General features: G+C 67.8%; 55 protein-coding genes (2 of these 55 cut by a window edge). 35 read left to right on the plus strand and 20 right to left on the minus strand.

What is annotated here, in order from left to right; genetic code table 11:
* The 3 genes from ABD974_RS14740 to ykgO all read right to left on the minus strand — a co-directional run.
* Window positions 1–228, minus strand: partial view of an agmatine deiminase family protein gene (locus tag ABD974_RS14740; protein ID WP_345304093.1) — the beginning only. The gene continues 810 nt to the left of window position 1, outside the view; the window shows 228 of its 1,038 coding nt (coding positions 1–228); its start codon is at window positions 226–228; its stop codon lies beyond the left edge, outside the window.
* 18 nt (window positions 229–246) lie between these two features.
* The gene (locus ABD974_RS14745) at window positions 247–576 is read right to left on the minus strand and encodes a hypothetical protein (RefSeq protein ID WP_345304094.1); all 330 of its coding nucleotides are present in this window, start codon (window positions 574–576) and stop codon (window positions 247–249) included.
* Between the two features lie 206 nt (window positions 577–782).
* Window positions 783–908 (minus strand): type B 50S ribosomal protein L36, encoded by a 126-nt coding sequence (ykgO, locus tag ABD974_RS14750; RefSeq protein WP_010342887.1) that lies wholly within the window; start codon window positions 906–908, stop codon window positions 783–785.
* Between the two features lie 187 nt (window positions 909–1,095).
* Here ykgO and cmk point away from each other — a divergent pair, with 187 nt between their 5' ends.
* From cmk to ABD974_RS14800, 10 genes are all read left to right on the plus strand, one after another.
* On the plus strand, window positions 1,096–1,794 hold the full coding sequence (cmk, locus tag ABD974_RS14755; RefSeq protein WP_345304183.1) for a (d)CMP kinase: 699 nt from the start codon (window positions 1,096–1,098) through the stop codon (window positions 1,792–1,794).
* Between the two features lie 209 nt (window positions 1,795–2,003).
* On the plus strand, window positions 2,004–3,695 hold the full coding sequence (gene rpsA / locus ABD974_RS14760; protein ID WP_345304095.1) for a 30S ribosomal protein S1: 1,692 nt from the start codon (window positions 2,004–2,006) through the stop codon (window positions 3,693–3,695).
* A 101-nt stretch (window positions 3,696–3,796) separates the two neighbouring features.
* Entirely contained in the window at window positions 3,797–4,099 is a 303-nt protein-coding gene (locus ABD974_RS14765; protein WP_345304096.1) for an integration host factor subunit beta, read from the plus strand.
* A 179-nt stretch (window positions 4,100–4,278) separates the two neighbouring features.
* On the plus strand, window positions 4,279–4,581 hold the full coding sequence (locus tag ABD974_RS14770) for a lipopolysaccharide assembly protein LapA domain-containing protein (RefSeq protein WP_345304097.1): 303 nt from the start codon (window positions 4,279–4,281) through the stop codon (window positions 4,579–4,581).
* 1 nt (window position 4,582) lies between these two features.
* Window positions 4,583–5,761 (plus strand): lipopolysaccharide assembly protein LapB, encoded by a 1,179-nt coding sequence (gene lapB, locus ABD974_RS14775; RefSeq protein WP_345304098.1) that lies wholly within the window; start codon window positions 4,583–4,585, stop codon window positions 5,759–5,761.
* Window positions 5,761–6,780 carry an MraY family glycosyltransferase gene (locus ABD974_RS14780; RefSeq protein WP_345304099.1) on the plus strand — a complete coding sequence of 340 codons (1,020 nt, stop codon included), beginning with the start codon at window positions 5,761–5,763 and terminating at the stop codon, window positions 6,778–6,780. The genes lapB and ABD974_RS14780 overlap by 1 nt, the downstream gene beginning before the upstream one ends.
* Window positions 6,777–8,690: a polysaccharide biosynthesis protein gene (locus ABD974_RS14785; RefSeq protein ID WP_345304100.1), complete on the plus strand. Its 1,914-nt coding sequence runs from the start codon at window positions 6,777–6,779 to the stop codon at window positions 8,688–8,690. The genes ABD974_RS14780 and ABD974_RS14785 overlap by 4 nt, the downstream gene beginning before the upstream one ends.
* A 36-nt stretch (window positions 8,691–8,726) precedes the next feature.
* The gene (galU, locus tag ABD974_RS14790) at window positions 8,727–9,638 is read left to right on the plus strand and encodes a UTP--glucose-1-phosphate uridylyltransferase GalU (RefSeq protein ID WP_345304101.1); all 912 of its coding nucleotides are present in this window, start codon (window positions 8,727–8,729) and stop codon (window positions 9,636–9,638) included.
* A 28-nt stretch (window positions 9,639–9,666) separates the two neighbouring features.
* On the plus strand, window positions 9,667–10,947 hold the full coding sequence (locus tag ABD974_RS14795; RefSeq protein ID WP_345304102.1) for an NAD(P)/FAD-dependent oxidoreductase: 1,281 nt from the start codon (window positions 9,667–9,669) through the stop codon (window positions 10,945–10,947).
* Between the two features lie 426 nt (window positions 10,948–11,373).
* The gene (locus ABD974_RS14800; protein WP_345304103.1) at window positions 11,374–12,879 is read left to right on the plus strand and encodes a GGDEF domain-containing protein; all 1,506 of its coding nucleotides are present in this window, start codon (window positions 11,374–11,376) and stop codon (window positions 12,877–12,879) included.
* A gap of 80 nt (window positions 12,880–12,959) precedes the next feature.
* Here the strand turns inward: ABD974_RS14800 and ABD974_RS14805 are convergent, their stop codons facing one another.
* From ABD974_RS14805 to ABD974_RS14815, 3 genes are all read right to left on the minus strand, one after another.
* Window positions 12,960–14,168 carry an acetyl-CoA C-acyltransferase gene (locus ABD974_RS14805; protein WP_345304104.1) on the minus strand — a complete coding sequence of 403 codons (1,209 nt, stop codon included), beginning with the start codon at window positions 14,166–14,168 and terminating at the stop codon, window positions 12,960–12,962.
* A 117-nt stretch (window positions 14,169–14,285) separates the two neighbouring features.
* Complete coding sequence (locus ABD974_RS14810) at window positions 14,286–16,658, minus strand: 3-hydroxyacyl-CoA dehydrogenase/enoyl-CoA hydratase family protein (protein WP_345304105.1); 2,373 nt, start codon at window positions 16,656–16,658, stop codon at window positions 14,286–14,288.
* Window positions 16,659–16,719: 61 nt separating this feature from the next.
* Complete coding sequence (locus ABD974_RS14815; RefSeq protein ID WP_345304106.1) at window positions 16,720–17,349, minus strand: TetR/AcrR family transcriptional regulator; 630 nt, start codon at window positions 17,347–17,349, stop codon at window positions 16,720–16,722.
* A 269-nt stretch (window positions 17,350–17,618) separates the two neighbouring features.
* On the opposite strand from ABD974_RS14815, the gene ndk reads away from it, so the two are divergent.
* From ndk to ABD974_RS14875, 12 genes are all read left to right on the plus strand, one after another.
* Entirely contained in the window at window positions 17,619–18,044 is a 426-nt protein-coding gene (gene ndk / locus ABD974_RS14820; protein ID WP_345304107.1) for a nucleoside-diphosphate kinase, read from the plus strand.
* 7 nt (window positions 18,045–18,051) lie between these two features.
* Entirely contained in the window at window positions 18,052–19,242 is a 1,191-nt protein-coding gene (rlmN, locus tag ABD974_RS14825; RefSeq protein ID WP_345304108.1) for a dual-specificity RNA methyltransferase RlmN, read from the plus strand.
* A gap of 111 nt (window positions 19,243–19,353) precedes the next feature.
* Window positions 19,354–20,169 (plus strand): helix-turn-helix domain-containing protein, encoded by an 816-nt coding sequence (locus ABD974_RS14830; RefSeq protein ID WP_345304109.1) that lies wholly within the window; start codon window positions 19,354–19,356, stop codon window positions 20,167–20,169.
* A 318-nt stretch (window positions 20,170–20,487) separates the two neighbouring features.
* Window positions 20,488–21,120 carry a YfgM family protein gene (locus tag ABD974_RS14835; RefSeq protein WP_345304110.1) on the plus strand — a complete coding sequence of 211 codons (633 nt, stop codon included), beginning with the start codon at window positions 20,488–20,490 and terminating at the stop codon, window positions 21,118–21,120.
* Between the two features lie 14 nt (window positions 21,121–21,134).
* Window positions 21,135–22,361 (plus strand): outer membrane protein assembly factor BamB, encoded by a 1,227-nt coding sequence (bamB, locus tag ABD974_RS14840; RefSeq protein WP_345304184.1) that lies wholly within the window; start codon window positions 21,135–21,137, stop codon window positions 22,359–22,361.
* Window positions 22,362–22,460: 99 nt separating this feature from the next.
* Window positions 22,461–23,861, plus strand: coding sequence for a ribosome biogenesis GTPase Der (der, locus tag ABD974_RS14845; protein ID WP_345304111.1), 1,401 nt, complete (start codon window positions 22,461–22,463; stop codon window positions 23,859–23,861).
* Window positions 23,862–23,938: 77 nt separating this feature from the next.
* Window positions 23,939–24,541: a molybdenum cofactor guanylyltransferase gene (gene mobA, locus ABD974_RS14850; RefSeq protein WP_345304112.1), complete on the plus strand. Its 603-nt coding sequence runs from the start codon at window positions 23,939–23,941 to the stop codon at window positions 24,539–24,541.
* Entirely contained in the window at window positions 24,538–25,800 is a 1,263-nt protein-coding gene (locus ABD974_RS14855) for a molybdopterin molybdotransferase MoeA (RefSeq protein WP_345304113.1), read from the plus strand. The genes mobA and ABD974_RS14855 overlap by 4 nt, the downstream gene beginning before the upstream one ends.
* Before the next feature lie 33 nt (window positions 25,801–25,833).
* Window positions 25,834–26,970: a molybdopterin-synthase adenylyltransferase MoeB gene (gene moeB, locus ABD974_RS14860; protein ID WP_345304114.1), complete on the plus strand. Its 1,137-nt coding sequence runs from the start codon at window positions 25,834–25,836 to the stop codon at window positions 26,968–26,970.
* Between the two features lie 129 nt (window positions 26,971–27,099).
* The gene (locus ABD974_RS14865; protein WP_345304115.1) at window positions 27,100–27,960 is read left to right on the plus strand and encodes a DUF2272 domain-containing protein; all 861 of its coding nucleotides are present in this window, start codon (window positions 27,100–27,102) and stop codon (window positions 27,958–27,960) included.
* A 115-nt stretch (window positions 27,961–28,075) separates the two neighbouring features.
* Window positions 28,076–28,327, plus strand: coding sequence for a hypothetical protein (locus tag ABD974_RS14870; RefSeq protein ID WP_345304116.1), 252 nt, complete (start codon window positions 28,076–28,078; stop codon window positions 28,325–28,327).
* Entirely contained in the window at window positions 28,324–29,529 is a 1,206-nt protein-coding gene (locus tag ABD974_RS14875) for a low temperature requirement protein A (protein WP_345304117.1), read from the plus strand. The genes ABD974_RS14870 and ABD974_RS14875 overlap by 4 nt, the downstream gene beginning before the upstream one ends.
* Window positions 29,530–29,545: 16 nt before the next feature.
* Here ABD974_RS14875 and ABD974_RS14880 read toward each other — a convergent pair whose 3' ends face one another.
* The 12 genes from ABD974_RS14880 to ABD974_RS14935 all read right to left on the minus strand — a co-directional run bounded on the left by ABD974_RS14880 (window position 29,546) and on the right by ABD974_RS14935 (window position 42,054).
* A complete protein-coding gene (locus ABD974_RS14880) occupies window positions 29,546–30,025 on the minus strand; it encodes a response regulator transcription factor (protein ID WP_345304118.1) in 480 nt (159 codons plus the stop codon).
* Between the two features lie 292 nt (window positions 30,026–30,317).
* Window positions 30,318–31,391 (minus strand): DUF4438 domain-containing protein, encoded by a 1,074-nt coding sequence (locus tag ABD974_RS14885; protein ID WP_345304119.1) that lies wholly within the window; start codon window positions 31,389–31,391, stop codon window positions 30,318–30,320.
* A gap of 67 nt (window positions 31,392–31,458) precedes the next feature.
* Window positions 31,459–32,322 carry a hypothetical protein gene (locus tag ABD974_RS14890; RefSeq protein ID WP_345304120.1) on the minus strand — a complete coding sequence of 288 codons (864 nt, stop codon included), beginning with the start codon at window positions 32,320–32,322 and terminating at the stop codon, window positions 31,459–31,461.
* 133 nt (window positions 32,323–32,455) lie between these two features.
* The gene (locus tag ABD974_RS14895; protein ID WP_345304121.1) at window positions 32,456–33,547 is read right to left on the minus strand and encodes a hypothetical protein; all 1,092 of its coding nucleotides are present in this window, start codon (window positions 33,545–33,547) and stop codon (window positions 32,456–32,458) included.
* 15 nt (window positions 33,548–33,562) lie between these two features.
* Entirely contained in the window at window positions 33,563–34,459 is an 897-nt protein-coding gene (locus ABD974_RS14900; RefSeq protein ID WP_345304122.1) for a hypothetical protein, read from the minus strand.
* A gap of 30 nt (window positions 34,460–34,489) precedes the next feature.
* Window positions 34,490–36,325: a hypothetical protein gene (locus ABD974_RS14905; RefSeq protein WP_345304123.1), complete on the minus strand. Its 1,836-nt coding sequence runs from the start codon at window positions 36,323–36,325 to the stop codon at window positions 34,490–34,492.
* Window positions 36,326–36,393: 68 nt separating this feature from the next.
* On the minus strand, window positions 36,394–37,722 hold the full coding sequence (locus ABD974_RS14910) for a hypothetical protein (protein WP_345304124.1): 1,329 nt from the start codon (window positions 37,720–37,722) through the stop codon (window positions 36,394–36,396).
* Window positions 37,723–37,799: 77 nt separating this feature from the next.
* Window positions 37,800–39,035: a hypothetical protein gene (locus tag ABD974_RS14915; protein WP_345304125.1), complete on the minus strand. Its 1,236-nt coding sequence runs from the start codon at window positions 39,033–39,035 to the stop codon at window positions 37,800–37,802.
* 54 nt (window positions 39,036–39,089) lie between these two features.
* Window positions 39,090–40,388: a hypothetical protein gene (locus ABD974_RS14920; protein WP_345304126.1), complete on the minus strand. Its 1,299-nt coding sequence runs from the start codon at window positions 40,386–40,388 to the stop codon at window positions 39,090–39,092.
* 247 nt (window positions 40,389–40,635) lie between these two features.
* Window positions 40,636–41,406, minus strand: a complete 771-nt coding sequence (locus ABD974_RS14925) for an alpha/beta hydrolase (protein WP_345304127.1) — start codon at window positions 41,404–41,406, stop codon at window positions 40,636–40,638.
* Between the two features lie 18 nt (window positions 41,407–41,424).
* Window positions 41,425–41,739 carry a DUF1244 domain-containing protein gene (locus ABD974_RS14930; protein WP_345304128.1) on the minus strand — a complete coding sequence of 105 codons (315 nt, stop codon included), beginning with the start codon at window positions 41,737–41,739 and terminating at the stop codon, window positions 41,425–41,427.
* Window positions 41,740–41,745: 6 nt separating this feature from the next.
* Window positions 41,746–42,054, minus strand: coding sequence for a hypothetical protein (locus ABD974_RS14935; RefSeq protein ID WP_345304129.1), 309 nt, complete (start codon window positions 42,052–42,054; stop codon window positions 41,746–41,748).
* 76 nt (window positions 42,055–42,130) lie between these two features.
* Between ABD974_RS14935 and folD the strand changes: the two genes are divergently transcribed.
* The 5 genes from folD (at window position 42,131) to ABD974_RS14960 (ending at window position 47,356) form a co-directional block, all read left to right on the plus strand.
* Window positions 42,131–42,997 carry a bifunctional methylenetetrahydrofolate dehydrogenase/methenyltetrahydrofolate cyclohydrolase FolD gene (gene folD / locus ABD974_RS14940; protein WP_345304130.1) on the plus strand — a complete coding sequence of 289 codons (867 nt, stop codon included), beginning with the start codon at window positions 42,131–42,133 and terminating at the stop codon, window positions 42,995–42,997.
* A 101-nt stretch (window positions 42,998–43,098) separates the two neighbouring features.
* Complete coding sequence (gene guaB / locus ABD974_RS14945; RefSeq protein ID WP_345304131.1) at window positions 43,099–44,556, plus strand: IMP dehydrogenase; 1,458 nt, start codon at window positions 43,099–43,101, stop codon at window positions 44,554–44,556.
* A gap of 105 nt (window positions 44,557–44,661) precedes the next feature.
* A complete protein-coding gene (gene guaA / locus ABD974_RS14950) occupies window positions 44,662–46,257 on the plus strand; it encodes a glutamine-hydrolyzing GMP synthase (RefSeq protein WP_345304132.1) in 1,596 nt (531 codons plus the stop codon).
* Window positions 46,254–46,787, plus strand: a complete 534-nt coding sequence (locus ABD974_RS14955) for a hypothetical protein (protein ID WP_345304133.1) — start codon at window positions 46,254–46,256, stop codon at window positions 46,785–46,787. Before guaA ends, ABD974_RS14955 begins: the two co-directional genes overlap by 4 nt.
* Window positions 46,788–46,825: 38 nt before the next feature.
* Window positions 46,826–47,356 (plus strand): hypothetical protein, encoded by a 531-nt coding sequence (locus tag ABD974_RS14960; RefSeq protein WP_345304134.1) that lies wholly within the window; start codon window positions 46,826–46,828, stop codon window positions 47,354–47,356.
* 44 nt (window positions 47,357–47,400) lie between these two features.
* Here ABD974_RS14960 and ABD974_RS14965 read toward each other — a convergent pair whose 3' ends face one another.
* Complete coding sequence (locus ABD974_RS14965; protein WP_345304135.1) at window positions 47,401–49,299, minus strand: sigma-54-dependent Fis family transcriptional regulator; 1,899 nt, start codon at window positions 49,297–49,299, stop codon at window positions 47,401–47,403.
* 224 nt (window positions 49,300–49,523) lie between these two features.
* Here ABD974_RS14965 and adh point away from each other — a divergent pair, with 224 nt between their 5' ends.
* The 3 genes from adh to tadA all read left to right on the plus strand — a co-directional run bounded on the left by adh (window position 49,524) and on the right by tadA (window position 52,110).
* Entirely contained in the window at window positions 49,524–51,047 is a 1,524-nt protein-coding gene (gene adh / locus ABD974_RS14970; RefSeq protein WP_345304136.1) for an aldehyde dehydrogenase, read from the plus strand.
* A 125-nt stretch (window positions 51,048–51,172) separates the two neighbouring features.
* On the plus strand, window positions 51,173–51,550 hold the full coding sequence (locus ABD974_RS14975; protein WP_345304137.1) for a DUF779 domain-containing protein: 378 nt from the start codon (window positions 51,173–51,175) through the stop codon (window positions 51,548–51,550).
* An 80-nt stretch (window positions 51,551–51,630) separates the two neighbouring features.
* A complete protein-coding gene (gene tadA / locus ABD974_RS14980) occupies window positions 51,631–52,110 on the plus strand; it encodes a tRNA adenosine(34) deaminase TadA (protein ID WP_345304138.1) in 480 nt (159 codons plus the stop codon).
* A gap of 10 nt (window positions 52,111–52,120) precedes the next feature.
* On the opposite strand, the gene ABD974_RS14985 is transcribed toward tadA, so the two are convergent.
* Window positions 52,121–52,579, minus strand: coding sequence for a DUF2721 domain-containing protein (locus tag ABD974_RS14985; protein ID WP_345304139.1), 459 nt, complete (start codon window positions 52,577–52,579; stop codon window positions 52,121–52,123).
* 63 nt (window positions 52,580–52,642) lie between these two features.
* On the opposite strand from ABD974_RS14985, the gene orn reads away from it, so the two are divergent.
* The 5 genes from orn to ABD974_RS15010 form a co-directional block, all read left to right on the plus strand.
* A complete protein-coding gene (gene orn / locus ABD974_RS14990) occupies window positions 52,643–53,230 on the plus strand; it encodes an oligoribonuclease (protein WP_345304140.1) in 588 nt (195 codons plus the stop codon).
* 2 nt (window positions 53,231–53,232) lie between these two features.
* Window positions 53,233–53,658: a YciI family protein gene (locus tag ABD974_RS14995; protein ID WP_345304141.1), complete on the plus strand. Its 426-nt coding sequence runs from the start codon at window positions 53,233–53,235 to the stop codon at window positions 53,656–53,658.
* A gap of 274 nt (window positions 53,659–53,932) precedes the next feature.
* Window positions 53,933–54,685, plus strand: coding sequence for a hypothetical protein (locus ABD974_RS15000; protein WP_345304142.1), 753 nt, complete (start codon window positions 53,933–53,935; stop codon window positions 54,683–54,685).
* Entirely contained in the window at window positions 54,682–55,929 is a 1,248-nt protein-coding gene (locus ABD974_RS15005) for a sensor histidine kinase (protein WP_345304143.1), read from the plus strand. The genes ABD974_RS15000 and ABD974_RS15005 overlap by 4 nt, the downstream gene beginning before the upstream one ends.
* Window positions 55,926–56,030, plus strand: the beginning of a protein-coding gene (locus ABD974_RS15010) for a LytR/AlgR family response regulator transcription factor (protein ID WP_345304144.1). Its footprint extends 675 nt past the window's final position; only the first 105 of its 780 coding nucleotides appear in the window; it begins with the start codon at window positions 55,926–55,928; its stop codon lies off the right edge, out of view. The genes ABD974_RS15005 and ABD974_RS15010 overlap by 4 nt, the downstream gene beginning before the upstream one ends.

Genomic DNA, 56,030 nt, shown 5'->3' on the forward strand with positions numbered 1-56,030 from the left:
CATGTCCACGCGCGCGGAACGCAGGCGGGCTTCGGCGTAGGTCTGCAGGTCGTCGTCGGCGATGCAGATCACCGCGTCCTCGAACGAAGTGATCGCCGCGACCAGCGCGATGTAGGTTTCCTCGACATCGACGAGGCGCGGGCCCCAGTCGGTCTCGGGATGCGGCCACGCGATCAGGACGGCGGACTGGGGTTCCCACTCCGCCGGAAAACGGAACTTGTCGGACATCGGATGCGGTAGGCCGGATTACTTGATCGGAGGCTTGGGGCCGACTTCGTTGCTGCCGGCACGGATGGCGACGGCATCGATCACGCGATCCTTCTCGAAATAGACGACGAAGTTCGGATAGGTCCAACGGTTGATCGTCGGCCACTTGCGGCTCTGGCCGCCGCGGGGGTCGAGACGCTGCGCCGGCGCGCCGAACTTGCGTTCGACATCGGCCATGCGCATGCCGCGCGCGGGAAGCGCCATGCCGGCCTCCTGACCCACGCGCTCGATCAGGAGCGTTTCTGCGAAAGCCAGCGGTGCGGCCGCGAGCAGCGCGGCGGCGATGAGGGCTGCGGGGAGATGGCGCACGGGGGAACCTCCTCAGACTGATGCGGGGACGCGCCCGGCGATCCGGGAGCGGCGTCCGATTGTAAGCACATCGCGCTGCACACGCATGATGGCCATGCGCGTCCGGCGACGCATCGGATGCCGGAAAAGACAAAAGCCGCGCGAGGCGGCTTTTGCGGGTGTCTGCATGCGGGCTTCGAGATCGAACGCCCGGCGTGTCGCCTGTTTCAGCGCTGGCGCGCCTTGAAACGCGGATTCGACTTGCAGATCACGAAGACCTTGCCACGGCGGCGGACGACCTTGCAGTCGCGGTGACGGGCCTTCGCCGACTTCAGGGAGGACAAGACCTTCATGGGAAACCTCGGCGATAACGCGGTTGAGTGGATGGGAATGACGCTTGGGATAAAACAGCCGGCTATTCTGCCGTCATTTCTTTGCGCATTCAAGTGGTTGCGTGCCGCGTGGTCGAGGTCGGCATTCCGCCGGTCGATCGGGGTGCGTGGCTACAATGAAGGCCCCGCCGTCGAACCCGAGTCCACCATGTCTGAACCCGCTGCGCCGGTCCCCTCCGTGGATGTTCTGACCATCGACGGCCCCTCGGGCTCCGGCAAGGGCACCATCAGCCGGCGGGTCGCGGCTCGGCTGGGCTGGCATTACCTCGATTCCGGTGCTCTGTATCGCGGGGTCGGGGTCGCCGCGAGCTGGGCGGACCTCGACCTCGCGGACCCTGCGGCCCTGGTTCGTTGCGCCTTCGATACCCGGATCGGCTTCGAGGATCGCGCCGACGGCGAGTTGCGGGTGATCGTGAACGGCCTGGATGCGACCGACGAACTGCGGACCGAAACCGCCGGTGCCGCGGCGTCCGCCATCGCCGCGGTGCCCGAGGTCAGGTCGGCCCTGAAGGATCGCCAGCGGGCGTTCCGGCGTCCGCCGGGGCTGGTCGCGGATGGCCGGGACATGGGGACGGTGATCTTCCCGGATGCCCGCTACAAGGTGTTTTTGACCGCCAGCCCCGAGGAACGGGCCGAGAGGCGGTATAAGCAGTTGAAAGACAAGGGGGTTTCCGTTATCTTGGACGACCTGCTGCGAGAAATTCTCGCCCGCGACGCCCGCGATGCCAATCGCGCGGTGGCGCCCTTGCGACCGGCCGACGACGCCGTCTGCATCGACACCACCGGCCTCGGCATCGACGCGGTCGTCGAACGCGTTCTGGCCCTCGTGCCCGCGCCGCGTTCCTGACGCCCGCCATCGTTGGTTCGTCGCACGCGCGTTTTTCCCGCGGCAGGAGGTCCGACGCAACGGCACGCGAGCGCCGCGCGGCGGTTTTTCCATTCATCACTCACTGACGGCCACAGGCAATCCCGCCCAGGCCCGCAACGGGTGGATCGCGCGCTGCACGCCCCGCAGGCACGGCGCCGATCTGTGTCATCAACCGAGATCATCAACCCATGACCGAATCATTCGCAGAACTGTTCGAACAGAGCGCAGCCGCCAATTTGGCGAAGCTCAAGCCCGGTTCGATCGTCAGTGGCGTCGTCGTCGACGTGCGCACCGACGTCGTCGTCATCAACGCCGGCCTGAAGTCCGAGGGCATCGTCCCGATCGAACAGTTCCGTAACGACGCCGGCGAGATCGACGTCGCTGTCGGCGACACCGTGAAGGTGGCGCTGGACTCTCTCGAAAACGGCTTCGGCGAAACCGTCCTCTCGCGCGACAAGGCCAAGCGCGCGATGGTGTGGGACGAGCTGGAAGAAGCGCTGGAAAAGAACGAAACCATCACCGGCCGCATCAGCGGCAAGGTCAAGGGCGGTTTCACCGTCGACATCAAGGACGTCCGCGCGTTCCTGCCGGGTTCGCTGGTCGATGTGCGCCCGGTCCGCGATCCGGTGTACCTGGAAGGCAAGGAACTCGAGTTCAAGCTCATCAAGCTCGACCGCAAGCGCAACAATGTGGTCGTGTCGCGTCGCGCCGTCGTCGAGAGCGAGCACTCGGAAGAGCGCGAGCAGCTGCTCGAGAAGCTGGTCGAAGGCGCCAAGCTCAAGGGCGTGGTCAAGAACCTCACCGATTACGGCGCGTTCGTCGACCTCGGCGGCATCGATGGCCTGCTGCACATCACCGACATGGCGTGGAAGCGCGTGCGCCATCCGTCCGAAGTGGTCGAAGTCGGCCAGGAACTCGAAGTCCGCGTGCTCAAGTACGACCGCGAGCGCAACCGCGTCAGCCTCGGTCTGAAGCAGCTGGGCGAGGATCCGTGGGACAACATCGCCCGCCGTTATCCGTCGAACATGCGCATGTTCGGCAAGGTCTCCAACGTCACCGATTACGGCGCGTTCGTCGAAATCGAGCCGGGCGTCGAGGGCCTGGTCCACGTGTCCGAAATGGACTGGACCAACAAGAACGTCAACCCGTCCAAGGTCGTGCAGGTCGGCGATGAAGTCGAAGTCATGATCCTCGACGTGGATGAAGAGCGTCGCCGCATCTCGCTGGGCATGAAGCAGTGCTCGCAGAATCCGTGGGAAGTCTTCGCTGCGACCCACAAGAAGAACGACAAGGTGTCCGGCCAGATCAAGTCGATCACCGATTTCGGCATCTTCATCGGTCTGGACGGCGGCATCGACGGCCTGATCCATCTGTCGGACCTGAGCTGGAACACCACCGGCGAAGACGTCGTGCGCAACTTCAAGAAGGGCGACACCCTGGAAGCCGTCGTGCTCGCCGTCGATCCGGAACGCGAGCGCATCAGCCTCGGCGTGAAGCAACTGGAGCAGGATCCGTTCGGCCAGTTCATGGCCTCGTTCCCGAAGGGTTCGAAGGTCACCGGCACGGTCAAGGAAGTGGACGCGAAGGGTGCGGGCATCGACCTGGGCGACGGCATCGAGGGCTACGTCTCGGCCCGCGACATCAGCTACGACCGCGTCGACGACGCCAGCCAGCACCTGAAGGTCGGCGACAAGATCGAAGCCAAGCTCATCGGCATGGACCGCAAGGGCCGTACCCTGCAGCTGTCGATCAAGGCGAAGGACGAAGCCGAAACGCAGGAAGCGCTGGCCGAGTACAACAAGGCCTCCGCCGACGCCGCCAGCGGCACCACCAAGCTGGGCGCGCTGCTGCGCGAACAGCTGGAAAACCGCTCCGAGTGATACGTTCCGTGTAATCCGCGTCACGGCCCGCGGCGATCAGGTGTTCCCGGATCGCCGCGACGCCGGCCGGCTGCGGCCCGTTTGAAGGATTGCGAACGCCCATGACCAAATCCGAACTGATCGAGATCCTGTCCCAGCGTCAGAGCCACCTGAAGGCCGATGACGTCGATCTGGCGGTGAAGTCGCTGCTGGAAATGATGGGCGGCTCGTTGTCCCAGGGCGAGCGGATCGAGATTCGCGGCTTCGGCAGTTTCTCCCTGCATTACCGTCCGCCGCGCACCGGCCGCAATCCGAAGACCGGCGATGCCGTCGCGCTGCCAGGCAAGCACGTTCCGCACTTCAAGCCCGGCAAGGAACTGCGCGACCGCGTCAGCGACGTCGTCCCGCTTCCGCCCGAAGACTGAGTGCCCCGCAGGCACCGTCTTCTCCGATCGCGTTGCGTATTGCCGCGCGCGACCGCATCGAACTTCTGCCGCGAACCTGCCGGACGCCGTCCCGCATGGGCCATCGTCATCGGCCAGCGACCGGCATACACTGAGGCCCGAACCGGCTGTTCCGGCCCCTTCGAGACACGACCGTCCCCATGCGTCGACTGCGCGCGCTCATCGCCATCGTTTTTCTGGCCCTGGGGCTGGTGCTCGGCGTGCTGAACGCCGAACCGGCCAGCGTCGATCTGGGGGTCTTCGAAATCCGCGCGGGGCTCGGCGTGATTCTGCTCTGCACGCTGCTGGCCGGCGTATTGCTCGGCGGTCTGGCCATCGTCGCTTCGGTGGTGTTGCCGCTGCGCCGCGAAGTCCGTCGCGGGCGCATGCCGGCGCCGCCGACGGAAGCAACCACCGCGACCGCTGCGCTTCCCACCCCCATTCCCGCCTCTTCGGAGCCTTGAGATGGCCTTCATCTCCGAGTGGTTCTGGTATTTCCTGCTGATTCCGCTGGCCGCCCTGATCGGTTGGGTGGTCGGCCGTCGCGGTGGCGAGCGCCACAGCGACCATCAGGTCAGCCGGCTCTCCACGACGTATTTCCGCGGCCTCAACTATCTGCTCAACGAGCAGCCGGACAAGGCCATCGAACTGTTCCTGCACGTGGCCGAGCTCGACAAGGACACCTTCGAGACCCAGGTCGCGCTCGGTCATTTGTTCCGCCGCCGCGGTGAGGTCGATCGTGCGATCCGTCTGCATCAGGGCCTCGTGCAGCGCTCCGATCTGAGCGACACGCAGCGGGTGCAGGCGCTGCTCGCGCTGGGCGAGGATTACATGCGTTCCGGTCTGCTCGACCGCGCGGAAACCGTGTTCACCGATCTGGCCAAACTCGACGACCGCGCGCCGCAGGCGCTGCGCCACCTGATCGGCATCTATCAGGCGGAGCGCGATTGGCAGAAGGCGATCGACAAGGCGTCCCGCTACGAAGCCGTGACCGGCGAGCCGATGGGCAAGCTGATCGCGCAGTTCGAATGCGAACTGGCCGAGCGTCATCGCGCCGCCGGCGAGATCGATCAGGCGCGGGCCGCGATCGCGCGCGCCTATGCGGCCGATTCGACCACGGTACGCGCGGGCATGCTGGAAGGCCGGATCGAATCCGACGCCGGCCGCCATCCCGTCGCCATTCGCGCCTACGAGCGCGCCGCGCGCCACGATCCGGATTACCTCCCCGACATCCTGCCGGCGCTGCTGGTCTGCTACGAGCAGGTCGGCGATCCCAGCGGCGCGCGCACCTTCCTGACGGAGATGTGCGAGCACTATCGCGGCATCGCGCCGGTGCTGGCGCTGACGAAGCTGGTCGAGGCGGGCGAGGGCGTGCATGCCGCGCGCGATTATCTCGCCCGGCAGCTCAAGGAGCGGCCTTCGGTGCGCGGCGAGGCGGCGCTGATCGATCTGAGTCTCGCCGACCACACCGATCCGACCGCGACCCTGCACGATCTCAAGCACGTCACCGAACAACTGCTCGTCCGCAATCCGAGCTATCGCTGCAACCGTTGCGGGTTCGGCGCACGCAGTCATCACTGGCAGTGCCCCAGCTGCAAGGAGTGGGGAAGCGTGAAGCCGCTGCTGAACTACGCCGTGGTCTGATGACCCTGCCGGTCGGAACCCTGTTGTGGTGTGCCCTGTTCGCGGCCATCGCCGCGGCGGCCACGTGGGCGGCGCGGGTCTATGCGCTGCGCCGACGGATGCTCGACGAGCCGGGTGAGCGTCGCAGCCACACCGTGGCGACACCGCGCGGCGGCGGCATCGCGATCGTGATCGCGATGCTGGTGGCGATCATCGCCGTGGCCCTGCGCCAGCCGCGCGAGATCGTGCTCCTGGTCTGCGCGGGTTTCGGATTGCTGCTGGTGGCGGGGATCGGCTGGATCGACGATCACCGCCCGCTGTCGCCATGGTCGCGGTTGGCGGTGCACATCGTCGCCTCGGGTTGGCTGATGGCGGGGTTCTACCTGTCCGGCAGCAGCGCCGAAGTGTCGCTGCTTGTCTTCATGCTGTCGCTGGTCCTGGTCAATATCTGGAACTTCATGGACGGCATCGATGGTCTGGCGTCGACCCAGGCGATCCTCGTGGCTTCGGCGCTGTCGTGGTTGTCCTGGTTGGTGGGGGCGATGGCCGCGGTTCATCTGGGGTTGGCGTTCATCGCGGCAGTCTTTGGCTTCCTGCCGTTCAACTTCCCCAAGGCGCGGATTTTCCTGGGGGACGTGGGCAGCGGGGCGCTGGGCTTCATGCTGGCGCTGTTGGCCGGGTGGGTGCTCGACGGGCTGCGACCTGCGGCATGGCCGCTGTTGCTGCTGCCGTTCGGAGCGTTCCTGCTCGACGCGGGTCTGACGCTGGCGTCGCGGATGTTGCGCGGCGACCGATGGTGGACCCCGCACGTCGAGCACGCCTATCAACGATGGGCGCGGCACGGTGGCGGGCATGTGCGGGTCACGGTGGGATATGCGGTCTGGACGGCGTTGGGTTGTGCAGCCATGGTGTGGCTCTCGGGGGGGGATGGACGCGGAATCGCCATGTTGGCGGCGCTGTGGGTGGTATTCGGATGCGGGCTCTGGCGCTGGTTGCGCGGCCGCTACGACCGCATGGAGAACCTCGGAGTGGGCGCATGAGTGGATTGAAAGAACGTCTCGCCGGTGCCTGGCCCAGGACAGCCATCGTGCTCCATGACCTGTGCATGGTCTGGCTGTGCTGGACCGCACTCGTGCAGTTCCGCTACGCCATGATCGACGCCGCGGCCCGTCCTTCGCTGTGGACGACCGAAGCCCTGCTGGTGCTGATCGCCCAGGGGCTGGTGTTCTGGCAGGTGGGTCTGTATCGCGGCGTTTGGCGCTTCGCGAGCGTCCCGGATCTTCTCAATATTCTCAAGGCAAGCATGTTCGGTCTGCTCGCCGTTCTGCTGGTCCTCTTCATCTACAACCGCCTGGGGCAGACACCGCGCTCGGTGCTGGTCATGTATCCCTTCGTGATGACCGTGATGCTGGGTGCGCCTCGACTGCTGTACCGGTCGTGGAAGGACCATGGCCGCATCAACAGCGACAAATCCGCGGTGCGCGTGCTGATCCTCGGCGCGGGCCAGGCCGGTGAAGCGCTGGTCCGCGACCTTCGTCGTACGGGCGCCTACCAGCCCGTCGGTTTCCTCGACGATGCGGTAAAGCTGCGCGGCAGCCACCTGCATGGCGTGCCGGTGTTGGGCAAGATCGAGGAAGTCGCCCGGATCGCGCCCGAGACCGCGGCCAAGCTGCTGGTGATCGCGATGCCGTCGCTGGATGCCCAACGCATGCGTCGGGTGATCGAGGCCTGCGAGCGCACCGGCCTGCCGTTCCGGATGGTGCCGCGCCTCAACGACATTCTCGAAGGCCGATCGTTGCCCGGCGAACTGAAGGAAGTGGCGATCGAGGATCTGCTCGGTCGCGCCCCGGTGGTGCCGGACTGGAAGGCCATGCGCGATTGGCTCGGCGGCCGCACGGTGCTGGTCACCGGCGCCGGCGGCTCGATCGGTTCCGAACTGTGCCGCCAGTGCGCGCGTCATGGCGCCAGCAGGATCGCGCTGGTCGAGATCGACGAACTCTCGCTGGTCACCACGCAGATGCGTCTGCGCCGGGATTTTCCGCAGATCGAACTCGCGCCGGTGCTCGGCGACTGCGGCGACCCGGCGGTGATCCGCTACGCGCTGGAACTGGTGAAGCCCGACGCGGTCTTCCATGCCGCGGCCTACAAGCAGGTGCCGTTGCTGGAAGCGCAGTTGCGCGAAGCGGTCCGCAACAACGTACTCGCGACCGAGACCGTGGCCCGCGAGAGCGCCGCCGCCGACGTCGGCACGTTCGTGTTGATCTCCACCGACAAGGCGGTCGACCCCGTGAACGTGCTCGGCGCGACCAAGCGACTCGCCGAGATGCTGTGCCAGTCGTTGGTCGTGCCGCGCTCCACGCGCTTCGTGACCGTGCGTTTCGGCAACGTGCTGGATTCCGCCGGCAGCGTGGTGCCGCTGTTCCGCGAACAGATCCGCAGCGGCGGCCCGGTGACGGTGACCGATCCGGAAGTCACGCGTTTCTTCATGACCATCCCGGAGGCCTGCCAGTTGATCCTGCAGGCGTCGGCGATCGGTTCGCAGCAGGCCATCTACACGCTCGACATGGGCGAGCCGGTGTCGATCCGCGTGCTCGCCGAGCAGATGATCCGGCTCGCGGGCAAACAGCCGGGCCGCGATGTCGCCATCGTCTACACCGGGCTGCGTCCCGGCGAGAAACTGCACGAAACCCTGTTCCATGCGGACGAACGCTATCGTCCGACCTCGCATCCCAAGATCCTGCAGGCGGCGCCGCGTCAGGTGCATGCCGACACGATCGCCATCGCCCTGCAGCGCATGCGCGAAGCGAGCGCGCGATACGAGCTCGATGCGCTTGCGGCGATGCTGCGCGAAGCGGTGCCCGAGTTCGCTCCCATGCAGACCCACGATGCCGAGTCTCCGCACGCGGCGACGGTGGTCGCTTTCCCGGCGCGCGTCGCGCGCAGAACCTGATCGCCCGTCGATCGCAGACCCATTCCGCAGGACCCGATGGCCCGTATCCGCAAAGCCGTTTTCCCGGTGGCCGGTCTCGGCACCCGTTTTCTCCCCGCCACCAAGACCGTCCCGAAGGAGATGCTGCCGATCGTCGACCGGCCGCTGATCCAGTACGCCGTGGATGAGGCCATCGAGGCCGGTTGCGACACCCTGATCTTCGTCACCAACCGCTACAAACACTCGGTCGCGGATTATTTCGACAAGGCCTACGAGCTCGAACAGAAGCTGGAGAAATCCGGAAAATTCGAGCAGCTCGAGCTGGTCCGCAACGTGCTGCCACCGCACGTTCGCGCCGTGTTCGTGACCCAGGCCGAAGCCCTGGGCCTGGGCCATGCGGTGCTGTGCGCGAAGCCGATCGTCGGCGACGAACCCTTCGCGGTGTTGCTGCCGGACGATCTGATCTGGAACGGTCGCCAGGGCTCCGGCGGCCCTGGCGCGCTGAAGCAGATGGCCGACGAAGCCGAAGCCAGCGGCGCCAGCATCATCGCCGTGCAGGACGTTCCGCGCGAACAGACCGGCAGCTACGGCATCGTCGCGACCGAGGACTTCAGCGGCCGCAGCGGCCGGATTACCCGGATCGTCGAGAAGCCGAAGCCGGCCGATGCGCCGAGCAACCTGGCGGTCGTCGGCCGCTACGTTCTCGACGGCAGCATTTTCGGCCTGCTGGAAACCACCACGCCCGGCGCCGGTGGCGAGATTCAGTTGACAGACGCCATCGCGACCCTGCTCATGCACAGCCCGGTACAGGCCTATCGTTTCCAGGGGACGCGTTTCGACTGCGGTACCCATCTCGGCCTGATCGAAGCGACGATCCGTTACGCGCTCGACCACGAGTCGCTCAGCGATGCGGCGCGCGGCATGATGCAGAACGCCCTCAGCGAGCTGGGCGTGGTCGACCTCGACTGACGATATTCCTGCCAGCGCTCCGTTCGACGTGACCTATTACCTGTCGACGCTCGGCGCCGCGCGCGCCTTTCCTGCGCTGGACGGGCGTACCGAAGCCCGCGTGTGCATCATCGGCGGCGGTTTCGCAGGCTTGAACACCGCGCTCGGCCTGTGCGAACGCGGGCTGCGCGATGTGGTTCTGCTGGAAGCGCAGACCCTCGGTCATGGCGCTTCGGGCCGCAATGGCGGTTTCGTGTTTTCCGGGTTTTCGCGCGGTGAAGCTTCGCTGCTGCGCGATCTCGGTCCCGAGCGGGCGCGGTCACTGCATGGCGGCACGGTGACGGCGGTGAACCTGATCCGCGAACGCGCGCATCGCTACGGCATCGATTGCGACCTCGTCGACGAAGGCGTGCTTTGGGCGAACTGGTTCCGCGATCCCGCTCCGCTGCGCGCCCGCCAGCGACTGCTCGCCGAATCGTTCGGCGTGGAATGGCGTTGGGTTGATCGCGACGATGTGCGCGAACGTCTGCGCAGTGCGCGCTATCACGATGCGCTGTTCGAACCGAACGCATTGCATTTCCATCCGCTGAAATATGCGCAAGGTCTGGCCCGAGTCGTCGAAGGGCAGGGCGCGCGGCTGTTCGAACGAACGCCGGCCTTCGCGCTCGACCGCGATGGTGCCGGCTGGCGGGTGCGGACGCCGCAGGGCGATGTGCGCGCCGAACAGGTGGTGCTGGCCTGCGGCGGTTATCTCGCCGGCCTGCGCCGCGACGTGGATGCGGGTGTGTTGCCGATCGCGACCTACGTGATGGCCACCGAACCGCTCGGTGCGCGGCTCGGCGAGGCGATGACCACGCGCGCAGCGGTCTACGACACCCGGTTCGCCTTCGATTACTACCGGCCGCTGGCGGATACCCGGCTGCTCTGGGGCGGACGCATCTCGGTGCGCGATCGTTCGCCGGCGTCGGTGCAGCGCCTGTTGTACCGCGACATGCTGAAGGTCTATCCGCAGCTCGAAGGGGTACGTATCGACAGCGCCTGGTCGGGCCTGATGAGCTACGCCCGACACGAAATGCCGCAGATCGGTCGGATCGACGCCGGGCTCTGGCTCGCCCAGGCCTTCGGCGGGCACGGGGTGGCGCCGACGACCTTCGCCGGCGAGATTCTGGCCGCGGCCATCGCGGACGACGACGACCGCTGGCGTTCGTTCCAGGCCTACGGGCTGGTGTCGGCGCTGAAGCCTGCCGGATTTCTCGGCGCGCAGTTGAGCTACTGGTGGCTGCAGACGCGCGATGCCCTGCAGGATGCGGGTGAGCGCGTTTTCCGATGAACACCCGGCCTCCTGCAGTGCCGCTTTGACGCGAACTTGACATCCGTCTCAGTTCGGCGTTCTTTGTCGGTATGTCTGGAGTATGCTGCACTGCAAAGTCGACCACGCACGGCGGGTCGACAGGACTTTGGGGCCGGGATGCCTTGTTCGACCATGAGGAAGCCTTGGGGGGGGGCTGGCTGATGGAGAAACGAAGCGTTTGGGAATCGATCTGCAATGCCGGGAGGTCCGGTTCGATGCGTGGCTGCGGGTCCGCTTCCGGCCCGTTGAAACCGCATCGGATGCGAAATGGAATCCCGGCGCCCGATCGCGGCGAACGCCTTCATTCGTCCACGTGCCGCTGCGCATGACCCTGACTGGACCTGACGCGCCGCCGCGCTTGCCAGCCATCGCTGCAAAGCTCCGTCCATGCAAGGGAGCGTGGCCATGTCGGTGATCCCTGCCGAAAGCCGTGCGCTTCCCGCAATGCGCACGCACTGGCGCGGCTGGGCGGTCTGCCTGACGGCCGTGCTGATCCTGCGATGCGTGGCGTATTACGCGTCATGGCTGCTCGAATACGGCCCTTACGCCAGCCTGTGGTTTCCTGCGGCGGCGATCAGCTTCGCCGCCTGCGCCGTGTTCGGCTGGCGCGCCTTGTTCCCCTTGGCCGCAGCCAGCCTGCTGGGGAGTCTGGCGGCCGCAGAACGCAATGCATCGTCCGCATCGATGATCGAGATCATCTACGGCGGCCTGCTGTACGCGATATTCCATTGCCTCGCTTATTACGCGCTCGCCAGGGCGGTCATGCGTTCGCTCTCGTCCGATGGCCGGTCATCGTTGCCGGCATCGATCACCCTGTTCCTGGTCTACGGTCTGGTCGCGGCGGTCTTCGCCGCCTGCGGCGGCGTCGGCAGCTATTACGCGATGGGCGATCTCTCCGCCGATGCCGCGGAACGGGCCATTCTTCCGTGGATGATCGGCGACTACACCGCGATCGTCGCGCTGGGCCCGCTGTGTCTGCTGGGTTTCCGCGCGCTCGCGCAGCGCATGCGGGTGCCGATGCGGGACGAACTGTTCGCGCTCGACGACCTGCCGCGGCTGCAGACCGGCAGCCGATGGTTCGCGCTGAAGCTGCCGGCCATCCTGCTGGCCGCCAGCGCCGCGCTGTGGGCGATCGCTTCGGACCCGGATTACGGTCCGCTGATCCTGCTGGTGTTCGTCACCATCGTCCTGCAGTTCTGGCTGGTGCATACCCAGACCGTGTTGCAGTCGCTCGTTTCCATCGCGCTGTTCGATACCACCTTCGTGGTGCTGACGCGGGCGTTCGGCCTTGGCGAAATGGCATCGACCCTGCAGTGCGCCATGATCACCCTCGCGGCAGGCAGTTATTTCAGCATGGTGCTGCCCATGCTGTATGCGCGCAGCGAGGAACTGCTGAAACTGTTGACCCATGACACCCTGACCGGCGCCCACACCCGGCATTTCTTCGTGGAAATGGCCGAACGCACACTGCGACAGAGCCGCGGGCACGGACGCCCGGCTTCGATGCTGATGATCGATCTGGACAACCTGAAGCGGATCAACGATCGCGACGGCCATGCCGCCGGCGACTACGCGCTGACGCTGATGGTGCGGATCTGCCGCAAGGTGCTGGGCGACAACGACCTGCTCGGCCGTCTCGGCGGCGACGAATTCTGCGCGATGTTGCCGGATTGCGATCCCGCGCAGGCGGCCGCGACCGCGCAGAAGATGGTGGATGCCGTGCGTGCAGCGGCGAAGGCGTTTCCCGGCGAGATCAAGCCGAGCCTGAGCATCGGCGTGGCCACCGCCAAGGGCGACGACGATTACGAGAGCCTGTGGCTGCGCGCCGATACCGCGCTGTACGTCGCCAAACGCAGCGGGCGCAATCGGATCGCGCAGGAAGAGGTCGCGGAGATCGTCCGAGTCGATTGAATCGATGCGATGCCGCCGCAACCGCGGCATCCGGACGCGTCCACGCCCGGATGCCGTGCCGCAGGCCGGCAAGGCCGCGATCAAAGCGCTTCGAAAATGCCGGCGGCACCCATGCCGGTGCCGATGCACATCGTGACCATGCCGTACTTCTGTTGGCGACGGCGCAGACCGTGCACGATCGTGGCGGTGCGGATCGCACCGGTGGCGCCCAGCGGGTGACCCAGCGCGATCGCGCCGCCCAGCGGATTCACCTTCGACGGATCGAGTCCCAGATCGCGGATCACCGCCAGCGCCTGCGCGGCGAAGGCTTCGTTGAGTTCGATCCAGTCGAGCTGATCCCGGGTGAGGCCGGCCTGCTTCAGCGCCTTCGGGATCGCCGCGATCGGCCCGATGCCCATCACTTCCGGGCGCACGCCGGCGACCGAGAAGCTGACGAAACGGGCCAGCGGGGTCAGGCCGTAGTCCTTGATCGCCTGCTCCGAAGCCAGCAGGACCGCGGCGGCACCATCGCTCATCTGCGATGCGTTGCCGGCGGTGACGGTGCCGCCGAACATGCCGTTGCGGAACACCGGCTTGAGCTTGGCCAGACCTTCGGCCGAGCTGTCCGGGCGCGGGCCTTCGTCGAGTTCGATCAGGCTCTTCTTCACGCGTACGGTGTTGCCGGCCAGATCGGGGATGCGCGAGATCACTTCGTACGGCGAAATCTCGGCCCTGAATTCGCCGGCCTGGATCGCCGCGACCGCCTTGCGGTGGGAATCGAGGGCGAAGGCGTCCTGGTCCTCGCGCGAGATCTTCCACTCCTCGGCGACCTTCTCGGCGGTGATGCCCATGCCGTAGGCGATGGCGACGTTCTCGTCCTTCGCGAACACCTGCGGCGACAGCGCCACCTTGTTGCCCATCATCGGCACCATCGACATCGACTCGGTGCCGCCGGCCAGCATCAGATCGGCGTTGCCGAGGCGGATCTGGTCGGCGGCCATGGCCACGGCCTGCAGACCGGACGAACAGAAGCGATTGATGGTCTGCGCGGCGACGGTGTTCGGCAGCCCGGCGAGCAGCGCGCCGATGCGCGCCACGTTCATGCCCTGCTCGCCCTCGGGCATCGCGCAGCCGATGATGGCGTCGTCGATGCGATTGACGTCGATGCCGGGCGCCTGCGCGACGACGCTGCGCAACGCGTGCGCGAGCAGTTCGTCGGGGCGGGTGTTGCGGAATGCGCCCTTCGGGGCCTTGCCCACCGGGGTGCGGGTGGCGGCGACGATGTAGGCGTCCTGGATCATTTTGCTCATGGTGTCTTGTCCTCGTTGGTCTCCTTCCTCCGCATGCGGGGGAAGGCCGGGAAGGGGCCCGCTTTCGCATCGCCCCCGCCTTGATCCTCCCCGCGGACGGGGAGGAGGATGGGGTCGTCAGTTGCGGAGGGGCTTGCCGGTCTCGAGCATGTGCTTGATGCGCGCCTGGGTCTTCGGCATCTGCGCCAGCGCGACGAAATGCTCGCGTTCCAGACGGATCAGCCATTCCTCGTCGACGATCGCGCCGCGGTCGACTTCGCCGCCGCACAGGACGGTCGCGATCCGCGAGGCGATTTCGTAGTCGTGCTCGGAGATGAAGCGGCCTTCCAGCATGTTCACCAGCATCATCTTGAAGGTGGCGATGCCGACATCGCCGGCGACCTGGATGCGGCGCGCGGGCATCGGCGGACGGTAGCCGGTCTCGGCCAGCGCCAGCGCCTGCTGCTTCGCGATGTGCAGCAGTTCGTAGGCGTTGAAGGCGACGATGTCGTCCTTGCGCAGCAAACCCATGTCCTTCGCCTCGACCCCCGATGCGGAGACCTTGGCCATCGCGACGTTCTCGAACAGCGGCTTGAGCTGGGCGAACACGTCGCCGCCCGGGCCCGCCGCCTGCGAGGCGCGCACCGCGAATTCCTTCAGGCCGCCGCCGGCCGGCAACAGGCCGACGCCGGCTTCGACCAGGCCGATGTAGCTTTCGAGATGGGCCACGGTGCGTGCGGTATGCATCTGGAATTCGCAGCCGCCGCCCAGCGCGAGTCCGCGCACCGCGGCGACCACGGGCACCAGCGAATACTTGATGCGCTGGCTGGTGGCCTGGAAGTTCGCGACCATCGCCTCGAAGCCCTTCACGTCGCCCGCGGCCAGCAGGCCCAGCGCGCCGGCGAGGTCGGCGCCGGCCGAGAAGGGTTCCTTCGGCTGCCAGATCACCATGCCCCGGAAGTCGCGCTCGGCGATGCCGATCGCTTCCTGTAGGCCGTTGAGCACGTGGTCGTTGACTGTGTGCATCTTGGTCTTGAACGACGCCACAGCGATGCCGTCGCCGTCGTGCCAGAGGCGCACGCCATCGTTCTCGTACATCGTCTCGCCCGGGGCGAAGCGCTCGCCCAGCAGCGGATCGGGAAAACGCTGGCGCCGATAGACGGGCAGGGCGGAGCGGGGCAGTTCGGCGCCCTTCGCCGGGCTGAAGCTGCCGGTCGCACCGTGCACGCCATCGCGGCCGTCCAGCACCCAGGCCGGCAGCGGCGCATCGCTCATGGCCTTGCCGGCGGCGATGTCGTCGGCGATCCACTGCGCCACCTGCTTCCAACCCGCGGCCTGCCAGGTTTCGAACGGGCCGAGCGACCAGCCGTAGCCCCAGCGGATGGCCAGATCCACGTCGCGCGCCGTGTCGGCGATGTCGGCCAGATGGTAGGCGCTGTAATGGAACAGATCGCGGAACAGGGCCCACAGGAACTGCGCCTGCGGGTGTTCGCTGGCGCGCAGCTTGGCGAATTTCTCGGCCGGATTCTTCGTCTTCAGGATCTCGACCACTTCAGGCGCGGCGCCGCGATCGGAGGCGCGGTAGTCCTGCTTTTCGAGATCGAGGACGACGATGTCCTTGCCGACCTTGCGGAAGATGCCGGCGCCGGCCTTCTGGCCCAGCGCGCCCTTCGCGATCAGCGCGCCCAGCCAGGCCGGGGCGTTGAAGTACGGGTGCCACGGGTCGCCGGGCAGGGTGTCGGCCATCGTCTTGATGACGTGGGCCATGGTGTCCAGACCGACCACGTCGGACGTGCGGTACGTCGCCGATTTCGGCCGGCCGAGCAGCGGGCCGGTCAGGCCGTCGACTTCGTCGAAGCCCAGCTTGAACGCAGCGGTGTGGTGGATCGTCGCCAGGATCGAGAACACGCCGATGCGGTTGCCGATGAAGTTCGGCGTGTCCTTGGCGTAGACCACGCCCTTGCCCAGGGTGGTCACGAGGAAGGTTTCCAGGCCCTCGAGAACCGCCGGGTCGGTGGTGTTGGCCGGAATCAGCTCGGCCAGATGCATGTAGCGCGGCGGGTTGAAGAAGTGCACGCCGCAGAAACGATGGCGAAGTTCTTCCGGAAGTACTTCCGACAACTTGTTGATTCCCAAGCCTGACGTGTTGCTGGCGAGGATCGCGTCGGGGGCGACGAACGGGGCGATCTTCTTGTAGAGGTCCTGCTTCAAGTCCATCCGTTCGGCGATGGCTTCGATGATCAGGTCGCAGCCGCGCAGGTGCTCCAGACCGCTGTCGTAGTTCGCCGGGGTGATCGCTTCACCCAGCGATTTGCTGGCGAGCGGGGCGGGCGAGAGCTTGCCGAGGTTGGCGAGCGCCTTGAGCACGACGCCGTTGGGGTCGCCTTCTTTCGCGGCCAGATCGAACAACACGGTGTCGACGCCGGCATTGGTCAGATGGGCCGCGATCTGCGCACCCATCACGCCGGCGCCGAGAACCGCGGCTCGCCGTACGAGCGGTTTCTGAGACATGTTCTGCATCCTGTTGATTGCGTGGAATATTTCTGTTTTCAGGGTCGGGGCGTTGCGCCCGTCAATTGATCTTGCCGGCCTTGAATCCGGCCGCCGCGAAACGGATCAATTCCTTCGCGGCGCGCTCGCGGTGTTCGAGCTCCGACACCCCGGCCGGGCGCTTGATCATCCCGAAATCGGCCATGGCGTAGGTCAGGGCGCCTGCGAGGAAGTCGAGGCGCCAGTACAGCTCTTCCTTGCTCAGCCCGGGCATGCAGGCCGAGATCGCCTTGCCGAACTCGCGCAGCACGTGGCCGTACTGCTCCGAAAGGAAGCGGCGCAGGCTGTCGTTCTTCTCCGCGTAGGCGCGAGCGATCACGCGGATGAAGGCGCCGCCGCCATGCCGGTCCTGGGCCATCGCGAGCGGCGGTTCGACGAAAGCCGCGAGGATGCCCTTGAGATCGGCGGGATCGGTCTTCACCGCGGCCTGCAGACGGGACAGACGCTGGGCGCTCATTTCGTCCATGCGGCGGCGGAACACCTCGTTGACGAGGTTTTCCTTGCTGCCGAAGTGATAATTGACCGCTGCGATGTTGACGTCGGCCTGACTGGTGACCTGTCGCAGGGAGGTGCCGCCGAAGCCGTACTGGGCGAACAGCGTCTCCGCGGCATCGAGAATCCTTTCCTTGGTCGAGAACTGGGCTTTGCTCATTCGAGGCTCCGGGTTCCGAGGAAGGTGGCCGGTTCGGCGGAGTCGTTCCGCGCGGCCGGATGAATCAAACGCTTGTTTGAGCATACGCCGTTCCGCGTCCGGCTGCAAAACGTGATCGACGACAAAGGTGCAAGGAGACCGTGCGCCGGGTTAGAATCCTCTGCAGCCCAATCGGCTAAACCCGCGTCCCCACGCGGGTTTTTCCTTCCCATTCATGTTATCTTCCGGTCGCTTCGATCGCGGCCGTCTACCCCCGGAGACCACCCGTCATGGCGCTGGAGCGCACTATCTCGATCATCAAGCCCGATGCCGTCGCCAAGAACGTCATCGGCGAAATCTATTCGCGTTTCGAAAAGGCGGGCCTCACCGTCGTCGCCGCGAAGATGAAGCATCTCTCGCGCAAGGAAGCCGAAGGCTTCTACGCCGTGCACCGCGAACGCCCCTTCTTCAACGCGCTGGTCGAATTCATGATCTCGGGTCCGGTGATGATCCAGGTGCTCGAAGGCGAGAACGCCGTGCTGAAGAATCGCGAGCTGATGGGCGCCACCAATCCGAAGGAAGCCGCGCCGGGCACGATCCGCGCCGACTTCGCGTCCTCGATCGACGCCAACGCCGTGCATGGTTCCGATTCGCTGGAGAACGCCGCGATCGAAACCGCGTACTTCTTCAGCGCCACCGAGCTGTGCCCGCGGTGACGATGACGTGAACGAGGTCGTGCAGAACAATCCGATCAAGCAGAATCTGCTCGACCTCGATCGCGAGGGGCTGGAGTGCTTCTTCGCCGATACCCTTGGCGAGAAGCGCTACCGCGCCCATCAGGTGATGAAGTGGATCCATCACCGCCATGTCACCCAATTCGAAGACATGACCGACCTGGGCAAGGCGCTGCGGGCCAAGCTCGAAACGCACGCGGAAGTCCGCGTGCCGCAGGTCCAGTTCGACAAACCGTCCGAAGACGGCACCCACAAATGGTTGCTGGGCATGGACGGCAGGAACGCCATCGAAACCGTCTACATCCCCGACAAGGGACGCGGCACGCTGTGCGTGTCCTCGCAGGTCGGTTGCGCGTTGAACTGCACGTTCTGCTCGACCGCGACCCAGGGCTTCAACCGCAATCTGTCCACCGCCGAGATCGTCGGCCAGGTGTGGACCGCGGCCCGCCATCTCGGCAACGTGCCGCACAAGCAGCGCAGGCTCACCAACGTGGTGATGATGGGCATGGGCGAGCCGCTGGCGAATTTCGACAACGTCGTGCGCGCGATGAGCGTCATGCGCGACGACCTCGGATATGGTCTGGCCAACAAGCGCGTCACCCTGTCGACCGCCGGCATGGTGCCGATGATCGATCGGCTGGCGCAGGAGAGCGACGTGTCGCTCGCGGTGTCGCTGCATGCGCCGAACGACGAACTGCGCGATCAGCTGGTGCCGCTCAACAAAAAATATCCGATCGAAGAACTGATGGCCGCCTGCGTCCGCTATGCGAAGCGCAAGAAGGGCGAGTCCGTCACCTTCGAATACACGTTGATGAAGGACGTGAACGACCAGCCGCAGCAGGCGCGCGAACTGGTCCGCCTGCTGCGCGCGTTCGACAACGCGGTGCAGATGAAGGACGCGGCGAAGGTCAATCTGATCCCGTTCAATCCGTTCCCCGGCACGCGCTACCAGCGTCCGGACGAAACCGCGATCCGCGCCTTCCAGAAACTGCTCAACGATGCTGGCATGATCGCGCCGGTCCGCCGCACCCGCGGCGACGACATCGACGCGGCCTGCGGCCAGCTCAAGGGCCAAGTGGCCGACCGCACACGGCGACAGGCCGAATTCCGCAAGACGCTCGACGCGCGCGGGGAGCGCGAGGCGGGCGGCAACGAACCCGGGGCGGCACATGCGGCGTGATGCGCTGCCCTCCATGACCATCGGATGCGGCGCTCCGGCGAGCGTCGCCTGCACAGTGCGGGACAGATCTGCTTTGGGGAGCGATTCGCGATGACATCTTCCGAGACCGGTATGCCCGAGAGCGCTCGCGGCATCGGCGAACGTCTGCGTCAGGCCCGCATCCGTGCCGGGTTGAGTACTTCCGAGGTCGGTACCCGGCTGAAGATGCCCACCCACGTCATCGAAGCGCTCGAGCGCGAAGACTGGGCGAAGATCGGTGCTCCGGTCTTCATCCGCGGCCAACTGCGCAGCTACGCGAAGCTGCTTGGCGTCCCTGTCGACGCGGTCGCGGAGAGCGTCGCGGTGCCCGCCGCCAGGGCGACCGAACTCGTGCCGCGCACCTACACGCCGCGCGTGCAGCGCCTGGCCGAACAGACCGCCCGCCGACTGGTCTATGTCGTGATCACCGCGACGATCGCGGTACCGGTGTGGCTGGCCACGCGGTCACATCTCGACACCCGGGTCGATGCGGTCTCGCTCGACAGCAACGCCGATCTCAATCTGCCGCCGGCGCAGGACGCCGCGACGTCCCGGGTCTCCGGTCCGGCTTCGGCGCCGGCGGCGCAGTCGCAGGCACCGCTGGTCGCTTCGATCACGCCGATGCCTCCGCGCACTGCGCCCGCATCCGATCTGACCGTCAGTTTCAGCGGCGAAAGCTGGGTGCGGCTCACCGCGCCCGACGGCAGCGTCATCGAACAGGCGCTGGTCCAGCCCGGCCAGCAGCGCGTGTTCCAGCCCGGCCAGATCGGCAAGGCCGTGCTCGGCAACGCACAGGCCGTGTCCGTGCGTCATCGCGGCCAGACCATGGACCTCACGCCCTTCATCCGCGCGAATGTGGTGCGCTTTACGGTATCCTCTGACGGTTCTCTCCAGCCGGTCGACCGCTGAGGGGTCCCGACAGGCCGTCGCACGGTGCTTCGCGCACCGCATCGATGTTCCGCCCGGAATCCAACGCACGGCCCACCGCGCCGGGGCGAGATTCCGGCGCGTTCACGGCGACGTGCGCCCGCCCGCCATCCGCTGCGATGCAGACGATTTGTCGGCGTTGCCGCGGTCCGCTGCAGACGCCCCGCGCGACGGCCATGATTCAGGCGCCGCTTGGTACAAGTGCACGGCGGTGCGGCGCGATCGTCGACGCCGGGCACTCGCGGAACGCCCCGGCACGCCTCCCACCGACAGCAGCACAATCCGAGACCTATCCGACCCATGGCGATCGACGATCTCCTCGACGAACACGAACAAAGCGAACGCGTCCGCACCTGGCTGCGCAACAATGCGGCCGGTCTCATCGGCGGCGTCGCGCTCGGCCTCGCGGCCATCTATGGCTGGTTCTGGTGGAAAGACCAGAGCACCGCGAAACAGATGAAGGCCAGCGACGAATACCAGGCCGTGCTGGACCAGATCCAGGCCGGCAAGATCAAGGACGCGCAGGTCAAGGCCGCCGGTCTGAAGGACACCTCGTTCGCGGCCCTCGCCGCGCTGGATCTGGCCAAGGCCCAGGTCGACAGCGGCAAGCGCGACGATGCGATCGCCACGCTGCGCGCCGCGAAGACCGACGACAGCGTCGTCTCCGCCATCGTGTCGCAGCGCCTCGCGCGGCTGCTGATCGATGCCGGCAAGGGCGAAGAAGCCCTGACCCTGTTGAACGGCGGCGACGATGCCGCTTCGCATGAAGTCCGCGGCGACGCGCTGTTCGCGCTGGGTCGCAAGGAACAGGCCCGCGACGCCTACAACAAGGCCCTCGGCCTGCTCGACGTGGCCGCGCCGCAGCGCCGTCTGCTCGAACTGAAACTGTCGCAGGCCGGCGGCACGCCGCCGAAACCCGAATCCGCCTCTTGAGCACCTCCAACACGATGAATCCGACCCGGTTTCCCCAAACGCGGTTTCCGAAAGTCCCGTCCCTGCGGCGCAACGCACTGCTGAAGGTCGCCCTGCTGTCCGCAGCGGTCGCCCTGTCCGGCTGCACCACCGTCAAGGGCTGGTTCGAGATCGGCGACAAGGACGCCAAGGCCGCGCGCAAACCGGTCGAGCTGACCGAATTCGTTCCCTCCACCACCGTCTCGCGGCTGTGGACGGCGGACGCGGGCGATGGCGAATCCCGCCTCGGCCTGACCCAATCGCCGGCGGTAGCCGATGGTCGCGTCTACGCCGCTGCGGTCGAAGGCGGCGTGCGCGCGTTCGATCTGCAGAGCGGCGCGCAGGTCTGGAAATACGAAAGCAAGCGCGCGTTGACCGGTGGTCCCGGTGCCGGCGACGGTCTGGTCGTGATCGGTACGCTCGATGGCGACGTGATCGCGCTCGATGCCGCGACCGGTGCCGAGAAGTGGACCGCGAAGGTGCCGAACGAAGTGATCGCCGCGCCCGCCATCGGGCAGGGCACCGTGCTGGTGCGCTCCAATGACGGTCGCGTGACCGCGTTCGACATCGCCAGCGGCCAGCGCCGCTGGTTCTGGAATCACGATCTGCCGTCGCTCACCATCCGCGGCAACGACTCGCCCGTTTTCGGCCCCGGCTTCGTGTTCGTCGGCAACGACGACGGCACGCTGGTGGCGCTGTCGCTGGTCGACGGCCGTCCGCTGTGGGACCAGCCGGTGGGCCAGCCCGACGGCCGCACCGAGCTCGACCGCATGGCCGATGTCGACGGCGCCCCGGCGCTCGACGGCGCCACGCTGTACGCGACCAGTTACAAGAAGCAGACCCTGGCGGTCGACGCGCCGACCGGCCGTCCGTTGTGGTCGCAGGATCACGGTGGTGCGGGTCGCGTCGGCGTCGCCGCCGATCGCGTGATCGTCGCCGATCCGGCCGGCGTGGTCTGGGCGCTCGACAAGAGCGGCGGCTCCGCGCTTTGGCAGCAGGCCGGTCTGTCCCGTCGCAATCTCTCGGGCGCGGCGGTGCAGGGCGAGTTCGCGGTCGTCGGCGATTACGACGGCTATCTGCATTGGCTGCGCCTGGACAACGGCGACTTCGGTGCCCGCGTCCGTACCGGTCGCGACCCGGTGCGCGCCGCGCCGGTCGTGGTCGACGGCATCCTCGTCGTGCAGAACACCGCGGGCGGCCTCAGCGCCTGGCGCCTGCAGTAAATCCTTCGCTGGCAAGCGTCCGTGGCCCCGGGTAGTCTGACTGCCCGGGGTCGCGCGTTTCTGGCTTCCCCGTTCCGACTCCCAAAACGAACTCATCCCATGCTTCCCGTCGTCGCCCTCGTCGGCCGTCCCAATGTCGGCAAATCGACGCTGTTCAACGCGCTGACCCGCACCCGCGACGCGCTCGTCCACGACGAGCCGGGCGTCACCCGCGACCGCAACTACGGCATCTGCCGTCTCGACGAGGCGCGGCCGTTCGTGATCATCGATACCGGCGGCATCGCCGGCGAAGAGGAGGGCTTGGCCGGCGCGACCGCGCGCCAGTCGCGCGCCGCGGCCGAAGAAGCCGACCTCGTGCTGTTCATCGTCGATGGCCGCGAAGGCCCGTCGTCGCTGGACGACGAGATCCTGCGCTGGCTGCGCAAGGCCGACCGGCCGACCGTGCTGGTGGTGAACAAGACCGACGGCATCGACAGCCGCGCCGCCATCGCCGAGTTCGCGCGGTACGGCATCGCCGACGTCATCGGCATTTCCTCGGCGCATCGCCAGGGCCTGGACCGGCTGCTCGAAGACACGCTGTCGCGGCTGCCGGCCGAAGGCGAGGGCGAAGTCCTCGACAACGATCCGGAGCGCGTGCGCATCGCCTTCGTCGGCCGCCCGAACGTCGGCAAGTCCACGCTGGTGAACCGCATGCTCGGCGAGGAGCGGATGATCGCTTCGGAAGTGCCGGGCACCACCCGCGATTCCATCGCCGTCGATCTCGAACGCGACGGCCGCAAATATCGCCTCATCGACACCGCCGGCATCCGCCGCAAGTCCAAGGTCGAGGAAGCGGTCGAGAAATTCTCGATCGTGAAGACCCTGCAGGCGATCGAGCAGTGCCAGGTCGCGGTGATCATACTCGACGCCAGCGAAGGCGTGACTGATCAGGACGCCAGCGTGCTCGGCGCGGTGCTCGACGCCGGCCGCGCGCTGGTCGTCGCGGTCAACAAGTGGGACGGGCTGTCGCAGTACCAGCGCGAGCAGACCGACGGCCTGCTGTCGCGCAAGCTCTCGTTCGTGAACTGGGCCGAGGCGGTGCACATCAGCGCCAAGCACGGCTCCGGCCTGCGCGAGCTGTTCGCCGCGATCCATCGCGCGCATCGCTCGGCGACCTACACCTTCAGCACGTCCGAGGTGACGCAGGCGATGGAAATCGCCTACGAAACCAATCCGCCGCCGTCGATCCGCGGCCATGTCTCGAAGCTGCGCTTCGCGCATCCGGGCGGCGAGAATCCGCCGACCTTCGTGGTCCACGGGTCGCGCCTGCGCACGTTGCCGGAAAGCTATCGGCGCTATCTCGAGAACTTCTTCCGCAAGCGCTTCAAGCTGATCGGCACGCCGGTGCGCTTCGTGTTCAAGGAAGGCGAGAACCCGTACAAGGACAAGAAGAACGTCCTCACCGAAGGGCAGATCAAGAAGCGCCAGCGCATGATCCGCCACGCCAAACGGAACAAGTAGGGCGGGACAATCCCCGCCTTCCGGTCGCGAATGATCGCAGACGTTCGCGGATCCGGATGCCCGACGCGCCTCGCATCGTGAAGACGTCCATCCCCGCCGCCGACATCACCCTGGGCCTGCTCGCAGGCGGTCGAGGTACTCGTCTGGGCGGCGTCGACAAGGCCTGGCTCGAACGCGAGGGCGTGCCGCAGGTGGTGCGCTGGTCGAAACGCTTCGTCGACGAACATGGACCGCTGCTGGTGTCCGCGAATCGCGACCCCGACCGCCATGCCGTACACGGATTCCGCGTCGTCCCTGATCGCACCCCCGATCTCGGGCCCATCGGCGCACTCGACGCGCTCGCCGACGCCTGCGCGACGCCATGGCTGTTCACGCTGCCGGTGGATCTGGTCGGCGCGAACGACTGCCTGTTGCGCACGCTCGTCTCGCAGCGCGGCGGCGACGGCGCATACGCGGTCGATGCCGATGGCCCGCAGCCGTTGGTCGCACTGTGGCGCCGCGACGCGCTGCGGATCGCCTGCGCAGCGGCCATCGCCGCAGGCGAATCCGCGGTGCACCGGCTGCGGCAACGGCTCGATCTGCCGGCGGTGCTGTTCGCCGGCGTGCGCTTCGGTAATCTCAACACGCCCGACGATCTGCGCGCCGCGGGTCTCGTCGTTCCGGAGTCGTCATCGACATGAATTTCCCCACCCGCATCGGTTTCGACGAGGCCCAGACCATCGTCGCGCGCGTCGCCGCCGGCCGTCGGCTGCCCGCGGAGCGCGTCGCGCTGGCGAAGGCGCATGGTCGCGTGCTGGCGCAGGCGCTTGATGCCGAGATCGACCAGCCCGGTTTCGACAATTCGGCGATGGACGGTTTCGCGCTCCGCCACGCTGATCTCCAGCCCCCCGGTCTCGACCCCGCCGGCGAAACCACGCTGCGACTGGTCGGCGAGCAGTTCGCCGGCACCGCGCTCGATCTGCGCATCGGCCCCGGCGAGTGCGCGCGGATCACCACCGGTGCGCCGCTGCCTGCGGGCGCGGACACGGTGGTCATGAAGGAGAACACGTCGCTCGATGGCGATCGCGTGCGCATCCTGTCGGCGCCGAAACCCGGCCAGCACGTGCGTCGCGCCGGCGAGGACGTGCGCGTCGGCGATGCGCTGCTCACGGCCGGCCAGCGGCTGACGCCATCGCGGATCGCGCTGGCCGCGGGGCAGGGCATGGATCGCATCGAGGTGGTGCGCCGGCCGACGGTCGCGGTGTTCACCACCGGCGACGAACTGGTCGAACCCGGCCTGCCGCTGCGGCCGGGCGAGCTGTACGACAGCAATCGCGAACTGTTGATGGGCCTGCTGCGCGCCGACGGGCTGGAGCCGGTGGCCTGGCCGCGACTGCCGGACGAACCCGAAGCAGTGGCTTCGGCGCTGCGGCATGCCGGCCACGCCTTCGATGTCGTGCTCACTTGCGGCGGCGTGTCCGCGGGCGAGAAGGATCATCTGCCGGCGCTGCTGCAGGCCGAGGGCCGGGTGCATTTCTGGAAGGTGCGGATGAAGCCGGGCATGCCGCTGCTGCTCGCCGAATCGCATTCGGCGCTGGAGGGCGGCGCCGGCGGTCTCGGCGAGGCGCTGTTCCTGTGCCTGCCGGGCAATCCGGTGTCGGTGCTGGCGACCTATCTGACCCTGGGGCGCGCGCTGCTGGATGGCCTGCAGGGGCGCGCCGAGCCGCGTCCGCGCCTGCGCGCGCGCCTGCGCACGGGCTGGCGCAAGACCCACGAACGCCTCGAATTCCTGCGTGGCCTGCTGTCCTGCGACGAGGACGGCCAGTTGTGGGTCGAACCCAATCCCGCCGATGGCTCGCACCGCATGCGCGCCGCTGCGGATTCGGATGCGCTGATCGTGCTGGGCGAAGGCGAGCGCACGCTGGAAGCGGGAGGCGTGGTCGATGTGCTGGCGTATTGAAGCGGCCATGATCCGGAAGGAGATGATCGGCTGATGCGCATTTCCGAACCTACGCCCGCCGAGGCCCTGGATCGCCAGCGCGACGGCGCGGTGCTGATCGATGTGCGTGAGGCGCACGAGCGTGCGCTGGGCATGGCCGAAGGCGCGCGCGGCATCGCGATGGGCGAGCTGATCGGCAACGCCGCCGCGCATCTGCCCGATGCCGATGTCGAACTGCTGCTGATCTGCCAGAGCGGCCTGCGCTCGCTGCGCACCGCAGAGGCCTTGGCCGCGCAGGGGTTCGCGAACGTGATGTCGGTGGCCGGCGGTACCGCACGCTGGATCGCGGAGGGTCTGCCGGTGGCGATGCCCGACGGCGACATCGATGGCGACTTTGCCGAACGCTATTCGCGGCATCTGCGCCTGCCACAGGTGGGCCTCGACGGCCAGCGCCGGCTCGAAGCCGCGCGGGTGCTGCTGGTCGGCGCGGGCGGGCTCGGTTCGCCGGCCGCCTACTATCTCGCCGCCGCGGGTGTCGGCACCCTGCGCATCGCCGACGACGATGTCGTCGATCGCAGCAATCTGCAGCGCCAGATCCTGCACACCGATGCGGCCATCGGCCTGCCGAAGGTCGAGTCCGCGGCCGCGACGCTGACCGCGCTCAATCCGCGCACCCGGATCGAGGCCGTCCGCGAACGCGTCGGCAGCGCGAACGTCGAACGCCTGCTCGACGGCGTCGATGTCGTCGTCGACGGCGCCGACAATTTTCCGGCGCGCTATCTGCTCAACGACGCCTGCGTGAAACTCGGCACGCCGCTGGTCTACGGCGCCGTGCACCGGTTCGAAGGCCAGGCCAGCGTGTTCGATGCCGGCCGGCATCGCGGCGCATCGCCGTGTTATCGCTGCCTGTTTCCGGAGCCGCCGTCGCCGGAGAACGCGCCGAACTGCGCTGAGGCCGGCGTGCTCGGCGTGCTGCCGGGCGTGATCGGCCTGATCCAGGCGACCGAAGCGATCAAGCTGATCCTCGGCATCGGCGTGCCGCTGTCCGGACGCCTGCTGCAGTTCGATGCGCTGTCCATGCGCTTCCGCGAAACGCGCCTCGCCGCCGACCCCGATTGCGCGGTCTGCGCGCCGGGCCGCGCGTTTCCGGGTTACATCGACTATGCGGCGTTCTGCGCGGGCTCGCAGTGACATTCGCATGATGCCGGATACGGACTGACGCAGCCGCGCGCATCGCTCAGAATCGACCAGACACAAAGGGGGTGCGAGATGGTGCGCAGAAACGTTTTTTCCCTGTCGGGTCCGGTCGCGGTTCTGCTGATGGCAAGCGCCATGGTCGAAGCGAGGGCGCTGCCGTGCGAGTTCACCGATGCGGATGCGCAGCGTCATCCGATCGGCATCCAGATCGCGAAGACCGCCTGCCGGGAACACGCGGACTGGCATGCGCCGTTCATCGGGCTCGACGGCCGCGCCGGCTGGCGCGACGGCTGGAATCCGATGGAAGCCGAAGGCGGGCGCGACCGTCTGCTCGATCGGACGGAACCGTGGAAGCGCGTGGCGAGCTACTGGCGTTCGACGCCCGCGCTCGATCAGATGATCGCCAGCAGGATCCATGGCGCCACGGAGTGCAAGACCGAGGCGACGACCTGGTCCGCCGCGGCGTTCTGCAGGACCTTCATCGTCGAGAATCCCTGGTCGGCCGCCTTCATTTCCCACGTCATGCGGGCGTCAGGGTTGAACGACTTCGCGTTCTCGCGCGATCACATGGGTTATCTGCGGGCCGCTTACCTGGCTTCGGGGACATCCGCGCCCTATCGTCTGGTGGCGCCCTCCGCCGAAAAGCCGGAACTCGGCGATCTCCTCTGCTATTCGAGACAGGGCGGGGTCGAAGATCATCGCGATCTCATCGCGATGTTCGAGCGCGGCGAACGCGACTTGGCCACGCATTGCGATGTCGTCGTCGGCGTGAATCTCGATGGCGACAGCAAGCTGTACGTGATCGGCGGCAACGTGCTGCAGGCGGTTACGATGCGCAAGCTCAGTCTGAATGCGCGCGGCGTCTTTTCCCCGCCGGCGGTCGGGCCCGAGCGCGGCGCGTGCGGCATGAACCGGGAGGACGACTGCAGCCTGAGCCGCAAGCACTGGATCGCGCTGTTGAAGCTGCGGCGACAGGGGCCCTGAAGACCCGGAATCGCATTGCGATCCGTGCCGGATCGCGGATACTTGCGAAGCGGCTGTCCGGTCGGCGTTCGCTCAGGACCGGCGGCATCCCGCATCTCAACCCGGCAGGTGGATCATGCGTACACTCGTTCTGCTCGTCATCGGCCTGGCCCTGGTTGCCGTGTTCCTGCGTCTGGCCGGCCCCGAGCGGCGGCGGCTCGCCGCACTGATCTTCGTGGTGGCCTGGCTGACCGTCATCGGCTGGAACTTCAGTCTGGGTCTCTCGCACGGGTATTCGCTGGTGGAAGAGCTGCCGATCCAGGCGCTGCTGTTCGGGGTTCCGGCCTTCGCGGCCTGGTGGTTCTCGCGCCCGGCGCCGAACGCATGAGTGTCGGCAGTCTGCTGCGCGCTCGCGATCGCGAGGACAGCAGCCGGGTCGGGTTCGTCGAGCTGTTCTTCGATCTGGTCTTCGTCTTCGCGATCACCCAGTTGTCGCACGTCCTGCTGGCGCATCCGACGCCATTCGGCGCCCTGCAGACGGCGCTGTTGCTGGCTGCGGTCTGGTGGGTCTGGATCTACACCTCGTGGGTGACCAACTGGCTCGATCCCGAGCGCGTCCCGGTGCAGGCCTGCCTGTTCGCGCTGATGCTGGCGGGGCTGGTGATGTCGGCATCGCTGCCGCGCGCGTTCGAGGATCGCGGGTCGGCGTTCGCGATCGCGTATGTCGCGATGCAGGTCGGGCGCACGCTGTTCATGCTGTGGTGCGTGCGCGGTGCGTCGTTGGCGATGCGCCGCAATTTCCAGCGCATTCTGGCCTGGATGCTGGTTTCGGCGGTGTTCTGGCTGACCGGCGCCCAGGCCGAAGGCGCGGCCCGCTTCGCATGGTGGTCGGTCGCGCTGGCGCTGGAATTCGTCGCCCCGATCCTGCTGTTCCGGGTGCCCGGGCTCGGCCGTTCCAGCACCGCCGACTGGGACGTGGACGGCAATCACATGGCCGAGCGCTGCGGTCTGTTCGTGATCATCGGGCTCGGCGAATCCCTGCTGGTCACCGGCGCCACGTTCGCCGAGTTGGTGTGGCGGCCGGACGTCGTCGCCGCATTCGTGGTCGCGGTGCTGGGTTCGATCGCGATGTGGTGGGTGTATTTCGACAGCGGCGCCAAGCGTGCGCATCATCGCATCGCCCATTCCAACGATCCCGGGCGGATCGCGCGGATCGCCTACACCTACCTGCATCTGCCGATCGTCGCCGGCATCATCGTCTCCGCGGTCGGCGACGAGATGGTGCTGGCGCACCCCGGGCATGCAGACGGCCCGGCCATCGCCGCGATCATCGGCGGCCCCGCGCTGTACCTGCTGGGCAATGCGCTGTTCAAGTGGGTGACCAACGACCGCAGGCTGCCGCCGCTGTCGCACATGGCGGGTCTGGCGCTGCTGTCGGCGCTGGTGGTGCCGGCGACGATGCATCTGTTCGGCGCGCTCGCGCTGGCGACCGCCGTGCTGGCGGTGCTGGCGCTGGTCGCGGTCTGGGAACACGTGTCGATCCACCGTGCGATCCCGCGCCCGACCCACGCCGGAGCGCCGACGCACTGAGCGCGGCGCTGCGGCTTCAGTCGTGGTGTTCGCGCTGCAGGATGTCGACGGTGGCCCACGAGGCGCAGCGGAACACCATCGCCGACCGGCTGTGGACGTTGAGCTTGCAGAAGATCTGCTTGAGATAGGTCTTGACCGTGTACTCGCTGATCCGCAGCCGGTCGGCGATCTGCTTGTTGACGCAGCCCAGGCAGACCAGGCGGACGATCTGCAGTTCGCGTGCGGTCAGTGCGGCCAGCGGATCGGTGTCCGGGCCGCCGCTGGGCGCCGCGGGCACCGGGCGTGCGAACACGGCGTAGCGGCGTCCGCCCAGATCGAGGCTGCCCAGGCGTCGTCCGCTGGCGTCGTTGCGGTCGTCGGACGCCGGATCGAGCGGGCCGTCCTCCACCACCACCATGCACGGCGTATTGTCGAGACTGAATTCCGCGAGCACGGCTGCCGCCGGCGCCGCGGCCTGCGCTCCCTGCGACGCGGTGGACTCCTTCCGAATGTTCATCGTCCTGGGTCCATGACAAATGCTGCCGTATGGCGACAACGGGACGGATCGTTGCGGAACGGGCGTCCGCGCGATCCCCGATCCGGAGAACGCGGCCGGCCCGGCCGGCCGCGTTCCGGTGCGCTCGCTGGATGAATCCCCTGTGCATCGCCTGCGAAGCGATCTTCGATTTTATTTGGTACAGCGAAGTCGAGAACGCATTCCGCGAGCGCGGGCGTCCACCGTTCGTCGACAAGTCCGCTGTCGACATCGTCGTTCGATGAGGCTTCCAGAATGCGGATGAGAAATCGATTCATTCCGCGGCGTGGGAGGTGGTGGCGAACGACAGCCGCGGCGGCAGTTCGCGGGCGACGCAGGCGCGGCGCGGGTCGCGCTCGGGCAGGGTGGGGCGCTGCCGGGGCGGCACGGGGGTGCGGATGCCGAGGACTGCGGCGAGGTTTGCCCCGGGTTCGCGGTAAGGCCGCAATTGCGCGGCCGGACCGGTGATGAGCGGTGTGACCCCGGGGCCGTGGCCGCTGACCGTGCTGTCGCCGTGCACGATGATGCCGATGGTGACGCGTCCCTGGCGCACGGAGGGCCCGCGCCGGGTATCGGCGTTCACGATCGCGACCAGGTCGCCGAAACGCAGGCTGCCGAGGCGATGCCGCGCGCGCAGGTCGCGATCGGACATCTGGATGTCGTAATCGCCGCGCCAGGCGGTGTTCTTGCCCAGGCCGGAGCCCATCAGCACCGCGGGGATGAAGTGGGTGACCGGCACATGCAGCGCGCCGTCGCGCACGTGCAGCCCCCAGGCGCGCAGCAATCGCGGCGAACAGTTCATCAGTTCGAGTTCGGGCGCATCGGGAAAACGCAGGCCCAGCCCGTGGCTGCGGATCTGGATGCGATCACCGATGGCCAGCCGGGCCAGCACCTCGGTCGGGAAATCCACCAGCACGTGGTTGATGCCGCCGTGCTTGCCGGTGACCACCCCGCGACGGCCGAGCATGCGTCCGCTCAGCACTTCCGCGACGTTGCCGACGCAGGCGTAGGTCATCAGCGCGTTGTTGGGGCCGTCGCGCGGACCCACCACTTCGCGGCCGTTGTTGTGCAGGGCGACGCCCGGCTCGATGTGGTCGCCGGCCAGGCCGATGCAGGCATCGCCGATGCGATGGTTGAGCACGATGCCGCCGGTGCCCGGCAGCACCCGCGGCACGCCGTCGTAACCGATGCGATAGGGATTGGCGCGCGCGATCGGGTGCGCGATCTGGCCGCTCACGCTGACCACGACCAGTTCGTCGCCGTTGATGCGCGGCGCGGTCCTGCGATCGGGGATGCGGCGCCCGGCCACGGTCTGCGGGCGGGGCGAAGTCGGAGCGACGGCGTGCATGATCGGTTCCTGATGACTGGAGCGGTGATGGATGAGCGGGCCTCGGATGCGCGTGCGGATGCGACCTTCAGAGGACGTGCCAGAAATGCCGCGCCGCGCGCCACGGATCGCCGATGGCCAGCGCTGCGGGCGGCGGTTCGACGTAATCGAAACGATGTTCGAGCGCGAGGCGGTCGCCTGAGTCGAGCGTGTCGGCATCCCCACGCAGCAGCAGATCGCCGTAGAGCAGCGGATGCACCACCGCGATGCGCAGGCCGCCCCACAGCAGCGAACTGCAGCCGGCGGCGACGATCAGTTCGCGCAGCCGCCGCTGTTCCAGCGCGACCAGCTCCGCCTCGCCCTCCGGCGCCCGCTCCAGGCTGAGGCCGACGTGTTCGCAGACCAGCGGCAGGCAGGCCTGCGGCAGATCCGGCGCCAGCGTCAGCACGCAGGCGTTGCCGAGCGCCGCGGCCAGCGCGAGGCTGTCGATCGTGCCGTAGTACGCGGCGCTTTCGGTGGCGTCGTCGGTGGGATCGGAACGCGAGGTCAGCGCCTGGTGCAGGCTTTCGTAGCGTTCCAGCAGATCCGCGCGGCTGCCGTCGGGAAACGACGATTCGCTGACGTTGTCGATCACCCAGTGCAGCCGGCAGTGCGACAGGTCGGTGCGCTGCCGTTCCTCTTCCCAGAGCGTGATCGCCTGGTTGAAATCGTCGGCGGTGGAGGCGGGCAGGCGTTCGCGCAGGGCGTTCGGCCAGAAGCCGAGCGGATCCCGGCGGTAGTAATCGCTGGAATCGATGGCCTGCCAGAACGTCCGCGTCACCGTGAGGTCCGCCAGCGCGGAGAGCCGGCTGACCAGTTGCGCGCCGTACGGCGAACTGAGCGCGAGCAGCGGGTCGACCACGTACGCGTTGCGCCTGGCGCGGACGCTGACTTCGAGTTCCTGATCGAGCATGGCGCATGCCTGTCCGCTGAGGGTCGTGTGCGCGGGCGGCGCGCGCGCCGCACCGCCTGTCATCCGGCCGCGATGCGCACGGCCGGACGCCTGTGCCGCATGGATCGCCCCGGCCAGACCGGGGCGATGCCGGTCACGCCGCCGTCTGCGCGCTGCCGAGCACGCTGCGCAGGGCCGGCGTGATGCCCGGGAATCCGCGGCCTTCCGGGGTCATGCGATAGGCGGCGACCCAGGAATCGGCGTGCGAGCCGAGCGGACGGATCGTCGACTGGAACAGGATCGGGTCGGTCACGGTCTTGAAATCGTTGTCGGCCGCGAACTTCAGGATGCGGCGACCGCTCTCCGCCATCTTCGCGCGCTGCGAAGGTTCGGCGGTGCCCCCGAGGTGGCGGTTGGAGACGATCTCGATCACGTCCCACTTGGTGTTGGCGTCGAACGCCTTCTTGATGTCCGGCGTGTCGAGGATCTCGAGCACCTGCACCAGGTAGTGGCCGACTTCCATCGCCAGCGAGAAGATGTTGCCGTAGGTGCTGCGATCGAGGGCATAGCGCATGTCCAGGCCGATGCGCTGGATGGTGGCGATGCTGCCGAACGGCCGCTGGTCGATCAGTTGTCCGCCGCGGATCACCTCGCCGATCAGCATGTCGCGGAAATACTGGCTGATCGAGACCATGAAGCCGACCAGCTGGCGGTGGAAGTTGCGATTGACCACCGCGCCCGCGGGCACCTGCGCGTTGCCGTAGTTGAAGGCGCGGCGATAGGCGATCATGCGGTCCTGCTTGGTGTAGCGCAGCGGACGCAGCTTGTCGAGGCGATAGAGGCCCTGCGCGCCGGGGCCGCGCTGCACGCGCATCTTGCCCAGGCGGAACAGCCGCTGCAGCACTTCGACCACTTCGAACACCTTCATGCGTTCGTGCTGCCAGCTGTAATACAGCTCGGCGGCGGCGTGCAACTGGCTGGGAATGACCGCGTCGTCGAAATCCGGCTCGATGTACGGATAGCTGATGTCGGCGAAATCGACCGGGCCCTTGGTGCCCAGGCCGACCAGGTCGAGGATGCCCTGTTCGCCGCGCGCGCCCGGCGTCGACGAACGCAGCAGATCGCCGAGGCGCTGTTCGAATTCGACCTCATAGGCCTGGCGTTCGCCCTGCGGCAACTTGTCCAACTGCTCGCGCAGGAAGGTTTCCCACAGCCGCTGGATCGTTTCGTGTGTCTGGAAACTCATGATGGTTCTCCTCGATCAACGCTTGCTGCGAGGGGTGGCGATTTTCTTCGCGCGTTTGGTCCCGATGCGGGCTTTCGGCGGTTCGGCGGCGGCTGCGTCCGGAAATTCCGCGGGCTGTTCGACGAATGCCGCGACGGCGACCGCGGGAGGCGCCGTCGGCGTGCCCGGTGCGCTCGGCGGTGTCGTCGTGGGGCGCCAGTCGATCGCACGTCCCTCGGGTGCTTCGATCCCGACCCAGGCCAAGGCCTCGATGATCAGATCGCCGGTCGCGTTGATCCGGTCGAACACCGCATCGGTGTCTTCGTGGCCGTTGGCGATCAACGTCAGGAAGGGCCTCGGATCCACCGCCTGCTGGAACGCCTGCCGCGTCTTCGGCATCTTGTGGAACTCCAGCAGCCGGTCGACCTTGAAGATCAGCGGTCGGGTGATCTTCTCCAGTTTTTCCAGGAAGCTGCGGGCATTGACGTCGTGGGTGTCGGCGAGATGGTTCGCGACCATGATGATGGCCGAGTACACCGAGAATCCGATGTCGCCGAGCGGGTGCAGGTCGGGCGTGCCGGGCACGGGATCGGTGCCGCCGTCCGGATCCGTGGGCGGCGACTGCCGCCCGATCACCGATGAAATCTCCGCCTGCGCCATCACCTGACGCAGACCGGCGACGTTGTCGACGTACATGCGGCGGTGGATCGCGCTCTTGGCGGGCTGCGGCACCGGCAGCGGCAACTGCTCGATCCGCGCCTGCGGCAGCACCCGCGTCGGCTGCGGCGTGCAGGCATGGATGCGCTTGGCGCGCTTCACGACGGGCGTTTTCCGCACGAAGGCCGCGGGCCGGCATGTCGCCGGCGGCGATTGCGGCAGTTCGGCTTCCGCCGCCACGGCCTGCTGCGGGTATGTCTGGAACGAGGTTCGCATGGTCTTCTCCTGGCAGAGTGTCGGCGCGGATCAGAATCCGCCGTTGCGTCGGCGGTCCTGCGCGATCGTGTCGAGCGAGGTTTCGAAGTGCGCCGGGATGTCGGGACCATCGAGGCCGCAATCGGTGTCGACCACGCCGGCGGCGATGCCGTCGACCACCAGCGCCATCGCGTTCTCCAGCATCACCACCAGCGCGCCTTCCTCGCCGAACAGCGTCGACATCGGAATGCAGTTCGCGCTCATCTGGTCCGCGAGCGCTTCCCAGCGCCGTTCGGACTGCAATTGCAGGCAGAGTTCCTGGTGCAGCACGTCGGTGAAATTGAACGCGCTGCCGGCGACCGCTTCGTTGTCGAGGCGGCGTTCCTCGAACCGGGTCCGGCTGGTTTCCCAGTCGGGCGCGGCATCGTTCAACGGACGCAGTTCGCCGACGATCTGTCCGAGGGTGGCGACCAGCGGGGCGGGGAGGTTGGGGCAGAACGGCAGCGCATGTCCGGTGGTCGGATCGACTTCGTTGCTCTCCAGCGACAGGAACGCATCGATCAGGTAGCTGTAGGACGCCGCGCGGATTTCCGGCAGCCCCAGGTCGGTACTGCCGACCGCATAGAGATCGATCGAACGGTCGATGTCGTAGAGGATCTTGTCGAGCATGACCTGGCAGCTGATGTCGTCGCAGGCGCAGCGCGCCAGGCAATCGATCTGGCTGGCCAGACGGCCGCGCGCGACCGTCAGGTTGACGATGCGGCGATCGGCCGCGGCTTCCTCTTCGATGCCGTACAGGCCGTAGAACACGATCGGCGGGCGGGCGACGCGCAGCAGGCGCGAACCGCCGGCCTGGCCGAAGCCGTCGGCGAACAGCCGCAGCGATTCGAGGAACGAGGTCAGCGGCGGCGATTCCGGATCGACCAGGCGATAGCCGAAATTGATCAGCCGATAGACGCGATTGAGTTCGATCTGCGCGGTCGAGCCCAGCGCGCGCAGGCCTTCGGCGCTGCCGTGCGCGGCGCGGCGCACGAGATCGTCGAGCACGCGCATCAGTTCGGGTTCGGTCAGCAGCGCGCGCAGATCGCCCTGGCCCTGCGCTTCCAGCGCGTCGAACAGACGGCGGTAGGCGTCGATGCCGCGCGGCCATTCGTTCGCCGAGTTCTGGTAGGAGAGCGTGCCGAGCAGGTTCTGCAGCGAATGGATGCAGGCATCGCGACGCGTCTGCATCTCGGTGAAGGGCGCCTGCAGCAGGAAGCGTCCGCCGGCGAAACCGTTGTTGGCGAGGCTTTCGCCCAGCATCACCAGGATCACCGCGCAGACTTCGTCGATGCTCTGCGCCAGGCTGCGGAATTCGTAGGTGGCCGATGGATTCAGCGAACCGACCAGACGCGCCAGACGCGCATAGTCGCCGAGGGTGCGGCGCATGCCGATGGCGCGGTCGCGGTTGCGCGGGTCCAGGCCGAAACGCGCGGCGTTCACGCCTTCCTGGGTGGCGCTGCGGATGCCGTCGGACCAGCCGCCCAGTTCGGCGTCGATGTCCTTGAGCAGGTTGCTGCGCGAGAGATGCTCCAGGTCCTTGTCGACATCGCTCATCGCCTGCTTCAGATCCACGCTGGTCGCGGTGTCCGGTGCGGCGGCCGCGACGAAGCGCGGCGCGCTGCGCTGGAACGGCATGCCTTCGGCTTCGCTCTGGATGCCGCGCGCGCGCGGTTCGGACTGATAGCGGTCGAGCAGCGCCTTGGCGACCTGCTGCGGATTGTGCGGATCGCCGACCCGCAGTTCGCGCCGCAGCAGATTGTCCAGCGCGAGCTTCGCCTTCGAGGGCGGACCCGTGCGGTCGCCGCCGGCGGGATCGTATTGCGAATCTGGTTTGGTGTTGAACATGTGCTATCTCCTGGTGGACTCGGAACGCTGACGCAGGACACTGGTTCGAATGCGATCTGTGCGGCGACCTATGCGGCGACCGATGCGGCGACGGTTTCGCGCGCCGGCTGTCGTGCGGCGGCCTGTCTCGATGCGGCACGGGCGCCGCGGGTCTCCTCGTTCAGACGCCCGATGACATCGTCGGCAAGCTGCCGGGGATTCACGCGCCCGCCGGCGAGCGCGTAGCTCGCGGCGCTGAGCAGATGGCGCGGCGGAATGTCGATCCGGTCCGTGCGGCGCTGTTCCAGCAATCGCGCGCCGCGCAGGATCGCGGCCTGGTGACTGCGATCGAAGGGAATGATGTCGGCGACCGCGCGCTGCGCGAGATTGCGGCGGGTCTGGAACATGGTTTCGTCGACGACGTGCGGAATCACGTGGCGCGCGCTGTTCAGCAGGCTGCCGGGCATGCGGTGTCCGCGCTCCGGCCGGTACATCGTTCCCCACATCCGTTCCAGCCGCGCGGCGTCGTCGCCGAAGCCCTGGCGACGCAACATCTCGGCGAGGATCTGCACGCGCAGGAACGCGGTCGGATGCGCGCCGCCGGGGCGGAAGGTCATCGTGCGCGGCGCCGGATGCGCGAGGAATTCGGCCATGCCCCATGCCGCCGCGGGGCCGCCCAGGCACAGTGCGGCGAGATCGGCCCAGATTTCCTTGTGCCAGCGGCCGTAGGTGCTGGCCAGGAACGGCTGCCGCAGCTGGCCGATGATCCGGCGCACCACCGCCTGCCGGTTTTCCTGCCAGATGCCGAGGTCGGCCTGCAGGTTGTGCGCGACTTCGTGCAGGAACACCGCCTGCCAGGGATGATCGCGATCCCAGGGGATGCGGATCAGCGGGAAGGGATTGGGTTCGCCGAGCAGACGGCCCAGCGACACGCCGCGGCGCATCGTCGCCGGCGAATAGCCGTGTTCCATGTAGCACACCGGCTTGAGCAGCGTGCCGCGGAACACGCGCGGCGCGGCGCCGCGGATCGCCTGGTAACAGTCCTGCGCGATCGCATCGTGCGCGGCGAGCGCCGGGGCGAAACTGGTGCCGCGCTGCGCGAACACTTCGAAGAACATGCCGAACAGGCGCCGCGCGCGGTCGAGTTCGCGCTCGACCAGGGCGATGTCGACCAGCACGCGCTGGATCGGCGCGTCTTCCACCGATGCGCGCACGTCGTCGAAACGGCTGCGGATCTGCGCTTCAACCTTGGCCAGACGCTGGTTGGCCGCTTCGAAATGCGCACGCGAAGGCGCGTGCGTCATGTCCTGCGGACGCAGGCCGACGAAAGCGTTGTCGATCCGGCCGAGGCGGCGCAGGCGCGCCGCCAGGCCGCGGACCTTCACGCGCAGGAATTCTCGGGCGTTGCGTGCAGGCATGGGATGGACTCCGTTTCGTCCTCGATGGCACCGCGGGCCGCGTCCCGGCCTGCGCCGGGACGCGCATCTTCATCGTGTCAGCGGCAACGCACCCGGATCGTGGTCGGGCCGGCCACGTTCACGACGCGACGGCCGTGACGCGGGCAGTTGCAGCGACCGGCGACGGCACCGCCGATGGCGCCACCGACGACCGGACGGGCGATGACCGGCGGACCGGTGCGGCGACGCACCGCGCGCACCACCGGCACCACCCGACGACGCACCGGCGCGGCGGCGCGACGGACGGTGGCCACGGCGCGGCGCTGCGGCACCACGCGACGCGCGCGCGGCACCAGCGGACGGGCGAGGGCGCGTGCGGCGCCGGGACGACGCACCGCGCGCGCGGTCACGCGACGCACCACCTGCGGGACGATCCGGCCCGCCGGGGCGCGACGCTGGCGGGCGACGCGACGGGCCACCGCGATCGCGCGCGGCACCACGCGTGCGGCCGGACGGCCCTGCGCGCGCACCGCACCGCGGACCGCCTGGGCCGCCGCGCGCACCGCCTGGCGGCGCGCCGGCGCGGCCATCCGCGCCACCGCCGGCAGCGCGCGACGCAGCGCGAGGCCTGCGATCAGCGGTGCGGCGGCATCGATCTCGTCCTCGTCGAGGCTGTCGATCATTTCGTCGTAGGCCTCGAACTCGTCGGCGCCATCGGCCAGCAGCCGGCCGGCCGCACCGGCCAGGCGGCCGATGAGCTGCGCCTGCGGCAGCGGGATCATGCTCGCGATCGGCGCGACCGTGCGCGCCACGCTGCCGACGCCGCGGGCGACGCGACCGGCGATGTTGCGCAGGCGGCTGAGGAATTCGTCGGTGTCGCCGGAATCCAGCGCGTCGGCGATCATCTCGTCGGCGGCGTCGAGTTCGTCGCCTTCGTCGAATTCCTCGTACTCGTCGACTTCATCGAATTCGTCGCCCTCGTCGAACTCGTCGCCTTCGTCGAATTCATCGCCTTCGTCGAACTCGTCGCCTTCGTCGAATTCATCGTACTCGTCGGCGCCGAGCAGACCGCCCAGGATGTTGCCGAGGCCGCCCAGCGGGCCGCCTCCGCCGCCACCCGGGGCGCCGCCGCCGGGACGGCCGCCGCGCCGGCGGCCTCCGCCGCCGAGCAGACCGCCGATGCCGCGGGCGATGGTGCCGAAGAACTCATCGTCGCCTTCGTCGAACTCGTCGTAGGCGTCGAACTCGTCGTCGAACGCGGTGGCGCTGCCGGCGGGACCCTCGGCGCTGTCGTACATCAGGTCGTCCAACGCGTCGTTTTCATAGCTTTCCATGACGGTTTCCTCTTGCTGCGGAGTGGGAGGGAGCAGGGGTGCGGGATCTGCGCCCTAGAGCGGCCGGATCGTCAGTTCGACAGGTCCGTGGAGCACGTAGCGGCGTGCCGAGCCGCGGGTGACGGAAGGCACGCCGCGACCGACGCCGGTCGGGCGCGCGGCGCCGGGCGCCGACGCGGTCGACGGCGACATCGGGCGCGACAACTGGCCGACCGCACGCGGTCGGCGCGCGACGCTGCGCGCGGCGCGGGTCGCGGTACGACCCACCTGGTTGGGGATGCGCTGCGGCGGCGTGCGCTGCCTCCGCGCGGCCTGCGCGCTGGAGGCCGCGATCCGCGGCAGCGCGCGCACGCCGCCCGGACCCGCGCCCTGGATCAGGTGCCGTGCGGCCGCGCCGATCGCGCGAACGAAGCCGCGGCGCGCGTTCGGCGACAGCCGGGCGAGGTTCTGGGGACCGAGCGCGCGTGCGGCCAGACGCGCGGCAAGGCCGACCGCGGCCGGCAGCGCGGCGTCGACGCCGTCGTCGTAGAGGTCGGCCATCGCATCGAAGGCCTCGAAATCGTCGGCGCCGCCGGCGCTGAGCTGCCCGATCTGCGCCAGCAGTTCGGACAGCGGATTCTGGTGCGCGGCCGCTCGACCGGCGAGCTGCGATGCGTTGCGCAGATGGCCCGGAACGCCGGCGGCGCTGCCGAGCGCGCCGCCGAAGCCGCCCGCGACGCGACCTGCGCCGCGAGAGATCTGGCCGAAGCGCTGCAGATGCTGCGCGATCCCGGGATGCCCCAGGCGCTGCGCGAGCAGCGAACCGGCGCTGGCCAGACGGCTGGCATGACCGGCATAGCGACCCGCGGTGCGCGCATGCGCGCCGAGGCGCGAGGCTGCGCCGGCGGCGGGACCGAGGTTGCGCGCGAGACTGCCCGCGACCCGCGAGAATCCACTGAGCACGCTGCCGAAGAATTCGTCGGTGCCGTCGGCATCCAGCGCATCGGCGAGTTCGGCCTCGAACGCCGACCAGGCCGCGTTGGCCTGCGCCGGCGCCGGCAGACCCGCACCGGCGTCGTCGAGCGCGGCGTCCTCGTAGGCGTCGCCCGCGTAGCGATCCATCGCATCGTCGTCCAGACCGTCATCGTCCAGAGCATCGACCGCGTCGTCCGCATCGCCGTCGAATTCGTCGCCGAGCGCTTCGTCGTAGGCATCGCCTTCGTCGTCGTAGCCGTCGCTCTCGTAACCGGCATCGGCCTCGTCGTAACTTTCGCCTTCGTCGAACGCGTCGTCGCCGTGGTCGTAACCCAGCGGTGCGTCGTAGGCATCGCCGTCATCGGCGGCGTTGCCTGCATTGACCTGCGGATGCGTCATGGCCGTCTCCCGTGCGTTTCCCCGCGCCCGGATGGGCGAAAGGTCTGCGCTGGGACACTAGGCCGGCGAAAGCGCGATGGATATCGCATCTTCGCCCTACGGTCTTTCGCCTAGGCCGACTGCCGTAGGTCGGCTGTCTTAGCCGGGATGGACTACCCCGAACGGGGGATGGCGCGGTGTCGTGCGCCGTCCCTGCAATCGAAATGCCTGCCGTCGAAATGCCCGCAGTCGAAAAGCATCGACGCGATCAGCGCATGAAGCCCGACAGCGCCTGCGCATATTCGGCGTGCATCGCGATGTCGTTGTGGTCCGCCGCGGCGATCCGCAACACCTGCGGCGCTGCCGGCAGCGCCGCGATCAGGCGCAAGGTGTTCGCTTCCGGCACGACCTCGTCGCGCCCGCAGTGCACGACCAGCACCGGCCGTTGAAACGCGCGCAGCGCACGTATCGATTCGTAGCGCTCGTCGAGCAGCCAGTCCACCGGAAAGATCGGATAGTGCGCGCGTGCTGCGCCGACCATGCTGTCGAACGGCGTGATCAGCGCGAGGCGTTCGACCGGACGTTGCGCCGCGAGCTGGCTCGCGACGCCGCTGCCGAGACTTCGACCGATGATCGCGACCGGCTCGCCGGGATGCCGCGTCTGCACATGGTCGAACAGCGCCACCGCGTCGTCGACGATCGCGGCTTCCGACGGCGCGCCGTCGCTGGCGCCATAGCCGCGATAGGCGACCAGATAGACGCTGCGCCCGGGGAACATCCGCGCGAAGTCTTCGCGGTTCGATTCGATGCGCTCGGCGTTGCCGCCGAAATACAGGATCGGCGCGCGCCCGCCGGGATTCACCACCCAGCCGCGCAGCGTCGCGTCCGGACGCTTCAACGCGAAATCGGTGTCGGCGGGATCGACCGTGGTGAAGCCGCCGTAATAGATCATGTCGCGCTGCCGCGCGTGCAGGAACCAGCACGCGCCCGCATAGCCGAGCACGACGACCGCGGCGACGATGATCAGGACACTACGCATGCCGTTTACGCATGCCGTTTAAGCATGCCGTTTCTGCGCGGCCTCGAACGCGGCGAGCTGTTCCGGCGTCGCGTCCTTCTGGTGCTGCGGCTTCCATTGCGCGAAGGGCATGCCGTAGATCGCTTCGCGGGCCGCGTCCTTGTCCAGCGCGATGCCGCGTTCCGCCGCCGCGTCGCGGTACCAGTCGGCGAGGCAGTTGCGGCAGAAGCCGGCGAGGATCATCAGGTCGATGTTCTGCACGTCCGCGCGTTCGCGCATCAGATGATCGCGCAGGCGGCGGAAGGCGGCGGCTTCGAGTTCGGTGGTGGTCTGCGGGTCGGTCTGCGGGTTCATGGGCGGTCAGCGGAAGCGGGTGCCGCAATGGTCGCAGGCCTTGGCGAAAACCGCGAACCCGTCGTGATCCATCAACGAATGTCTGCATGCCGGGCAGGCCACCTTGCGTTCGGTCAGCCGCCGGAGCGAGAAATGGATCGGCAGCAACGGGATCAGCAGCCACCACACGTGTACGCCCGGGGCCAGGAAGAACAGCCAGATCAGGCCGATCGCGCAGAAGATCGCGAACTCCAGGGCCATCAGCCCGAAGAACCATCCGCGCGGTTCGGAGAGGCTGGCGCGGGTCGACGGAGGCGTTCCGGGCGATTCGTGCATTCTCGGTGGTCCGCTGCAGGGCGGGGGCATTCGGCTTCGGCGATAATACGTGTCCTCCACGACCGCCGACAGCCGCATGACCGCCAGGATCCTCGACGGGAAACGCATCGCCGACCATCTGCTCGACGACCTCAAGACCCGGGTCGACGCCCGCGTGGCCACCGGCGGGGCCCGTCCGGGGCTGGCGGTGGTACTGGTCGGCAGCGACCCGGCGTCGCAGTCCTACGTCCGCAACAAGCGCCGTGCGGCGGAGAAGGTCGGCATCCGGGCATTCGACTTCGATCTGCCGGCGGGCACGTCCGAAGCCGAACTGCTGGCGCTGATCGACCGCCTGAACGCCGATCCTGCGGTGCACGGCATCCTCGTGCAGCTGCCGTTGCCGGGCATCCCGGACGCGACCCGGCTGATCCATCGGATCGACCCGCGCAAGGACGTGGACGGTTTCCATCCCGAAAACGTCGGTCATCTGGCCCTGCGCCAGTTCGGCCTGCGCCCGTGCACGCCGCGCGGCATCACCACGCTGCTGGCCTATACCGACCGCCCGGTGCGCGGGCAGAGCGCGACGATCGTGGGCGTGAGCAACCACGTCGGCCGGCCGATGGCGCTGGAATTGCTGATCGCGGGCTGCACCGTCACCAGCTGCCACAAATTCACGCCCGCCGATGTCCTGCGCCGGCACGTCGGCGAGGCGGACATTCTGGTGGTGGCCGTCGGCCGTCCGGGGTTGATTCCCGGCGACTGGGTGAAGCCGGGCGCGGTGGTGATCGACGTCGGCATCAACCGCCTGGACGACGGCCGGCTGGTCGGCGACGTGCAGTTCGACGCCGCCGCCGCCCGCGCCAGCTGGATCACCCCGGTCCCGGGTGGCGTGGGGCCGATGACCGTGGCCACGCTGATGCAGAACACCATCGAGGCCGCCGAGGCCACCGAAACCCCCGCATAGGGTGCGCCCGGGCGCACCGGTTCTCGTTCTGTCGGATGCGGTGCGCCGGGGCGCACCCTATTCGCGGTAGAATGACGCGCTTCATCCCCACCGGACCGGCCATGCTCCGCATCCAGGCTGAAGCGCTCACGTACGACGACGTTTCGCTCGTCCCCGCGCATTCCACCGTCCTGCCCAAGGACGTTTCCCTCGCCACCCGGCTCACCCGCGACCTGCGCCTGAACCTGCCGATCGTCTCGGCGGCGATGGACACCGTGACCGAAGCGCGTCTCGCGGTCGCGATGGCCCAGCTCGGCGGCATCGGCATCGTCCACAAGAACCTCAGCCTCGAACAGCAGGCCGCGCAGGTGGCCAAGGTCAAGCACTTCGAGGCCGGCGTCATCCGCGAACCCTTCACCGTCGGCCCCGACGCCACCATCGGCGATGTCCTGAAACTCACTCGCGCCCGCAACATCTCCGGCGTGCCGGTGGTCGACGGCGGGCAACTGGTGGGCATCGTCACCGGCCGCGACATGCGCTTCGAGAAGAAGCTCGACGATCCGGTGCGCCACATCATGACCAAGCAGGAAAAGCTGGTCACCGTGCGCGAAGGCGCGACCGACGAGGAAGTGCTGGAACTGCTGCACAAACACCGCATCGAGAAGGTGCTGGTGGTCAACGACGGTTTCGAGCTGCGCGGCCTGATCACGGTGAAGGACATCCAGAAAAAGCGCGACAACCCGAACGCCGCCTACGACGTCAGCGAACGTCTGCTGGTGGGCGCGGCGGTCGGTGTCGGCGGCGATACCGAGCAGCGCATCGAAGCGCTGGTGGCCGCGGGCGTGGACGTGATCATCGTCGACACCGCGCATGGCCATTCGCAGGGCGTGATCGACCGCGTGGCCTGGGCGAAGAAGACCTTCCCGAAACTGCAGGTGATCGGCGGCAACATCGTCACCGGCGACGCCGCACGCGCGCTGGAAGATGCCGGCGCGGACGCGGTGAAGGTCGGCGTCGGCCCCGGTTCGATCTGCACCACCCGGATCGTGGCCGGCGTCGGCGTGCCGCAGGTCACCGCGGTGTCGATGGTTGCCGAAGCGCTGCAGGACCGCATTCCGCTGATCGCCGACGGCGGCATCCGCTATTCGGGCGACATCGGCAAGGCGATCGTCGCGGGCGCGTCGACGGTGATGATCGGCGGCCTGTTCGCTGGCACCGAGGAAGCCCCGGGCGAAACCGAACTGTTCCAGGGCCGCAGCTACAAGAGCTACCGCGGCATGGGCAGTCTGGGTGCGATGGAGAAAGGCTCGAAAGACCGCTACTTCCAGGACGCCAGCGACGCCGACAAGCTGGTGCCCGAAGGCATCGAAGGCCGCGTGCCGTATCGCGGCCCGCTGGGCAACGTCGTTCACCAGCTCGCCGGCGGCCTGCGCGCGACGATGGGCTATGTCGGCTGCGCCACGATCGAAGACATGCGCACGAAGCCGTCATTCGTGAAGGTGACCGGCGCGGGGCAGCGCGAAAGCCACGTGCACGATGTGCAGATCACGAAAGAGCCGCCGAACTATCGGATGGGGTGAGGGTCGTCCCGCTTTTTGTAGGAGCGGCTTCAGCCGCGAGCGTTTCCGGCAAGAGCGATTCGTTGCAACCAGAGCTCGCGGCTGAAGCCGCTCCTACAGAACGCCATGACCGACATTCGTACCGACGACATCCACGCCGACAAGATCCTCATCCTCGACTTCGGCGCGCAGTACACGCAGCTGATCGCGCGTCGCATCCGCGAGATCGGCGTCTATTGCGAAATCTGGGCCTGGGACCACGATCCGGCCGATATCGCCAGGTTCAATCCGAAGGGCATCATCCTGTCGGGCGGGCCGGAATCGACGACCGAGGAGGGCTCGCCGCGCGCGCCGCAGCAGGTGTACGACAGCGGTCTGCCGATCCTCGGCATCTGCTACGGCATGCAGACGATGGCGATGCAGCTCGGCGGCATGGTCGAGGGCGGGCATCATCGCGAATTCGGTTACGCCGAAGTCGAAGTGACCGGCGACGACAAACTGCTGGGCGCGCTGACCGATCACCCGGGTCGCCAGGGCCTCGACGTGTGGATGAGCCACGGCGATCGCGTCACGCGGCTGCCCGAGGGATTCTCCGTCACCGGCCGCACCGACAGCGTGCCGATCATCGCGATGGCCGATGAGGCGCGGCGCTGGTACGGCGTGCAGTTCCACCCCGAAGTCACCCACACCAAGCAGGGCGAAACCCTGCTGCGCCGCTTCGTGCTCGACGTCTGCGGCTGCCGTGCGCTGTGGACGGCGGCGAACATCATCGACGACCAGATCGCGCGCGTGCGCGCGCAGGTCGGTTCCGACGAAGTCATCCTCGGCCTGTCCGGCGGCGTCGATTCGTCGGTGGTCGCGGCGCTGCTGCACCGCGCGATCGGCGAACAGCTGACCTGCGTGTTCGTCGACACCGGCCTGCTGCGCTGGAAGGAAGGCGATCAGGTGATGGCGATGTTCGCCGCGGCCTCTGAACAGGGCGGCATGGGCGTGAAGGTCGTGCGCGTGAACGCCGCCGACCGCTATTTCAGCGCATTGGCCGGCGTGACCGACCCGGAAGCCAAGCGCAAGATCATCGGCAATCTCTTCGTCGAGATCTTCGAGGAAGAGTCGAACAAACTGAAAAACGCGCGCTGGTTGGCGCAGGGCACGATCTATCCCGACGTGATCGAGTCCGCCGGCAGCAAGACCGGCAAGGCCCACGTGATCAAGAGCCATCACAACGTCGGCGGCCTGCCCGAACACATGAAGCTCGGCCTGGTCGAGCCGCTCCGCGAGCTGTTCAAGGACGAGGTGCGCCGCCTCGGCGTCGAACTCGGCCTGCCGCGCGAAATGGTCTATCGCCATCCGTTCCCGGGCCCCGGGCTCGGCGTGCGCATCCTCGGCGAAGTGAAGCGCGAATACGCCGAACTGCTTGCCCAGGCCGACGCCATCTTCATCGAGGAACTGCGCAAGGCCGGCTGGTACGACCGCACCTCGCAGGCGTTCGCGGTGTTCCTGCCGGTGAAGTCGGTCGGCGTGGTCGGCGACGCCCGCGCCTATGAATGGGTGATCGCGCTGCGTGCCGTCGAAACCATCGATTTCATGACCGCGCACTGGGCGCATCTGCCCTACGAGTTCCTCGACACCGTCTCGCGCCGGATCGTCAACGAACTGCGCGGGATCTCGCGGGTGGTCTACGATATTTCGGGCAAGCCGCCCGCGACGATCGAGTGGGAATGATGGACGCAAGGGAATTCTTCCGCATCACGCCCCGCAACGTCGCGGGCGTGGTCTCGATGGCGCTGCTGTTTCTGGGCTATCACGTGGTCCGCATCCAGTTGACGAAACTGGATGAGGACATCGTCTACGCGCATTACCAGGAAAGCATCAACGCGACCCGGATGTTCGATGCCAAAACCCTGTGCGCGATGATGCACAAGGACTATCGTGCCGTCGATGTGGCCAAGACGCCGCGCGGCGAACAGCGTGTCGTGCTGGACCAGATGCAGGCTTGCGATGCGACGCGGGAGTCGATGGCGATGATGAAGAAGATCGTCGCCGCCACGAAACTCGAACCCGAGTTCAAGTACACGATCGAATCGGTGACGGTCTCGCCCGACGAGAGGGAAGCCACCGTCAAGATCCGCGCTTCGATGCGCATCGGCAAGCGACTGTCCGTCGCCACGACCGGCACGGAAACGCTGGTCCGGCGCTGGGGCCAGGTCTACAGCACGTACACCGATACGCGCAGCACGGTCTCGATGCGCTGAGCGGCGGTGGATGTTTCGGAACGGGCATCGGAGCCATCATGGAATCGAAGAACAACTGGAAACACATCGTGCTCGGTCTGGGGGCGATCGTCGGTTTCCTCGCGATCAGGCACGGCATCGGCTATTACCGCGGCACGCAGTCGAAGCTCGACGAGGATGTCGTCTACGCGCACTACCAGCGGCAGATCAATGCGCTTCGCAGTTTCGACGCCGAGACCCAGTGCGCCTCGCTGCACCGGGCCTACCGTGCGGTGGATGTGATGCGCACGCCGAAAGGCGAGGACACCATGGCGCTGGATCAGCGCCAGGCCTGCGCGGGAATCCGCGATTCGATGCTGACCATGAAAGCCCTGGTCAAGTCGCTCAGGATCGAGCCCGACATGAAATTCACGATCGAATCGATCGAGTTGTCGGAAGACCGGCGGCAGGCGACGGTGAAGCTGCGCGCATCGATGCAGCTCGGCAAGGAATTTTCCTCCACCACCCGCGGCACCGAGGTGCTGGTGCGTGCGAAGGGCCACGTCTTCGTGCTGAACAGTTCGACGCGAACCGTCATCACCGGCGACTGATCGCCCGCGCAGGCATCGTCGGCGATCCGCGCCGGGGATCGACTTCAGTTCGGGCGCTTCGGCGTCCCCAATCGTCGATACAGCGTGCTGCGGTTCACGCCCAGCAGCCGCGCCGCGCGGGCGACGTTGCCGTCGCAGGCGGCGAGCGCGTCGCGCATGGCGGTCTCTTCCAGTTCTCCCAGCGGCGCGATGCCGCCGTTGCCGATCGTCGCAGCGGGCGCGGCGCGATCCACCGTCTGCAGATAGTCGGGCAGGTCCTGCATGTCGATCCGGCTGCCGTCGTCGCTGAGCGCCACCAGCGTGCGCAGGCAGGCGACGAGCTGGCGCCAGTTGCCGGGCCAGGCGTAGGCGGCGAGTGCGGCATGCGCATCGTGCGCGAGCGTGCGTCGATGACCCATCCGCGACCACAGCGTGTCCACGGCGAGACCGCGATCGGCCACGGCGCGCAGCGGCGAAAGCCGCACGCGATGATCGGCGATGCGGTAGTAGAGATCGGCGCGGAAGCGGCCGGATTCGACCGCGCCGTCGAGGTCGCAGTGGGTCGCACAGACCAGCGCGAAATCGAGTTTCACCGGTTTGCCGCCGCCCAGCGGCGACAGTTCGCGCTCCTGCAACACGCGCAGCAGGCGCGGCTGCAGCGCCAGCGGCATGTCGCCGATCTCGTCGAGGAACAGCACGCCGCCCTGGGCCTGGCGCAGCAGGCCGGGACTGCCCTGGCGACGCGCGCCGGTGAAGGCGCCTTCCTCGTAGCCGAACAGTTCCGATTCGATCAGCCCTTCCGGCAGCGCGGCGCAGTTCACCGCGATGAAAGGTTTGCCGGCGCGCGCGCAGCGCGCATGCAGCGCGCGCGCGAACACTTCCTTGCCGGTGCCGGTCTCGCCGACGATCAGCACCGGCAGCTCGGCGTCGAGGACGCGTCGCGCGCGTTCCAGCGCGGTGGCGGTGGCGGCATCGAACAGCGGTGAAGTCTCGATGGCGACCGCGCGCGGTTGCGGCGCGCGTGTATCCGGCGCGCGTGCGGGCGACAGCGGAATCGCGATGCCCGGCCTCGCGGCATCGCCATCGACCTTGCCGTGGAGCACGCGGCCGCAGCGGTCGCGTATCGCGCCTTCGCTGCGCAGGCGGGCGAGGGCGTCGTCGAACAGCATGTCGTAACCGACCCGGCCGAGATCGTCGCGATCGATGCCGACCAGCGCGAGGCCGGCCTGATTCGCGGCCACGAGCTTGCCGCCGCGGAACGCGAACAACCCTTCGCTCGCCGAGCCGAGCAGGGCGGGGTCGCGATGCAGGCGCAGCAGTTCGCAGCCGTCGATGCCGTCGTCGAAATAGCGATGCTCGATATTCGCCACCGCCATCCGCACCAGCCCGAGCGCGTGCAGATGCTGGGCGCGCGAGTCGCCGCTGATGTCGAGCACGCCGACCAGCCGGCCGTAGGGATCGTGGATGGGCGTGGCGGTGCAGGTGAGGATGCCGTGCGGCGTCCGGTAATGCTCGCTGCCGCGCACTTCCACCGGCCGGCGTTCGACGATGGCGGTGCCGATCGCGTTGGTGCCGACCTGCGCCTCGTTCCAGCAGGTGCCCGGGCGCAGCGCGACCCGGCCGGCCTTGTCGAGGAACTGCGGATGGCCGGTGGCGTCGAGGATCCAGCCGCTGTCGTCGGTGAGGATGACGATGCTGCCGCTGGCGTCGGCATCGACGGCCAGCGCTTCCAGTTCGGCGCGGGCGAGGCGCCACAGCCGCTCGTTGCGGTCGCGCATCTCCCGCAGTCGCGCTTCGGGCACCGGTTCGATCGCCGGCGTGCGCTCTTCCGGCAGCCCGAGCCGACGGCAGCGCTGCCACGAGCGCAGGATCGTCTTCGGCAGATCGACTGCGGCGACGCTGCCGCGCTCGAAGAACGCCCTGCGCGCCTGGGCCAGTTCCGCGGTCGGATGCATTCGGCGCATGGGCTCTCCTGTGTCGCATTCTGCGACAGTCGCAACGGCATGTGTTTCCATAAACAACACAGACGCCGGCGCGTTGCAATCGCCGCGCGTTGTGCGTTGCAACATGCGGCATCGCAAGTGCGCGTGCGCGTGGAGATTTGTCGATGCTGCGACGCAGCAGGTGGCGATTGGCATCGCACTTGCGGATGGAGGGGCACACCCACCGCAGCCATCGGAGCCTGCCCATGAACGCCCTCGTCAAACCGCATCTGCACGACCACGCCCGGATCTTCAAGGCGCAATACGGCAATTTCATCGGTGGCCAATGGGTCGCGCCGTGCAGCGGCGAGTATTTCGACAACATCACCCCGATCACCGGCAAGGTCTTCACCCGCATCGCGCGTTCCAACAAGGACGACATCGAACTCGCGCTCGATGCCGCGCACGCCGCCAAGGATGCCTGGGGCAAAGCCTCCGCCACCGAGCGCGCGAACGTACTGCTGCGCATCGCCGACCGCATCGACGAGAATCTCGAACTGCTGGCCCACGCCGAGACCTGGGACAACGGCAAGCCGATCCGCGAAACGCTCAACGCCGACGTGCCGCTGATGGCCGATCACTTCCGCTATTTCGCCTCGGCCGTGCGCGTGCAGGAAGGCAGCATCGGCGAGATCGACCACGACACCATCGCCTACCACTTCCACGAGCCGCTGGGCGTGGTCGGCCAGATCATTCCCTGGAACTTCCCGATGCTGATGGCGGCGTGGAAGCTGGCGCCCGCGCTCGCCGCCGGCAACTGCGTGGTGCTCAAGCCCGCCGAACAGACGCCGGCCAGCATCCTGGTGCTGATGGAGATCATCGGCGACCTGCTGCCGCCGGGCGTGTTGAACGTCGTCAACGGCTTCGGCCTGGAAGCCGGCAAGCCGCTGGCCAGCAGCCCGCGCATCGCCAAGATCGCGTTCACCGGCGAAACCACCACCGGCCGCCTGATCATGCAGTACGCCAGCCAGAACCTGATTCCGGTGACCCTGGAACTCGGCGGCAAGTCGCCGAACATCTTCTTCGCCGACGTGATGGCCGAAGACGACGATTTCCTCGACAAGGCGGTGGAAGGTTTCGTGCTGTTCGCTTTCAATCAGGGCGAAGTCTGCACCTGTCCGTCGCGCGCCCTGATCCAGGAATCGATCTACGAGAAATTCATGGAGCGCGTGATCGCGCGCGTCGCCGCCATCAAGCAGGGCGACCCGCTCGATCCGAACACGATGGTCGGCGCGCAGGCGTCGAACGAGCAGTTGGAGAAGATCCTCAGCTACATCGACATCGGCCGTCAGGAAGGCGCCGAAGTGCTGATCGGCGGCGAGCGCAACGCGCTCGACGGGGATCTCGCCGGCGGCTACTACGTCAAGCCCACGGTGTTCAGGGGCCACAACAAGATGCGCATCTTCCAGGAAGAAATCTTCGGACCGGTGGTGTCGGTGACCACGTTCAAGACCGAAGAGGAAGCGCTGCAGATCGCCAACGACACGCTGTACGGCCTCGGCGCCGGCGTGTGGAGCCGCGACGCCAGCCGGCTCTATCGCTTCGGCCGCGCGATCCAGGCCGGGCGCGTGTGGACCAACTGCTATCACGCCTATCCGGCGCATGCCGCGTTCGGCGGTTACAAGCAGTCCGGCATCGGCCGCGAGACCCACAAGATGATGCTCGACCATTACCAGCAGACCAAGAACCTGCTGGTCAGCTACTCGCCGAAGGCGCTCGGCTTTTTCTGATCCGATCGTTCCGATCGCGACCATGCTGTCGCGTCCGCGCCGCCGCACGGCTCCCTCCCGGGCGGCGCGGGTTTTTTCCGGCACCTGCCCGAGCGTATCGGGACCACGTCCGCCAGGAGATGCGCATGCCCGAACTTCCCCTGCAGGTCACCGCGACGCTCGCCGCGCTGCAGTTGATCGACAAGCTGCGCGCGCGTCACGGGCCGGTGCTGTTCCACCAGTCGGGCGGCTGCTGCGACGGTTCCTCGCCGATGTGCTTTCCAGAGCGCGAGTTCATCATCGGCGATCATGATGTGCGCATGGGCGAGATCGGCGGCGCGTCGTTCTACATCAGCGCGCCGCAGTTCGAATACTGGAAGCACACCCAGCTGATCATCGACGTGGTCGAGGGCCGTGGCGGCATGTTCTCGCTGGAGAACGGCGAGGGCGTGCGTTTCCTCGTGCGCTCGCGGCTGTTCGCCGACGACGAGTACGCGGCGCTGGCCGCGGCGGGACGGGTCTGAACCGCGATTGCGGAGATGGCGAACCGGAGGGCGCCGGGCGACAATGCGCCCCGCACGCCCGAAGACCGCCGGAGTTCCGCTTGACCCCGTCCCCCGACGACGAACGCTGGATGCGCCATGCCCTGGCGCTGGCCGCGCGCGCCGAACGCGAGCACGACGAGATCCCGGTCGGTGCCGTGCTGGTGGATGCCGAGGGCCGCATGATCGGCGAAGGCTGGAACCGCAACATCGGCGACCGCGATCCCAGCGCGCACGCCGAGATCGTGGCGATGCGCGAAGCGGGGCGTGCGCTCGGCAATCATCGCCTGATCGGCTGCACGCTCTACGTGACCCTGGAACCCTGCGCGATGTGCGCGATGGCGACGGTGCACGCCCGCGTCGCGCGGGTCGTTTACGCCGCGAGCGATCCGAAGACCGGCGCCGCCGGCAGCGTGTTCGATCTGCTGACCGACCCGCGCCACAACCACCGCGTCGAGGTCGCCGGCGGCCTGCTGGCGGACGAAGCCGGCTCCATGCTCACCAATTATTTCCGGCGCAAACGCGGCAAGCCGCCGCTGTGATCGGCGTGCGTCAAGTCCGGCGCCGCGCCATTTCCTGATCGAGCTCTTCGTCGAAGCTGCGCACCGACAGCCCGACTTCGCGGCCCATCGCCAGACTGGCGCCGAGCAGGCAGATCATGCCGACGACCGCGAGCACGGTCGGCACCGCATCCAGCCGGAAGCCGAGCAGGGCGTCCGCGGCCAGCCCGAGGCTGGTGCCGACGAACGCGCCGAGCGCCGCATACAGCAGACGGCAGGCCCGCAACACCAGCGCCGCGCGATGGCGATGGCGCCGGATCTGGGTGTCGCGCTCCTCGCGATCGGGGGCGTCCTTTTCCCAGGCCACGATCAGCGCGCGCAAGCGATCGACCACGCGCGCCAGCCGCGCGTTCGCCGACACCAGCAGCGAGCCGGTCGCGGCCATCAACAGGGCAGGCGCCAGCATCGCGCTGAGGATGGTGTGGTGGTCGAGGGAGAGCGGCAGCGCCATGCGCGTGGGTCGGCGGGGAGGGCTGGGCTATGATGCGGCTTCCCGACCCTCGATGCGAGCCGCATGGCGACGACACCCACGACCGAGACCCTCCCGAGCGAAGGCCGCCTGATCTGGATCGATCTGGAAATGACCGGGCTCGACACCGACCGCGATTCGGTCATTGAGATCGCCACCGTGATCACCGATGCCCAGCTCAACGTGCTGGCCGAGGGCCCGGAGTTCGCCATCACCCACGATCTCGCCACGCTCGAAGCGATGGACGACTGGAACCGCAACCAGCACCGCAAGTCCGGGCTGTGGCAGCGGGTGCTGGAGCAGGGCGTGTCGATGCGCGAAGCCGAACAGCGGACGCTGCAGTTCCTGCAGGGCTGGGTCGGCGCGAAGGCGTCGCCGATGTGCGGCAATTCGATCTGCCAGGACCGCCGGTTCCTGCACCGCTGCATGCCGGAACTGGAGCAGTTCTTCCACTACCGCAATCTGGACGTCAGCACCCTGAAGGAACTGGCGCGACGCTGGGCGCCGCAGGTGCTGGGCGGACTGCACAAGGACTCCGCGCACACCGCGCTCAGCGACGTGCGCGATTCCATCGAGGAATTGCGGCATTACCGCGGGCGGATCGCCGAATTCGCCATCCAACCGGAGCCATGACCATGATCCGTCTGCTCGCCGTGCTGTTGTTGTCGATTCCGACCCTCGCATCGGCGGCCGCGCAGGCAGAGCCGCCGGCCGCACCGACGCAGGCCGCGCCATCCGCCGCGCCCGTCTTGCCGCCGGGCATGAAGCAGTACTGGTTCGTGATGCTGAAGAAAGGCCCGCAGCGCGATCATCCCGCCGACGAGGCGCAGCGTTTGCAGGCCGGGCACATGGCCAACATGCAGGCTTACGCCGAGCGCGGCATCCTGCAGATCGCCGGCCCGATGATGGACGACGGCGACATCCGCGGCATCTTCATCCTCGACGCGCCCGACCGCGCCGGCGCCGAAGCGATGTGCAACGACGACCCCGCGGTGCAGACCGGGCGCCTCGTCTGCGAGATCCATCCGTGGCTGTCGCAGAAGGGCGCGAGTTTGAAATAGGGTGCGTCCCGGCGCACCGATGTCTCCCAGTACGCGGTTCCGAACGATCCATGAAGATCGCGCCGCGTCGCCCGGGTGGAACTCGCGCCTCTTCGCGCGAACCCGCACCGGATCCCGGGCATTCGTCGGCCGCCGCCGGGGTTTCGTCGGGCGTCTTCCGGGCTGCGTCGGCATCCGGTGGCCCGGGTCGATCGCGTGGATGCAGAGTGAGGTCGAAGGGCGGGAGTACCCGCACCGACAACCTACTCATCCACCCTCGCGCACAGGAATCAACATGGCCATCAACAGAAGTTTCGTCTCGGGCGTCCTGCTCAGCACCGCAATGACCACCGCCCTCGTGTTCCTCACCGGCGCGAAAGCGCCCGCGGCGAAGTTCGAAGAGATCGATGTCGGCCGCATCAATGTGCGCGAACCCGACGGCACCCTGCGCATGGTGATTTCCAACCGCGCGCAATTTCCGGGCGCACCCTGGAAGGGCGGGGAGATCCCGCGGCCGGATCGCCGCCAGTTCGCGGGCATGCTCTTCGTCAACGACGAGGGCACCGAAAACGGCGGCCTGATCCAGAAGGGCGTGGTCGGCCCCGACGGCCGCGTGTCCGCGGGCCTCAGTCTGACTTTCGACCGGTTCCGCCAGGATCAGGTGATGCAACTGCTGCATGCCGAAGACGGCGGCAAGGCCTACAGCATGTTCGCGATCAACGACGAGGCGGACGGCACGAAACTCGACGTCATGCAGCGCGCCGCGCGCATGGCCGAAATCCGCCAGCTCGACAAGGACGCGGCGCAGGCCGCCATCGCCGAGATGCGGAAGAACGAAGCGTTGTCGAGGAATCGCGTGAGACTGGGTACCACGCGCGACGGCGCCGCGGCGCTGAGTCTCGCCGATGCCGGCGGCCGGCCGCGGATGATGCTGCTGGTCTCCGCCGACGGCCAGCCGAGCATCCAGATGTTCGACGACAAGGGCGAGGTCGCGAAGACCATCCGTCTCGATGTCGAAGCCCCGGCAGGGGCGGGCGGCAAGCCGTGATCCGCAACCTTGGCGCATTCACGATCCTCGCGCTGCGGATCGCGCTGTCCGCGTGGTTCGTGCTGCTCGCGGGCGGCACGGTCCTCGGCCTGATCTTCGATGTCGCCCTTCGCGGGGACATGGCGTACGGGCTTTCCACCACATTTCTCGCGGCGTTGATCGTGTTTCCACCGGTCGCGCTGTGCTGGGGGCTCGGGTGCGCGTGGTGGCAGCGCAGGGCGCTGGCCGGGATCGAGAATGCCCCGGGCCTGCTGTCGGTCGGCTGCAGCGCGTCGATCCAGGTCGAGCTGTCCGACGAGCAGGCGCTGCGGCTCGCGGAAAGCGCGATGCGTTCGGTGTTCGTCGCCACGCGTCTGCAAAACAACGGTCTCGGCGTCGCCGCGCGCATCGCCGAGATCGCCACATCGAATGCGCTCTGGCCCGGGCTGTTCGAGGACAACCTCAGGCTGACCGTCGCCCCGCTGCGCGACGCGCGAAGCGTGCTCCGGATCGCCATCGATCCGGTGCATGTCTGGATCTACGGCGTGTTCGCGGTGGATGGCGGACGCTGCGCCCGGCGCATGCGCAGCTTCGAGACCGCGCTGTTGGACCTGATCCGCGCGCAGGGCGAGATCATCGACGAAGACCGCCGCCGGCAGGCGATGCAGGCACAGCGGTCCGAGGCGCAGTTGGCGATGTTGCGCGCTCACGTCGAGCCGCATTTCATCTTCAACACCCTCGCGCACGTCCGCGCCAGTCTCGGCCCCGGCGACGGCACCGCCGCGGCGATGCTGGATGCGCTGGTCGAATTCCTGCGCCGCAACACGCTCGCGCTCAACGGCGACGAAACGAGCCTGCGCGAAGAACTGGCGATGGTCGAAAGCTATCTGCGGATCATCGGTTTGCGACTGGGAGAACGGCTGCGCTACGATCTCGACTGCCCGCCCGCACTGCTCGATCGCACGGTGCCCGCGGCCTGTCTTCTGGTGCTGGTGGAGAACGCGGTGAAGCACGGCATCGAACGCAGCGCGGACGGCGGCGCCATCGCGGTGCGCTGTGCGGACGAGGACGGCGGACTCGCATTGGCGGTCCGCAACGATGGCCCGCCGTTCGATGTGTCCGGCGGCCGACAGGGCGGCTTGAGCAATCTGCAGGCGCGTCTGAAATTGATCTATGGCGCGACGCGCCCCCTGGAAATCGAGCATCCGCGCGAGGGTGGCGTCGTCGTCTCGCTGCTGTTGCCGGCGCACGGGAAAACGGCATGACCCAGGCAATACCGCGCCGGAGCGGGGAGTGGATCCTGGTGGTCGAGGATGAGCCTCGGCTGCGCGAAGCCTTGGCCGAACTGCTCGTGCGGATGGCGTCG

It is taken from the genome of Lysobacter hankyongensis (assembly GCF_039543145.1).
Classification (GTDB): Bacteria; Pseudomonadota; Gammaproteobacteria; order Xanthomonadales; family Xanthomonadaceae; genus Lysobacter_I; species Lysobacter_I hankyongensis.

Bases quoted from the DNA above. Each gene is read 5' to 3' on its own strand.
- ykgO (WP_010342887.1), bottom strand. From the start codon at position 908: ATGAAGGTCTTGTCCTCCCTGAAGTCGGCGAAGGCCCGTCACCGCGAC.
- cmk (WP_345304183.1), top strand. From the start codon at position 1,096: ATGTCTGAACCCGCTGCGCCGGTCCCCTCCGTGGATGTTCTGACCATC.
- rpsA (WP_345304095.1), top strand. From the start codon at position 2,004: ATGACCGAATCATTCGCAGAACTGTTCGAACAGAGCGCAGCCGCCAAT.
- ABD974_RS14765 (WP_345304096.1), top strand. From the start codon at position 3,797: ATGACCAAATCCGAACTGATCGAGATCCTGTCCCAGCGTCAGAGCCAC.
- ABD974_RS14770 (WP_345304097.1), top strand. From the start codon at position 4,279: ATGCGTCGACTGCGCGCGCTCATCGCCATCGTTTTTCTGGCCCTGGGG.
- lapB (WP_345304098.1), top strand. From the start codon at position 4,583: ATGGCCTTCATCTCCGAGTGGTTCTGGTATTTCCTGCTGATTCCGCTG.
- ABD974_RS14780 (WP_345304099.1), top strand. From the start codon at position 5,761: ATGACCCTGCCGGTCGGAACCCTGTTGTGGTGTGCCCTGTTCGCGGCC.
- ABD974_RS14785 (WP_345304100.1), top strand. From the start codon at position 6,777: ATGAGTGGATTGAAAGAACGTCTCGCCGGTGCCTGGCCCAGGACAGCC.
- galU (WP_345304101.1), top strand. From the start codon at position 8,727: ATGGCCCGTATCCGCAAAGCCGTTTTCCCGGTGGCCGGTCTCGGCACC.
- ABD974_RS14800 (WP_345304103.1), top strand. From the start codon at position 11,374: ATGTCGGTGATCCCTGCCGAAAGCCGTGCGCTTCCCGCAATGCGCACG.
- ABD974_RS14805 (WP_345304104.1), bottom strand. From the start codon at position 14,168: ATGAGCAAAATGATCCAGGACGCCTACATCGTCGCCGCCACCCGCACC.
- ABD974_RS14810 (WP_345304105.1), bottom strand. From the start codon at position 16,658: ATGTCTCAGAAACCGCTCGTACGGCGAGCCGCGGTTCTCGGCGCCGGC.
- ABD974_RS14815 (WP_345304106.1), bottom strand. From the start codon at position 17,349: ATGAGCAAAGCCCAGTTCTCGACCAAGGAAAGGATTCTCGATGCCGCG.
- ndk (WP_345304107.1), top strand. From the start codon at position 17,619: ATGGCGCTGGAGCGCACTATCTCGATCATCAAGCCCGATGCCGTCGCC.
- ABD974_RS14830 (WP_345304109.1), top strand. From the start codon at position 19,354: ATGCCCGAGAGCGCTCGCGGCATCGGCGAACGTCTGCGTCAGGCCCGC.
- ABD974_RS14835 (WP_345304110.1), top strand. From the start codon at position 20,488: ATGGCGATCGACGATCTCCTCGACGAACACGAACAAAGCGAACGCGTC.
- bamB (WP_345304184.1), top strand. From the start codon at position 21,135: ATGAATCCGACCCGGTTTCCCCAAACGCGGTTTCCGAAAGTCCCGTCC.
- der (WP_345304111.1), top strand. From the start codon at position 22,461: ATGCTTCCCGTCGTCGCCCTCGTCGGCCGTCCCAATGTCGGCAAATCG.
- ABD974_RS14855 (WP_345304113.1), top strand. From the start codon at position 24,538: ATGAATTTCCCCACCCGCATCGGTTTCGACGAGGCCCAGACCATCGTC.
- moeB (WP_345304114.1), top strand. From the start codon at position 25,834: ATGCGCATTTCCGAACCTACGCCCGCCGAGGCCCTGGATCGCCAGCGC.
- ABD974_RS14865 (WP_345304115.1), top strand. From the start codon at position 27,100: ATGGCAAGCGCCATGGTCGAAGCGAGGGCGCTGCCGTGCGAGTTCACC.
- ABD974_RS14870 (WP_345304116.1), top strand. From the start codon at position 28,076: ATGCGTACACTCGTTCTGCTCGTCATCGGCCTGGCCCTGGTTGCCGTG.
- ABD974_RS14875 (WP_345304117.1), top strand. From the start codon at position 28,324: ATGAGTGTCGGCAGTCTGCTGCGCGCTCGCGATCGCGAGGACAGCAGC.
- ABD974_RS14880 (WP_345304118.1), bottom strand. From the start codon at position 30,025: ATGAACATTCGGAAGGAGTCCACCGCGTCGCAGGGAGCGCAGGCCGCG.
- ABD974_RS14885 (WP_345304119.1), bottom strand. From the start codon at position 31,391: ATGCACGCCGTCGCTCCGACTTCGCCCCGCCCGCAGACCGTGGCCGGG.
- ABD974_RS14890 (WP_345304120.1), bottom strand. From the start codon at position 32,322: ATGCTCGATCAGGAACTCGAAGTCAGCGTCCGCGCCAGGCGCAACGCG.
- ABD974_RS14895 (WP_345304121.1), bottom strand. From the start codon at position 33,547: ATGAGTTTCCAGACACACGAAACGATCCAGCGGCTGTGGGAAACCTTC.
- ABD974_RS14900 (WP_345304122.1), bottom strand. From the start codon at position 34,459: ATGCGAACCTCGTTCCAGACATACCCGCAGCAGGCCGTGGCGGCGGAA.
- ABD974_RS14905 (WP_345304123.1), bottom strand. From the start codon at position 36,325: ATGTTCAACACCAAACCAGATTCGCAATACGATCCCGCCGGCGGCGAC.
- ABD974_RS14910 (WP_345304124.1), bottom strand. From the start codon at position 37,722: ATGCCTGCACGCAACGCCCGAGAATTCCTGCGCGTGAAGGTCCGCGGC.
- ABD974_RS14915 (WP_345304125.1), bottom strand. From the start codon at position 39,035: ATGGAAAGCTATGAAAACGACGCGTTGGACGACCTGATGTACGACAGC.
- ABD974_RS14920 (WP_345304126.1), bottom strand. From the start codon at position 40,388: ATGACGCATCCGCAGGTCAATGCAGGCAACGCCGCCGATGACGGCGAT.
- ABD974_RS14925 (WP_345304127.1), bottom strand. From the start codon at position 41,406: ATGCGTAGTGTCCTGATCATCGTCGCCGCGGTCGTCGTGCTCGGCTAT.
- ABD974_RS14930 (WP_345304128.1), bottom strand. From the start codon at position 41,739: ATGAACCCGCAGACCGACCCGCAGACCACCACCGAACTCGAAGCCGCC.
- ABD974_RS14935 (WP_345304129.1), bottom strand. From the start codon at position 42,054: ATGCACGAATCGCCCGGAACGCCTCCGTCGACCCGCGCCAGCCTCTCC.
- folD (WP_345304130.1), top strand. From the start codon at position 42,131: ATGACCGCCAGGATCCTCGACGGGAAACGCATCGCCGACCATCTGCTC.
- guaB (WP_345304131.1), top strand. From the start codon at position 43,099: ATGCTCCGCATCCAGGCTGAAGCGCTCACGTACGACGACGTTTCGCTC.
- guaA (WP_345304132.1), top strand. From the start codon at position 44,662: ATGACCGACATTCGTACCGACGACATCCACGCCGACAAGATCCTCATC.
- ABD974_RS14955 (WP_345304133.1), top strand. From the start codon at position 46,254: ATGATGGACGCAAGGGAATTCTTCCGCATCACGCCCCGCAACGTCGCG.
- ABD974_RS14960 (WP_345304134.1), top strand. From the start codon at position 46,826: ATGGAATCGAAGAACAACTGGAAACACATCGTGCTCGGTCTGGGGGCG.
- ABD974_RS14965 (WP_345304135.1), bottom strand. From the start codon at position 49,299: ATGCGCCGAATGCATCCGACCGCGGAACTGGCCCAGGCGCGCAGGGCG.
- adh (WP_345304136.1), top strand. From the start codon at position 49,524: ATGAACGCCCTCGTCAAACCGCATCTGCACGACCACGCCCGGATCTTC.
- ABD974_RS14975 (WP_345304137.1), top strand. From the start codon at position 51,173: ATGCCCGAACTTCCCCTGCAGGTCACCGCGACGCTCGCCGCGCTGCAG.
- ABD974_RS14985 (WP_345304139.1), bottom strand. From the start codon at position 52,579: ATGGCGCTGCCGCTCTCCCTCGACCACCACACCATCCTCAGCGCGATG.
- orn (WP_345304140.1), top strand. From the start codon at position 52,643: ATGGCGACGACACCCACGACCGAGACCCTCCCGAGCGAAGGCCGCCTG.
- ABD974_RS14995 (WP_345304141.1), top strand. From the start codon at position 53,233: ATGATCCGTCTGCTCGCCGTGCTGTTGTTGTCGATTCCGACCCTCGCA.
- ABD974_RS15000 (WP_345304142.1), top strand. From the start codon at position 53,933: ATGGCCATCAACAGAAGTTTCGTCTCGGGCGTCCTGCTCAGCACCGCA.